Here is a 55,192-nt window from a genome sequence, read left to right as displayed (position 1 = left end):
CGTCTGACACGCACCCCACCGAGGACCCTCACCATGGCCGACACCAAGACCCCGACCCCCCGCAGCGACGTGACCCTGGCCGACGCTCCCGGCCCGTCCGTCGTCCCCGACCCGATGCCGCCCGTCGCTCCGCGGCCCGGGTTCCCGCTCGGCCTGCGCGACCTGCTCACCTCGATCTTCACCGACGGGCCGACGTGGGCCAAGATCGTCGTCGCGGTGGCGCTCATCCTGGCCGGGGCGTTCGGTCACAAGTGCGTCGAGCGCGCGCCCGCCCCGGTGCTGCCCGCGCCGGTCAACGTCCAGCCGACCCCGGTGAACGTGTCGGTGCTGCCGGCGCAAGCGTTCCTTGAGAAGTGGAAGGCAACCAAGGAGCCGTTCGCCGTCACCTACTGCTGCCGCGAGGAGGGCCAGTGCTGTCCCACGGTCTGCACCTGCGACCCGGAGCGCTGCAAGTGCGCCGACTGCAAGAGCAGGGTCGCGGCCGCAACCGACCCGGCAGTCAAGTCGAAGCTCACCCCGCGGCAGCGGCTGTTCGCCGACCGCGTGCGGCACCGGCTGAGCGAGCGGCTCCAGCGTGACGGCTACGCACTGGTCGGCGGCGACGCGACCCCGCTCACGCAGGAGCAGGCCGCGGCCGCGGTCGCGCGGCTCAGCGACGGCCAGGTGTTCGGGGCCGCGTACTCCGCGGGCGCGTGGGCACAGATCGGGGACGACGGAGGCGGCGGCCTGCTCGGGTTCATTCAGCGGATCGTGCAGTGGATCGCGGACCACCCGGAGGTGGTGCAGGCGATCCTAAAAATCCTCATGTCGCTGCTCATGTTCATCTAGCGACGTGCGAGGTGCAGAAGTGACGCGGCCCCGGGTCATCACCCGGGGCCGCTGTCGTTGGTTAGCTCAGCTCAGAACCGTCCACCGTCCAGAATTGGCCGGCCGCCAACTTCGAGATCATCGCACCGCGGGTCATCGTCTCCCCGTTGCGGAGCCCGCTGCCGGACACCACGGCGTGCCGGACACCGGCCTCCCTCTTCGCTTGCTCCAGGCTCGTGTACGGACCCCACACTTGGCGGTTGTCGCCGGTAGACTCGATCAGGTAGTAGTTGGCGGTCGCAGTCGTCATCGTCCCGTCCCCCTTGGTTCGCGGAGCCGTGTGCCCCGCGTCTGTGATGTATCTATACGCTTATCCGTTCGGCACGTCAACCGGAATTCTGATTTTTATCCGGCGTCGCTTCTCGGAGGAAGGTATCTGGGGTGACACCGAGCGCGTGCGCGAGCCGCACCACCTGCGGCCACCCGGCCGACGTCTTGCCCCGCTCGTAGTCCGCGATGCTCGCCTGTCGCAGCCCCGCAATCTCTGCGAGTCCCGCTTGCGTGAGTCCGGCGGCGGCCCGTAGTTCTTTTAGTCGCGGCCCGAACCGCTCCGCAATCTTGGTTGCGTACTCCTGATCCATCTTCGCGCCCTCCGAGTGTTCCCGTCACGACATCATACATCGACAAACCAGGAAAAGAAATCGGAATTCCGGTTTACTCCGAAACCGGAGAAGCGTATAAGTAGGGTGTCGAGACAAACAAGGCCCCAACCGGAGACGACGATGAGCAAGACGAACCAGATGATCGCGAAGGTGGAAGAGATGAAGGACTACGTGTTCACCGCGATCCTGCTCGCCCACGAGGCCGGCGAGCACCCCTCGGTCGAGCATGAGCAGTACGTTCGGCTGACGACGATCCTGTGCTACCTGGAGGAGCGGGCGGCCCGCTGATGGTGCGGGGCAAGGAAGCCCCCGGCACCGTGCCGGGGGCCGATTCGGAACCACGAACCTGGAGAACCTGACTGTGAGCGAAGCGACAACGGCAACGACGAGCGAACCGGAGTACATGATGGCTCTGCGTGGGATCGGCGGGGTGGCGGGGCTACTGAAGGCCTACGCGGCGATGGCCGAGCGGGGTGAGCCTGTCACGCCCGAGATGATGCTGCGGTGGGCGGGGCGGCTCGACGAGTACCACGCGGAGTTGTGGCGGATTTTGGTGACCGAGCGGAAGTGAGGTGCGATTGACCCGGGGCCGTTCGCGGTAGGCGGCCCCTTCCTTGGCGACAACGAGGGCCAGGCGATGATGGTGACGTGCCCGAAGTGCCTCGACGAAGCGAACGTGACGGTGGACCTGGACGACGGCGACACCCTCCGGTGCCAGGAGTGCGAGGAAGTGTACTCGGTGGCCGACGTCGAGGCGGTCGTCGCGTGCTGGGCGAAGCTGCTGCCGTGGCTGCGGGCGCATCCCGCGCGGGTGCCCGAGTGTGCAGCGCCGTCGGCGGCGAAGGTGGCGTGAGGAGAGGGTGAGGTGCGAGTGGCACAGGTAGGCCAGGGAGAGGGGAGGGGTCGCGGCCCGGGTTACTCGGTGCCCTTCGCCTCAGTCTTCGTCTTCACGAATTGCTTAATCGCCTGATCGAGAGACGTGGGTGTCTTCCCACTCTCCATCAGCCCCAGCGAGTGGTCGAGAACGATCGCACCCAGTTCGCTCATGTCTAGATCGTGCTTTGCTGCCAATGACTTGAGGCGGCGGCGGGTCGCCACGTCAACGAAGATTTGCAGACGCACCTTGTCGCTCTTTTCGCTCATGAGGCTCAGCATATCCACCCCCACATCGTGCGTAAAGGTAGTTCTCAGAACCAACTTACACGTCCGGGTGTCGTGAGACAAGAGAGCAACTTGAGTTTTTTCTCGATGATTGCTCTTGATACTCACGGTACTCATGGTAGCATTGTGTGTGTTGTGACGACTGTGACGCCCGCCCAACTTCTCTCCGGAGGAACCGCCCGATGCTCTGCGAACGCCCCTACGCCGCCACCTGCTTCGCCCCGGCCGCCGCGACCCGCACCGACCCCGAAGACGACTGCGCCTTCTGCGACGGTCACGGGTTCGTTCGGCACCGCGCCGGCGTCCGCCAGATGTGCCACATCTGCGACGGCCGCAGTACCGCGGGCGTGTTCGTCGTGCAGGTGGTGACGGCGCGGTTCCGGTACGAACTCACCTTCCAGACGCGGAGCATGCTCGCGGCTCGCCGCCGGGCCGACGTGCGTGCCCTGGCCGTCGTCCGCACCGGCGGGCTGTGCATGGGGTACAAGGTCGAGGCCGTGAACGTCGTGTACAAGTCGCTCGGCACCGCGGGCCAGAGCACGGACGAGATCGTCGCATCGGTGCCGCTCGTCGCGCCGGCCCCGGTCGCGGCCTGACCAGACCACCGAGTTCCGGCGGGCGCGCGGGCCAACACCGACCGTCCTGGCCCGCAACGGTCGCCGGCATTCCTTAAGCCCGGTCCTCGCTCCGGGTGGAGTGGGCATGCGAGGTGACGGCACTCCCGAGGCGGGTAAGTCGGGGCACGCTCCGGCGACGGCGGTTCGAGTCCGCCCAGTGGCGCTGTGGTGACGGGAAGGTTGGCCGACGTGAGGTGAGCATGCGACGCGCTGTGAGTTTGACCCGCAACGACGACGGCACCTGGACCGCGAGCATCTACAGCACGACGCACCGCGGGACGCACGAGGAGTGCGTCGCGTGGCTGCGGGCCAACGGCGAGCATGTGTGAGGTACGGCGATCGGGTCGCTCACGTGATCGGCCGCAGATCAAGCGATGGAGAGATTGCGATGCGAGCGACCCCACTTGCCGCCGTCGTGGTCAATGAACGGTGCCGACGAATCTGGGACGCGATCCAGATCGAAGACTGGGACGCGGTGCGAGCCGTGTTCGCCGATCTCTCGCTGGCTGATGCGATTCGGTGCGCGAGTGAGTACGGGATGAACGGGGTCTGGCTGGCCAAGCGCAAGGTCGAGATGGTGGAGATGGTCGTCGAGCAGGCGAAGCTCGCCGCGCCGCGGGCAGTAGCGGAACGGGCGGAGCAGAGCGAGCGGCACGCGGCGATTCGCGAGGCCGTCGATCTGCTCCGGATGTACGAACTCGGCGCGTGGCCGATCAGCGTCCCAGCCGAGTGCATGGCCGCTTTCGGGATCACTTACGACGAGTTCAACCGCGAATCCGGGCGGCATTACTCGTTGTCGCAGACCCCGAAGGCGTTCGTCGCCTCGGCGAGAATCGAGGGCATCGTGCGGGCCGAGCGACTTAAGGAAGTGGCGAGAATCGCCGCGAGCCTGCGACGAGTTGCCCCGGATCGACTGGACATAATCGAACAGGCCGATGCTCTCGCAGCGGTTCAGTCGCAGCAGATCGTGTGACCGTGATTCACACTAAACCAACTGGAGAACCCGACCGTGCCGACAGTTTCAACCAAGCCCCGCGTGATCCTGCAGTGCAACTACGGATCGCACCCCGAAGTGGTACGCGTCTACGCCTTCGACCAGTCTGTAGGTGTCGCGCTCGTGAAAATGCGTTTCCACGACGGAGAAGAGTTTATCAGTCGCATGGATCTCCACGAACTCCAAGCGATCCATGACGATCCGCAAGGTACGTTCGCGGACGTGAGGACCGCCCTCGTCTTGCGCGCCGAAGAGTTGCTCCACGACGAGAAGTGACCCCGCACCCGCCCCGCGCGCCCATCCCCCACCCGTTGGTCGTCCACACCGGCGGCGGGCGCGCGGGGACCGTACACGCACCACCCACGTGGGCCAGGAGCGGCGACCATGCCCGGCGGCGACTTCTACCTCGGCGCGCTCCTGACCCTGGCCCTCTGCTGGCCCATGTTCCGCGGCATGGCCCGCAAGCTCGCGGCAGTGACGGCGAAGGTGAGCGGTTGCGAGTCCACCATCGCCTCACAGGCCTACCTGATCGTCGCGATACGGCGGGGGATCGAGCTCGAGAACCGGACCGAGGCCCTGCGGGTGAGGATCACCAAGCCGGGCCGCAACTGACCGACCACTAACCAAGGAGGGTTCGCATGTCTCACGTTGCCACTGGCCTGTTCAGTTTCCTCACGGGGGCGACTCTCACCGCGGTGCTGTTCATCCGCGCGCACGAGCAGTGCGACGAGTTGTTCGCGCGGGAGCGGGCGACGAACCTGAAACTCGCGTTCGAACGGGGCCACGCCGAGGGGCAACTGATCATCGTGACCGCGGACCGGAACGCGCTCCGGGACCAACTCGTGCAGGAGCGGATCGAGTGGTGGAAACAGCCCGCGCCGCGGCCGGCGCCCGTCGCCACCGACGTGGTTCACGAGCGCATCCCGGCCCCGGCCGAACCGTTCCCGATCCCCATGAAGTGAGGGCCAGGAGATGGCGACCACGACGCCGGAACACGAATCGCTGCCGCCCGCCCAGATGCAGATCCTGCGGGCCATCGGCCGCCACATCGTCGGGGTGCTGCGCGAGGGGGCGAGCGAGGCGCGGGTCAACGCCTTCACGCTGCTGTTCGACGCCGGCTACATCCGGGACATCCCAGTTGAGGGGTACGACGGTATCTACCTGCTCAGCCCCAAGGGGACCGCACTCCTGGCCCACGAGAAGTTGCTCCAGATCGTCCGCGAGGGGAAGGGCGGGGGCCGGCTCGACTGGTCCACGGCCCCGACCCGCAAGACAGGCTGACCCAATTAGTTCGTAGGAGGTGACCGTGTACCGCGTGCTGGCGTATGGTAGTGTGTGGTCCGAGGGCGACACGCTCCTCGCGGCAATCGGCGGCGTTCTGGACCGCCTCACCTTCACCGAGTTGCTTGCGCTCGAGTCCCTGGCCGACAAGGCGCAGCGGGAGAAGACGCGGGGCGATATAGTAACCGAACTGAAGGGCCGGACCAACGACGCCCTTACGCCCTGATGAGCCACGCCAGGCGCACAGGCGAACACGCCGGGTACGGTACCCGGTCATGAGATCAACTACCCGGTTTCTAGGCGTTTTTGGCGTAGATTTGTCCGGCTTGTCCGAGGGTGCCGACCCGCGAAAACTCCACGAAACGCCTTGTTTTCCAGGCTTTCGCGCTGTTGTTTCGCGGACATGGCATTCAAGAGGTCAGGAGTTCAACTCTCCTCACCTCCACCTCGCACAAGCCCCGGGAAACCCCGGGGCTTGCTTCATTTCCGGCCGTCCCTCTCCCCGCCCCGGAGCAACGCGTGATTCGCACCGCTCTCGCTCTCGTCGGTTCCGCTGTCGCGCTCGTTGCGGCGGTCGCGCAGCCGCCCGCCGACGCGCCCAAGAAGGCCGAGCCGCTCAAGCTCAAGCTGTGGGACGGCAAGGCCCCCAACGGCGACGGCACGCTCGACAAGGCCGATGCCACCATCACCGTTCACCGGGCCGAAAAGCCCAACGGGGCGGCCGTGGTCATCTGCCCCGGCGGCGGGTACGGCGGGCTCGTCACCGGGGCCGAGGGGCACGGCATCGCCGCGTGGCTCAACCGCCACGGCGTCACCGGCGTCGTCCTCGAGTACCGGCTCCCCAAGGGCCGGCCGACCGTGCCGCTGTCCGACGCGCAGCGGGCGATCCGCACCGTGCGGGCCAACGCGAAGGACTGGGGCGTCGACCCGGCGAAGGTCGGCATCATCGGGTTCTCGGCCGGCGGACACCTCGCCAGCACCGCCGCCACCCACTTCGACGACGGCGACGCCAAGGCCGAAGACCCGATCGCGAAGCTCGGCTGCCGGCCCGACTTCGCGGTCCTCGTCTACCCCGTGGTGACGATGAGCGAGAAGACGCACGGCGGGTCGCGCACCAATCTGCTCGGCCCGAAGCCCGACGACAAGCTGGTCGAGCTGTTCTCGAACGAGAAGCAGGTCACCGCGAAGACGCCGCCGATGTTCCTCGCGCACGCCAAGGACGACCGCGTCGTGGTGCCCGAGAACAGCAAGGCGCTGTACGACGCTCTTCAGGCGAACAAGGTGCCGTCGAAGTACCTGGAACTGGCGTCCGGGGGCCACGGGCTCAACGGGTACAAGGGGCCGATGTGGGACGCGTGGCAGGAGCAATCGCTCGTGTGGCTGGCAGAAATGAAGGTGATTCCGGCGGTCGGTGACGGGAAATAGCGAATTTGGCTCGGGAGTTGCAACCGGTGGCATCGTTCTTGTCACCGCACACCAACCGAGTACCTCGCATGTTGTACTACGCCATCGTGTTCCTGGTCATCGCGCTGATCTCCGCCGCCTTCGGGTTCGGCGGCATCGCCAGCGAGGCCACGGGCATCGCGAAGATCCTGTTCTTCCTGTTTCTGGTGCTCTTCGTCGTGTCGCTGCTGTTCGGCCGCCGCGGGACCAGGGCGAACCTCTGATTCTGATCCCGCACGCGACCGCACACCGAGCCCCGGGGGTCTTCCCCCGGGGCTCGTGCATTTCTGGACCCCGTCCCATCCACCGCGGAGCGGGCGTCGTCTTACCGGTGACCGCCCCGTTGCGTGTTCCCCGGAGACCGTTATGCCGATCGTGTTGCGAGTCGCGGTGCCCGTTGCCCTGGTCGCGCTCGTCGGAGTGGCCGACGTCGCACGGGCCGACCGGATCGCCCTGCTCCCCGCGAACCAGCGGGCGGTCTCGGCCCCCACGGTGCTGACCGGCAAGGTGACAGCGGTCGCGAAGGACACGGTGGCGGCCCCCGCCCCGTACCCCGGGGCGCGGGACAAGATCGCGTACACGGTCGCGACGGTCGCGGTCACCGAGGGGCTCATCGGCGCGGACAAGGTGAAGGAGGTCAAAGTCGGCTTCGTCGCCCCGAAGGGGCGGGGCGGGTTCCAGACCGATCTGAAGGAGGGCCAGGAGGTGATCCTGTTCCTCATCAGGCACCCGAGCGCCGACTTCTACGTCGTCCCCGGCATGTCGCTCCCGATCGAGACCACGACCGAGGCGGGGAAGAAGGACCTCGAGTCCGTGCGGGCGGTCGCGGCGGTCCTCGCCGACCCCGCGAAGGCGCTCAAGGCCGGCTCCCCGGAGGCCCGGGGCACGGCCGCGGCGCTCGTGGTGCTCAAGTACCGCCAGTTCCCGGCGTTCGGCGGCGAGACCGAGCAGGTTGCCCTCGGCGCCGAGGAGAGCAAGCTCCTGTTGGCGACGCTCGCCGAGGGGAACTGGAGCACCGGCGGCCGCCGGTACGACGAGCCGCCGACCCCGTTTCAGGCGTTCCAGGCGCTGGGCCTCACCGACAAGGACGCCTGGGTGCCGCCCGTGGTCGCGAACGCGCCCGGTGCCCCGCCCGTCGATTTTGGTCTCGTCTCCCGCGACGCCTTCGTGAAGTGGCTCGACGGTCCGGGGAAGGACTACCGCATCAAGAAGGTGGCGCCCAAGGCCGCCACGAAGTAACGCCGCGTTCGTTGGATTCGCGGCTGTTCTGTAGCCGGCCTCTGTGAGGCCGGTGTTTGGCGAGTCCCGAAGCACCGGCCTCACAGAGGCCGGCTACAGAAGCCAAGCAACCGGACTCGGTTTGCCGCTCCGCACCTCGCACCTCGCTCCGCCGGGGCGCGCCGCATTTTCCGCATGCGATCCCGTCGCGATCTGCTATTGCTTGGTGTACCCTGGTGACCGGGCGGCTGCCACCGCTCGCGCGCCACACATCGGTTCCTCTCCGGAGCAGCCATGCCCGCCTCCCGCCCCGCGCTGCCCCGCGGCCGGTTCCCCGCCGCACTCGCCGCACTCCTGTTCCTCGCGCTCCCCGCACCGGCCGACGACACGCCGCGGCCGAACATCGTCTGGCTCACCAGCGAGGACCACGGCCCGCACATGGGGTGCTACGGCGACACGTTCGCCACGACGCCGAACGTCGACGCGCTCGCCGCGAAGGGGCTCACCTTCACCCGCGTGTGGTCGAACGCCCCGGTGTGCGCGCCGGCCCGCACCACGATCATCTCGGGGCTGTACCCGCCCGCGACCGGCAGCGAGCACATGCGGAGCCTGGTGCCGTTCCCGAAGGACAAGAAGATGTTCCCGCAGTACCTCCGCGACGCGGGGTACTACTGCACGAACAACGCGAAAGAGGACTACAACCTCGCGAAGCCGGGCCTTGTGTGGGACGAGTCGACGGCCAAGGCGCACTGGCGGAACCGGAAGGCCGGTCAGCCGTTCTTCGCGGTGTTCAACTCGACCAAGAGCCACGAGAGCCAGGTGCGGGCGCGGCCGCACACGCCGGTCCACGATCCGGCCAAGGTGAAGCTCCCAACGTACCACCCGGACACCCCCGAGACCCGCCGCGACTGGGCACAATACTACGACGTGGTCAGCAGGGCCGACGCCGACGCGGGCGTGCGGTTGAAGGAACTCGCGGACGCCGGCCTCGCCGGCGACACGATCGTCTTCTACTACGCCGACCACGGCGCGGGCCTGCCGCGCGGCAAGCGGTCGGCGTGCGACTCGGGGCTGCGCGTCCCGCTCGTCGTCCACGTCCCCGAGAAGTTCAAGCACCTCGCGCCGCCGGAGTACAAGCCGGGCGGGACGTCGGACCGGCGCGTCGGGTTCGTCGACCTCGCGCCGACGGTGCTCGCGCTGGCCGGCGTGAAGGTGCCCGAGTGGATGCACGGCAAGCCGTTCCTCGGCCCGAACCCGGCGAAGAGCGAGTTCCTGTTCGGGTTCCGCGGCCGCATGGACGAGCGGCCCGACCTCGTCCGCAGCGCGACCGACGGCCGGTTCGTGTACGTCCGCAACTACATGCCGCACAAGCCGCCCGGCCAGCACGTCCAGTACATGTTCGAGACGCCGACGGCCCGCGTGTGGAAGGAGCTGTTCGACGCCGGCAAGCTGAAGCCCGAGCAGACCGCGTTCTGGAAGCCGAAGCCGGCCGAGGAACTCTACGACCTGAGGACCGACCCGGATGAAGTGGTGAACCTCGCGGGCGACCCGGCGCACGCCGCGACGCTCGCGACGCTCCGCACGGCGCAACAGGCGCTCGCGGCCGAGATCCGCGACGTCGGGTTCCTGCCGGAGGGCGCGTTCCGCACGCGGTTCGGCGGCGCGTCGCCGTACGACGGTGCCCGCACCGAGGGCGCGTACCCGTTCAAGCAGGTGTTCGCGGCGGCCGACCTCGCTTCGCAACTCACCCCCGATGGTGTCCCCGCCCTGCGCGCCCTGTTCAAGGACGGCGACTCGGCCGTGCGGTACTGGGCGGCGATGGGGATGCTGATTCGCGGCGAAGCGGCGGTGAGGGCGGCCGGCGGGGAACTCCGCGGCGCGCTCAAGGACACGTCGCCGGACGTGCGGATCGCCGCGGCCGAGGCGCTGGCCCGGTACGGCGACGCGGCCGACCAGAAGGCCGCCCTCGACCTGCTCATCGACCTCGCGTCGTGCGAGGCGCACGGCGTGTTCACCGCGGTCGCGGGGCTCAACGCGCTCGACGCCGCCGGGGACCGCGCGAAGCCGTACGCCGACGCGATCACGAAGCTCCCGACGAAGTGCAAGACCCCCGACCCCCGGTACGACCCGCACGTCCAGCGGCTCGTGACCGATCTCCTCGCCAAGTGGAAGTGATACCAAGCTCCGTAGCCGGCCCCTGTGAGGCCGGCTACAGAAGACACCAGGTGCCGGCGGCGTGATGGGCCCGCGTGGTCGGGGCGTGGCGTGCGTGGGCGGTCCGCAGTTCTTGCCCTCCCCCACGAGGGGGGAGGGCAAGAGGGCGCCACGGCTACCGATCACCCGGATTCGGTATCACGGGCGGCGGCCCTTGTCGCGGTGCGCCCGCTTCCCGGCCCGGGGCTTCACGATCACCGGCTCCTCGGCGGCCGCGGGCACGGCGGCCCGCGTCCCGGCCTCGGACGCCATCTCCATGAACCGCTGCTGGCTCCGCAGCGGCGCGGCCCCCTCGGCCGGCTTCACCCGGCGGTACGTCCCGTCGGGCATCAGCTCGCGGGCCTTCACGTTGTCGGCCAGCGCCACCTTCAGGATGTCGATCACCCGCTGCTTCAGGTCCGGTTGCTCGATCGGGAACACGACCTCGACGCGGCGGCTCAGGTTCCGGTCCATCCAGTCGGCGCTGCCGACGTACACCTCGGGGGTGCCGGCGTTCTCGAAGTAGAAGATGCGGGTGTGCTCGAGGAACCGGTCCACCACGGACGTGACGCGGATCGTGTCGCTGACCCCCGGCACCCCGGGCCGCAGCGAGCAGATGCCGCGGCAGCAGATGTCGATCCTCACCCCGGCCTCGCTGGCCCGGTACAGCGCCTTCACCACCGCCGGTTCGAGGATGCCGTTCACCTTCACGAGCAGCCGCGCCGGCTTCCCGGCCCGGTGGTTCGCGGCCTCGCGCTCGATCTTCTCGATCATCACCGTCTGCAGCCGCGACGGGGCGACGAGGAGCTTCCGCCACTGCGGCAGCTCGGCGTACCCGGTGAGGTAGTTGAACAGGGCCGACACGTCGTCGGCGAACTCGCTGTTGCCGGTGAACAGGCCGATGTCGGTGTACACCCGGGCCGTCTGCGGGTTGTAGTTGCCGGTCGCGAGGTGGACGTACCGGCGGATCGTGTTGTCCTCGTCGCGGCGGACCACGAGCGCGACCTTGCAGTGCGTCTTGAGGCCGACGAACCCGAACACGACGTGGACCCCGGCCTTCTCGAGCTCCTTGGCCCAGATGATGTTCCGCTCCTCGTCCATGCGGGCCTTCAGCTCGATCACGGCGGTCACCTGCTTGCCGCGGTCGGCGGCCCGCTGGAGCGCCCGGACGATGGGCGAGTCGCTCGACGTGCGGTACAGGGTCTGCTTGATGGCGAGCACCCGCTCGTCGGCCGCGGCCGCCTCGATGAAGTCCACGACCGGGGCGAACGACTCGTACGGGTGGTACATGAGGATGTCGCGGGCGCGGATCACCGGCCACGGGGCGGTGACCTGCGCGAGCGAAGTGACCGGGAGCGGCACGAACGGCGGGTCGCGCAGCTCGGGGTAGCCCGGGACGCCGCAGATCTGGAACAGCCCGCCGAGGTCGAGCGGCCCGGGGATCTGGTACACGTCGGCCGGGTTGAGCCGGAGCCCCTCGGTGAGGAACTGCTCGATGTCCGCCGGGGCGCCGGCCTCGATCTCGAGCCGCACCGGGAGCCCGCGCCGCCGGGCGCGGACGTGGGCCTCGATCTCCTCGAGCAGGTCGTCCACCTCGTCGTCGAGTTCGTACTCGCTGTCGCGGGTCACGCGGAACGCGGCGGCCCGGCCCAGCTCCATGCCCGGGAACAGGTCCGCGAGGTGCGTGCGGATCACGTCCTCGAGCGGCACGAACCCGTACTGGGCCGGGGCGCGGGGCGGGGCGGGCGGCGCGGCGGGGGCGGGGGGCGTGGCCCGCACCGGGGCCGCCCCGACGACGCCCGACGCCTCGGCCGCGGCGGGCGCGGGCTTCTTCTGCTCGTCGGCGGCCGGCGGGGCGGGGGCCGCGTCGGGGCGGGGGGCGGGGAGCGGCACGAACCGCTGCTGCATCACGCCCGGCACCTGCACGACCGCGTACAGCGGGTCCGCGTCGCCGGGCCGCTTGAGCGACACCGCCACGTTCAGCGACTTGTTGAGCAGGTGCGGGAACGGGTGCGCCGGGTCGGTGGCCAGCGGGGTGAGGATCGGGAAGATCTCGCGGCGGAACAGCTCCCGGGTGTGGTTCCGCTCGTCCTCGGTGAGTTCGGCGGCCGTGCGGATCACGATGCCGCGGTCCTGGAGCGCCGGGAGCACCTCGGTCTGCAGGCACCGGTACTCGGCCGCGACGAGTTCCTTGACCGTGAGCCGGACCCGGTCGAGCTGCAGGGCCGGCGACAACTGGTCGGCCCCGGACCCGGTCGGGATGCCGGCCTGCACCTTCTGCTGGATGCCGCCGACCCGGACCATGAAGAACTCGTCCAGGTTCGAGCTGAAGATGGCGAGGAACTTCAGCCGCTCGAGCATCGGCACGCTCGGGTCCTGCGCCTCTTCGAGCACGCGGCGGTTGAACTCGAGCCAGCTCAGGTCGCGGTTGAGGTACAGGCTCGGGTCGTCGAGGTTCGGGGCGGCGGGTTGCATTCGGGTGCCTCGGGCGCTTCCGGGCGGGCGAAACGGACAGTATAACCCTGGTCCGCGCGACGGGGAGGGGGCGGGGCCGCCTTCGGCGGCAAAGTGCAGGGGAACAGAGGACAGATGTCTTCGGCAGTAGAGGACAGACAAATCAAAGGCGGGGAAGACAATCGGGCACGGGCACGGGCACGCACGCGGGCACGGACCAGTCCCAAGGCGCGCCGACGTGCCCGTGTCTTCCCGTCTTCCCTCCGTGCCCCAGCCCGTGCCCGCTTCTGCCTTCTGTCCTCTGCCTTGAAATCTGCGTCTTCTGCGTAATCTGCGGATAACTCTCTTCTCCTCGATCAATCCTTCCCGCGGATCTGCGCCTTGAGGACGTGCCGCAGCCGGCCCTCGACCTTCTCGTGCGCCTTGCCGATCTCCTTCTCGCCGAGGGTGCGGTCGAGGGCCTGGTACGTCAGCGCGAACGCGAGGCTCTTGGTGCCGGCCGGGATGCCCTCGCCGGTGTACACGTCGAACAGCTCCGCCCCGGTCAGCAGCTCGCCGCCGCCGGCGCGGATCTCGGCCAGCACCCGCTCGGCCGGCGTTTCCGCGGGCACGACCACGGCCACGTCGCGCTTCGCCGGCGGGAACGTCGAGAACGGCCTGTACGCGAACCGGTCCGGGGCGCACTCGATGAGCGCCTCCAGGTCGAGTTCGGCGACCTGCACGGCCCGGTCGGCGAGGCCGAAGCCCGCCGCGACCGTCGGGTGCAGCTCGCCGAACACGCCGACCCGCCGCCCGCCCACGAGCACCTCGGCCGCCCGCATCGGGTGCAGCCACGGGACCGCCTTGGTCGCCGCGAACGTGACCGGATTGAGGTGCAGATCGGTCACGAGCGACTCGACGACGCCCTTCACGTCATAGAAGTCGTACTGCGCCGGCTTCGCGCCCTGTTGGTCGTCCCACGCAGCGGCCGCCCGCCGCCCGCACAGCACCACCGCGACCTGCCGCGGCTCGTCGGGGAGCTTCTCGCCGGCCTGCGGGACGTACACGAACCCGAGTTCGTACAGCGCGACGCTGTCGGTCGCTTCGAGGTTCTTCTGCGTGACGGCCAGCACGCCGGGCAGCAGCGACCGCCGCAGCACCGACCGCTCGGGCGACAGCGGGTTCAGCAGCGCGACGTGGCCGGTGGTCTTCGCGTTCAGCTTCGCCTCGGCCTCGGGGCTCGTCAGCGAGTACGTGATCGCCTCCTGCAAGCCCTGGTCGGCGAGCAGGTCGCGCACCTTGTCCTCGACTTCGAGCGACCGGTTCCCCTTGGGCTCGGGCAACTCCAGCGGGAGCAGCCGCTCGGGGAGCTTGTCGTACCCGAACACGCGGGCGAGTTCCTCGATCAGGTCGGCCGCACCGGCCTGCACGTCGAGCCGGGTCCGCGGGACGGTGACGGTCCAGCCGAACGTCTCGGGCTTCAGCTCGAACTGGAGCGCGGCCAGGACGCGCTCGACCTCGGCGGCCGGCACGTCGAACCCGAGGAGCCGGGCGATCTCGGAGCGGTGGAGCGCGACCACCTGCGCCGGGGCCGGTGCGGGGTAGCTGTCCACGACGCCCGACAGCACCTCGCCGTCGGCGCACCGGCGGAGCAACTCCGCGGCCCGGACCGCCGCAACGAGCACGAGGTCCGGCGACACGCCGCGGCTGAACCGGGTGCTGGCCTCGCTGAACAGGTTGAACTGCCGGGCCGTCTTGCGGACGCTGACGAAGTCGAACGCGGCCGATTCGAGCAGGATGTTCTTGGTGTCGGCGGTCACCTCGGTCTCGGCCCCGCCCATGACGCCGGCGAGCGCGATGGCCCCGGCGGTGTCGGCGATGACGAGGTTCTCGGGCGACAGCTCGCGCACCTGCCCGTCGAGCGTCTTGAGCGTCTCGCCGGTGGTCGCGGGGCGGACGATGACCGTCGGCACCTTGCCGTCGGCCCGCTTGACGAGCACGTCGTAGTCGAAGGCGTGGAGCGGTTGCCCGTACTCGAGCATGACGTAGTTGGTGACGTCCACGACGTTGTTGATGGGCCGCATCCCGGCGGCCTGGAGCCGCGACCGCATCCACCGCGGGGCCGGGCCGACCTTCGCGTTCCAGACCAGCGTCGCCGAGTACCGCGGGCACAGCTTCGGGTCGGCGATGGCGACCGCGACCTTCCCGTCGATCCGCTCGCCGATCGCCTCGACCGTCGGCTCGGGCACGGTCGCCGCCGCGCCCGTGAGCGCCGCGACCTCGCGGGCGACGCCGACGAGCGACAGGCACCGGGCCATGTTCGGGAGGATGTCGAGTTCGACGACGACGTCGCCGAGCAGGTCGGCGACCGGGGTGCCGGGGGCGGGGTCGGAGTCGTCGAGGATGATGATGCCGTCGTGCTCGTCGGAGGTGCCGAGTTCGTAGTCCGACATGCACATCGCGTCGTTCATGATGCCGCGGAGCGCCTTCGGCTCCAGCGTCACGGTCGTCTTCTTCCCCTCCTTGTCGGCGAAGTAGTACCGGCACCCGCGGAGCCCGAGGATGACCTTCATGCCGGACTGGCCCGGGGCGATGTTCGGCGCGCCGGTGACGACGGTCTTCGGCTCGGCGGCCCCGTAGTCGAGCTTGACGAGCTTGAGCTTGTCGGCCTCGGGGTGCTTGGTGATCTCGAGCACCTTCGCGACGACGACCCTGTCGCGCTCCCAGACGAGCCCGGCGTCCTCGGGCTTGGCACGGATGCCGGCCGGCACCGGGAGCCCGAACACGCGGACGCCGGACGACTCGAGCCCGGCGATGGTGAGCCGCTCGACGAGGTGTGCGGGGTCGGGAACGGCGACGTAGTCGCGGAGCCAAGAGAGCGGAACGAGCATTGGCGGACCTTCTGCGTGCGGGCAGCGGCGGGCGAAGCCGACCGGTTCGGACATGCTAGGGGACGGGCGTTCGGGCGTCTCGGTTCGCGGCCGCGACCGCCGAGAGGGGAATCCGTCCCGCGGCGCGAACCCGGCCCCGACCGGCGCGGTCCGTGTTGGTGGGCGGGGAACTTTTTCGGCCGACACCCCTTGAAGGTCGGCGGGGAACCCACCAGAATACTCAACGTGCTGGCCCTTTAGCTCAGTTGGTAGAGCAGCTGACTCTTAATCAGCGGGTCGTCGGTTCGAGCCCGACAGGGGCCACTAATGCCAGGCGATGCGGGCCGGTGCTGAGAAGCGCCGGCCCCTGTCATTTCCAGGGGTTGGTGCACGTCTCCCGAATTTGATCCAACGACGCGAAGATTGCAAGACGGTGCCGATTGATGCCCCTCCGCGCCCCCCGTCACTACGCCCGGCACTACGCCCAAGCGGACAGGGCTATCCGATTTTGCCCCCTCGGTGCCGGTCATGCGAAGGGGGATTTCCGTACCGCCTGAATTCGGCGGCACGAGGTTCGGGAGTTTGCCTACGGCCCCCGTCAGATCGTGCAACCGGCGGTGCGAGTAGCGGGCGGTCAGAATCGGGTCAGAGTGCCCGGCGAGTTCTTGCAGCGTCCGCAGGTCGATTCCCGACCGGCCGCCGAGCGTCAGGAACGAGTGCCGCAGCGCGTGGAAGTCGGCGTACTCCGGCCCCTCCGGTCCTTCGACGGCGTAGGCGATGCCGGCGGCCTCCAAGTCGATGCGGAGCATCTCCGCCCCGCGACAATCCGTTGCCCACGTCCCGCCCCAGATGAGGGCGTTCGCCGGCTTCCCGCTCAGGTAGTCGCGGAGCGCGTCGGCCACGTCTGCGGGAAGCGGCTGAACCTTCGTCCGGCGTGACTTGTTGAACCGGGCGGCAAGTGTGACAACAGGCGCGGCGGCATCCAGGTCGAAGTCGGCCGGCGTCAGGTTCGCCAGCGCGTTCGCCCGGAAGCCGGTGCCGGCGGCCACGAGGTACAGCGCGAACCGATCCGCACCCGTCAGCCCCCGGAACGTGCGCCCGCTCTCACGGGCGGCGACGAACAGGCGGCGGAGTTCGTCCGCGGTCAGTTCCCGCCGGGTCCGGCGCACGTCCACGGCCGCGTTCACGAGCGTGAGCGTGTCGAGCGGGTTCGAGCCGATCCGCTTGTTCCGCACGAGCCAGCGGAAGAACCCACGAACGGCGCGAACGTAGTGGTTCGAGGTGGCCGGGCCGACGCCACGGGCGGCGGTTGCGGCGAGCGCTTCGACCGTCGCACGGGGAAGCCGGCGGGCCTTGCCGTTCCCAGTCGCGGTGAGGCGATGCAACCGCAGGGAGCGGGTGAGCGCCGATCTTGTGATACCGAGAACGGCGGCGGCCTCGGAGGGGCGGAACGCATCAACCCCGGCGGGTAGTTCGACCGGCGTTCCGTCCCGGCGACGCGCCACCAACCACTCGGCGGCCTTCCCCGCGTCGGCGTCCAGTGGGAACACGAACCCGCACCCGTCGAACAACGCCGAGCAGCGGGCCAGTGTGTCGCGGACGTGCTTCGGGTCGTCCCCCTTCGCTTCGAGGTGGGCACCGTAGTCCTTGACATGCTCGGCGAGCGGGCGGCGTGCGTGTTCTTCCGCCGGATCGGTGTAGCCACTCCGGACCCGCGACGCCTTGCGCTCGGTGTCGGCGGCGAGTTGTTCGGTTGCCTTCAGGTCGGTGTACCCCTTCACGCGGCGGACCGTGCCGGCCGCGTCGCGGATGTCGAAGTACCAACACTTCGACGGGCGAAGGTAGTTCCGGCCGTCCTTCGTCAGTGGGCACAGGATCGACTTGCCGCGGTCCTTCAACCGAAAGTGCGGCCTGCCGTCGTGTTCGAGGATCTCGGCTCCGGGCGGGAGCGGTCGGGTACTCGCCAGCTTGTATGGCTTCGGCATGAGGGGAAACCTTTCTGAGAACGGCCGGCCGGCGGGAGCGGTTCTCAGGTCGCATCCCGCCGGCCGGCCAAAGGCGATTGGAGTATACCGTGCGGTCGGTAGCGCGCCAGGTCGGTTACGTTCGGTCCGGGCCTGTCAAATCGCGATCTATTTCGGTCTACTTTAGATGCCGCGTGTCAGTGCCGTTTGCGACGCCGGAGCGCACAGCGTGGGCGGCGCACTGGTCCCATTCTGGGATAGCGGCAACGGGTTGCCTCAGTTCCAGCCGTCGGATTGCCTCATGCGACCGGCACCCCATTGCCGGATGGAGGTGCGCGGCGCGGGCAGTTGTTGACGGGATGCGTCCGCTGGGGTACTGTCGACCTGTCCCGATCACAACTCTGTAGTTCGCCCATGTCACACTCGTTCGCATCGCTGCTCCTCGGTGTGCTCGTCCTCGGCGGGCCGATCCCGGCCCCGGCGCAGGACGAGGCGACGGTCACGATCCCGGGCGTCAATCAGAGGATCCCGTCGGACGCCAAGGAGCTCGACCTCTCCCGCACGAAGGTGACGGACGCAGGGCTGAAGGAACTCAAGCACCTCAAGCAACTCACTCGGCTCGACCTCTCCTCCACGGCAATTACGGACGCAGGGCTGAAGAGCCTGAAGGACCTCACGCAACTCACCAAACTCTTCCTCGACGGCACGGACGTGACGGACGCCGGTTTGAGGGAACTCAAGGGCCTCAAGCAACTCACCACGTTGGACCTCATGGGCACCAGGGTGACGGACGCCGGGCTGAAGGAACTCACGCACCTCGCACAGCTCACCTCGCTCGTGCTCTCCGCCACGGGGGTGACCGACGCCGGGCTGAAGCACCTGAAGGACCTCAAGCAACTCACGGCGCTGGACCTCATTGCCACGGACGTGACGGACGCCGGGCTGAAGGAACTCCGCGCCGCGCTGCCCAAGTGCGACATCTCCGACAAGTAACCACCTCAGCCGCGGGGGCCGCTCCCGGCCGCGTTTTCCCGGGTCGCCAGCGGTTGTACCCGGTACGTTGACGGCCCCGTGTTGAGCCGCCCCCGGTGGGTGACCTGAACCATGCCCTTCCCTCTGAGAGATAGCAGTGCGTAGCGAACCATTCGCGGCTTGAGCCCGGCGCGCCGGGCGATGTCGGCCTGGCCGGTGCGAGCGGTGCCGGTCGCGGCCTTCGTGTCGCGGAACAGGATCAGCCAGACTTTCACCTCCGCGCCGGTCAGGCCGGCCAGGCCGTAGTCGGCGAAGGCGTTGAGCACGGCGAAGCGCTCGCCCCGGCGGCCGGGGCGCTTCGGCTTCGCGGTCTTCGGTGCCGGTCGGTTGGGTTCGTCGTCGGCGCGGAACGTCGCGTCGGGCGGAAGAATCCCGCCGTGTTCCTCGGTCACTTCCTTCACGGTCAGGCGTCGCACGTCAGCCCCCCTTCGCTTGCTTGCCCTTGGTGCGGGCCGGCTTGGCGTCGTCGAACCCGTCCAGCCCGGAGACTTCCACGAACGGACCGAACGTCTGCCGCGTCGGGTCGAACGAGGTTTGCACGTCGGCCACGGTCCCGTACCGGTTCTTCTCGCACTGAAGGGTGATGCCCCCGCCCTCGTCCGGCACGAGCATGTACGCGGCGTCGCACCCGAACTCCAGTTCCGACGAGCCGCGGAAGGACGCCAGGTTCAACCCGGCGTACGTCGATCCGTTGTTGCTCTTCTGCCGGGCGACGGCGGCGGCCACCAGCACGGCCGCCCCCGCGTCGCAGAAGCGTCGAAGCACGGCCACCCCGGTTTCGAGTTGCTCCCGCTTGTCCTGCCCACCGTCGCCGACGGCGAACCGCTGGATGTAGTCGAGGACCAGCACGTTTGCGCCGAACGCGGTGCCGGCGGCGGCGACGTGTTCGAGCGAGTACGGCGGGTTCAGGAACGCCAGCCGGCCGGCGACGTGCTCGAGCGCGGCCACCGCCGCACGCACGCGAACCAGCTCGTCCGCGGCCAGCGTCCGGTTCATGATGGCGGCCAGCGGCACGGCCGACAGGCGCGACGCGACCCTCTCCACGAGCAGCGCCGGCGACATTTCCACGTTGGCGATCAACAACCGGGCCGGCTCGTTCATGCGAAGCATGTCGATGCCCACTTGCATGAGGGCGGCCGTCTTCCCGCCCCCCGGCGCGCCGCCGAACAGGATCATGCGCCCCGGCCGCACGTCCAGGGCGGTGAACGGGTCGGGCAGCTTGAACCGCACGGGCGGTTCCCCGCGCTCCACGTCGGCGAGCCACGAGCCGAACAGGTCCGCCCCGGTGGTGAACGCCGGCGTCATGCTCGCCCTCCTTCCGCGACTTCGAGCGGCAGCGGGTCGGACTCGTGCGCGATCGCCCACTGCTCGAAGGCGTCCGGGTCGGTGGCCGGTTCGGGTCGCGGGCCGGCAGTCGCACTGCGCTGCCGCCGGGCGTGTTCGATGCCGCACCCGATTTGCCGCTCCACGTCCTTCGGCGCCAGCCCCACGTCGCAACCCGGCTCGGTGAGAAGGGCGGCCACGAGCGAAGGGGGAGCGCCCTGTTCCGTCAGCCACGCCGCACAGCGGAACAGCGTCTGATGCCGCTCGCCCTCGCCGGTGCCGAACCGAAAGAAGTCCACGAGGTAGCGGGGCGCTCGTCCGTCGGGAGTGCCGGTGCCCGCACCGCGGCGGATGGCGCGGGCACCGGTGTCGCGGGCGGTCGCCTGGCCCGCCTCGTGCCAGTCGGTTTCCAGTTGGGGGACGGGTCCGCGAACGGTCGGGATGCCGTCGCCGGCCGGGTGCCGGGCCACGTCGCGGATGCCGTCGATGTCGAGCCGGAACAGCGCCTCAGGGTCGATCCGCCGTTTGAACAGTCCCGTTCGCGGGTGCCGCGTGTTCGGTAACCGGACGATGTGGTTCACGTCGTAGATCGCGCCGTCGATCTTCACGCCGGCGCGGGCGGCAATGGCTTCGGCCAGCGTGCGGGCGACGTGCTGAAAGCCCACGGCCGGCGGCGGGTGGTTCGCCAGCTCGACGAGGACGTGAAACCCCTTGCCCCCGGAGAAGTACACCGGCACGTTGCCGTCCGCCTCCGGGTAGCGCTGGTGGAGGAACGCCACGAGCCGGCGGGCGTCCGCCAGGGCGGCGGACAGGTCGGCCCGGTCGATGTCCAGCACGAGCCGGCGGCACCAGCACGGCCCCGCGAACCCGGCGACGCTGTTCCGGTTCGCCCGGTAGTGCGCGGTCATCTCCGGGCCGAAGGCGAAGTGCGACAGGTACGCTTCGCGGCCGTCCTCGATCGCGCCGTCGGCATACGCGGTGAGCAAGTCGGCGTGCCGCACGAGGGCGCGGGGGGAGGTCGGCGCGCCCAGCACGAACGCGCCGACGTTGTGACACGGCGTTGTCACTTCGGCCCCCCTTCGTCGGGGTCGGGGAGCATGAACCCGGCGGCCGGCGAGTCGCCCACGCGGGTGATGTCGATGCGCTTGATGTCGTTCCGCTCGATGCCGTCGTCCCCGCGCTGCAGGGCGACGACGAGCCGCACGATGTACTCCCGGCCGGGTTCGGGGAACGGCGACAGCAGCTTGGCACTGGTCGTCAGCCCGAACGGTGCCAGGTCGCGTTTCGTGTACGGCATCGCCTTCGCGCCGAACGTCCAGGTCCGCACGAGGGTCTTCCCGGCGTGCCCGCCCTCCGTCACCTCGAACCGCAGCCGGTAGGCGTCGGCCCCGGCCTTCGTGCTGCAATACTCGCCCCGCAGCACGCGGGCGGTGTAGATCCCCGGCGGGAGGGGTGCGAACTCGGGCGCGGGCTCGGCACCGTCGAACCCGCCGATCCCCCCGCCCCCGGTCGGAGGCTTGCCGTTCCCCTTGCCGTCGTGGTTGCTGTCGTTGAACGCGGTCGTGAAATCCATGATCGGAACTCCGAGTGCGGCGACGTGCGGCCCCGGCGACGCGCTGGGGCCGCGCGGGTCGCGGTTGGGTCAAAGGGCGGGGTGAGCGGCGAGCCGGGCGGTAGCGCCGGCGGCGTCGGCGAGTCGCCAGACGGACAGCGGGCGGGCGTGGGCCGCGGGCCGGATCGAGTTGCGGAATCCGGCGCGGCGGAGAATGCCGGCGTCGGCCAGGTCGCGGAACACGCACCCGACCAGTTTCGGCGAGATGTCGCCGGGTATGGGTACGAGCGCCCGCACGTCGTCGGCGCAGACTTCACCCCGGTCGAGGGCGACGCGAAGCGCGGCGGCGGTGCATGCGCGGACGAGGTCGGCGCGGCGGCAGCGGAGAACGGCCAGAGCGGCGTCGCGGCGGGCTTCCCCGTCGCCGTGCGGTAATAGAATGGTCATCGGTCGTACCTTTCGCAGCGGGTCGGGGATGCTTGGCGGCACCCGGCCCGCTGCCATTTCAGGGTTTGAGTGTCAACGGTGTCACTTCCGGGCGGCGCGACGCGACTCCCACGTTTCGCGGTCGGGCGCGCCGGCGTCGAGCCATGCGCGGATCTCACTCACCCGCCAGACCACGCGGCCCCCGATGCGGACGGGCGCGGGCAGCTTGCCGGCGGCGTCCCACGTTCGCACGGTGCGGACGCCGGCGCAGAGCATGACGGCCAGGCGGCGCGCATCGACCACGAGGGCCGGGCCGGTGGCGTCGGCGGGCGGGTCGGCAACAGGGGCGAGAAGGGGGAGGATGTCAGCCACGGCCGCCCCCCTTCGCGTGTTCGGGGGTGGGGATGTCGGACGCGGGCACGAGGGGCAGGCGCAGACGCTCGGCCAACTCCAGCAAGATGCGGAGCCGCTCGGCGAGCGTCAGGGTTTCCGTGAGTCGTTCCCGGATGGCTTCCGGCGACGGGATCGCGGCGAGCGGATCGTAAGGTTTGCGTGACAAGGATTGCCCTCCGAAGGATCGGACGGAGGGCATTGTTGCGGATGTGGAGAGCGCTAATCGAGGCGCTCAGGGGGCGTTTTTTCGCGCCTCTTTCGCGCCTTCCAACGAGATGAGTTTCGCGGCGTTGTCCTGTCTGATGAGTCTCCAGTTGAGGCTTTTCAGTTTCCCGTTCAGCCGGTCCTGCGCGTACTTGAACCCTTTCTTCGGGTCGTCCCAATCTACCCCATCCTTAACCGCTAGATCCTTTATCGGCAGTTCCCCGCCTGCGTCACACAGAGCATCTATCACGGCGCGTTCCTGTCCCTTCAGATCGGAGCGGGCGAACCGGCGAAGGTCGGCATACGGGTCGGCCTGTGGTTTCTCCCCTTCGCCCCCCCGGTTAACGTCGGACGAGGGCGGGAGACTCGCCGTGAAACAGTCGCAGCCATTGCGGTACATGCACAGAGTTTCCATGCGGGCTTGCCGGCCGACCCAAAGAACTGTTTTGTCGGCGTCAACGAGCCGCAGACTTCGGAAACGGGCTTCGACTTGTGGCAACAATTCGACGGGGAGTTTCGGAGCGGAGCGAGGACAAACGAGGGGCTTCGTGCCGGGGAGCGGAATGCAATCGGTGTTGAAGATCGGGTCGGAGTTCGGCACCCGCGTCGGGTCGAGCGGGCCAACGAAAACACAGTCCACCGTGTAGACGCCGAACCGCGTCAACAGGCGTTGGTATTCGTCCAGTGTTGCGGATGGCACCTGATGCTTCCCCGGTGCCGTTGCCAGTGCGTGCAACTCAAGGAAGCGGGCGAACTTCGCCGCATCTGAGGGCGCTTCAGGGGTCGGCGTGGCATCGGCCACCTGCGTTGCTCCTCCGCCTTTGATCGGGTTGGAGCGTGGATCGTGGGCGTTCAACTTGACTCTCGCCGCAGAGGTCTTCACAGCTTCACGGAGAATCGCGGATTGCAGTCTCCCCGCTGACGGGAGCTTGTCGAACTTGTTGGGCAATGACCGAAATACTTGAAGGACCGAATCCCAGTTGTCGCGGAGGGCGGTTGCTGGAACGAAGTGCTCCCACGACCCAGACCTTCCACCGGGAGCGATGCGGATGAGCAAATCAACGTCCTGCCGAATAGACCGAGCATACTCCATCGTTGCATCGTGAGCGCACGCGGCGTGAAACTCGCCATCCAAGTAAACACCGTCCCCATGTGCGATCAGATCATTCCGGACGAGGCGAACCCGCTCGGCACAGAGTTGGTAGGCTTCGTCGAGGTCCGCAAGTGCTTCGGCAGCTTGCTGCCCTGTCACGGTGAAGATAGGCGGGCGCTCGCTCACGATTCGTTCCTGCGGTGTTCCCTTACCTTCAATGGCCTTCACAGTCCCCGTCAGGATCGGATCGATTGCTGACTTCAGCCAGTGAACGAACACGCTTGCACACCCGACCAACTTCCAAGCGGCTTCGCAGCTATCGCGGAGGTCGGGAGGGAGGGAGTCGGCCGTGATCCGTGGCAACGGGTAAACGACGCAACCCGACTCCTCGGAATCGTCTGGGAGAATTGCCTTGAGTGCGTCGAGGAACGACCGAATTGCGGCGACGGCTTCGCCACGGAATTGGATGAGCGCGGGCGGTTCTGGGGGAGGGGAGTCAGTTGGGAGGAGGCTGCGCCAGAACGTCCACAGTTCCCGGACATCGTTGCTGTTGGTAATTTCGTGGTCGCGGTAAACCAGTTGCGTGCCGTCCGGAACTGCGAGGGGTGCGACGATATGTTGCTGTGGGGGCGAGAGAATCACCCGCTGGAGGTCAAATCGGTTGAGCAAATTGTCTGCATGCTGGCGGAGTTCCTCAGCTGTGCGTGGGGGCAGCGCCGCAGTCGGCGTGTTTTCAGACATGGTTCGCACTCACGGAGTCGGGCCGGACGCCGGGCGTGGGTGAGTGCGAATGCCCGCGCCCGGCGGCCGCGTCGAACCGTCCGCGGATCAAGCGGACAGCTACCCGACGCTACACCGTGACAAACCGAATTGGTGCACACAAAGTCAGTTGCTCACCGATCCGGCAGCGATGTTGCCGGCGGCGACGTTGAGTTGCTTCTTCGCGATGTTCACTTGGAGCACGGGTATCGCCAACTTGCGGACTTCGGCCAACCCTTTGATCGCCGCAATGTACCGCTTCTGCGCGGCGGAAATCGACTTCTGGTAGTACGCGCCGAGCGGCAGCGACATGCTTTCCTTGCCCGCGTAAACCGCTTCGAGGTGGTGCAGGTGTAGCCACGTTGCAACGACGCGCTCGACGAGCAGCTTTTCGAGCGGGCTCGGGTTCGGCCCCGACACTTCCGCCCGCAGTTCTTCGAGCTTCCGCAGAATGGATTCGCGGACCGCCGGGTTCTTGCCGGCGTAGGTCGTCACCAGTTTCCGGACCGCCTCACGAGCCACGTTGCCCCCGAACAGGTCCGCCGTACCGGGCCGGGCGAGCAGGAGTTTCACCTCGTCCAAGGCGGCAGCGTTCCCACTCTCGGCTTTGCGGATGGTTGCGTTGATCTCAGAGACAGGACGGTCCCACCCGGTGGGGTTGGCGACGGTAGCGGGCGACTTCTTCGGGGCGGTATCAGGCACGGCGTTTCCTCCACGGTCCGCGGTGGTGTCGGTGGAACCCGGCCGCGACCAGGGCGGCGGCGACGAGGGTGTCTGCCAGCTCGTCCAGTGGGTCGAGGTGCGCGTCGAGGGCGGCGAGTTCGTCCCGCTCCTGGCGGTGGCGTTCCGCGGTGGCGGCGGTCTGGGCGCTGGTCGCGGCTTCGAGTTGGGCACACAGTTCAGCCACGCGACCGGTCCCGACGTACCGCTTCACGACGCGGCCGCCGACCCGCTCGGCCGTGTAGTAGTATGACCCGCTCCCGCGTTGTTCCCACCCCACGGCACGCCCCCTCGAATGCCTCCATTCTACCTTGTGCAACGCTTTCGCGCTTGCCCCGCTCACTGCCCCGCCGGGCGCGCGATTGGCATGCGCGGCGGGGCGGTGTCCCACATCAGTTTCACTTCTGCCGGAGTCAGCCCGAACGCCGCGTTGACCACGTCCGAAACTTGCCGTTCGAGCTGCTCGGCTTCGAGTGCGAGCGTGCGACGGGGAAGCACCGACTTCGCATGTTCGTCCTTGAGTCGCTTCAGGTCCGCGACGCCGAGCCCCTTCTTGCCGGCCTTCTTCACTTCCGCGGCGAAGGCGTCGGCGTCCAGGGCGGCAACGGACTGGAGCTTCTGCGTCGGCTTCTCGACCCCGAACTCGCTCCGCAGCCAGTCCAGCACCGCGGCACACCCGGCCTGCTGCTCACCGGCCAGTTCGATGAGCCGCCCGACCGCAGCTTCGACGGCCAAGCGCTGGTCGTCGGTCGGATTCGGGATCGGGACCGTCTGAACGAACTCTCGGATGAAGCGCAACGCCTCGTCTTTCCCGTGTTGCGCATTCCGCCAACAGTAAGCCCACACCACGGGGGAGTTCATCACAGCGAGTACCCACAGGTCTTCCGTCGGCAGGATGTAGACCGTGTTGTTGATGAGCAGCCCCCGAGCGTCGATGTTCCAATCCGCTCGCCAAGTGATTTCCGGATAGATCAGTTTCCGTTTGTCGAATGCATCCCAATACGCGCAACTTCGGAGTTCCCACCAGTATTCACCTTGATCTTGTCGGCTCGTCAGCGATGCCCGGTATTGGTTGAGGTGTCCGTGAATCGCGGGGTATGTTTCCCGGAACGTGGCTTCAGCTTCGGCGTCTGAAACGCTCTTTGACCACGGCCATTCGTGGCTTCCGCTCGACTTCATCTCGATCATCCAGAGTCCCGACCACTCCGCACGCCAACGTGCGTTGTCTTGCCCTCGCAGATACGGCTTAAGCAGCACTGCGGATCTTGGATCGGCTACAACCAACTTCTCTTTCGTCGGCGTGTCGATCAAGTACGCCTCGTTGAACCCGGTCTTGATACCGGACAGAGGGCCAACCCCGGCGAACTCTTTCAGCGGCACGCCGACCGCTCGTAGCTTCTCCATCAGAGCGGCGATGCCCGGCGGTTCGAGGTTCCACGGCTCCGCTCCCAGCCGGGACCGCGGTACCGCGACGCCCTCGTCCGCGATCTGTTGGGAAAGGTCATCGACCCGCGTTTGCTCCCGCGGCAGGATGCACACGCGAACCGTTTCCGGTGCCGGCTCCGTGTTCGGCTTGCGGGCGGTGAGGATGCACGGGAACACGTCGGCGTCGGGGAACACTTGCTTGTTGTGCCCGAGATCGACCACCGACTCGACCCACGCCGCTTCCCCGTACAGTTTCCGCAGTGGCTCGCCGTACCCCGCTTTCATCCACTTGTTCGTGACGATGTACCCGAGCCGCCCGCCCGGTCGGAGGATGTTCAGCCCCAACTCGTAGAAGTAGACGTACAGGTCCGCCACCCCGTCATACGCCTTGTAGTGCTTCTGCAGGTACGGCTTGTCGGCGCTGAACCACTCTTGGCGGACGTACGGCGGGTTGGCAATGACCACGTCGAACCCGCCGGCCGCGAAGACGTCCGGGAACCGCGTGCGCCACGCCTCCAGCGGCGACGGCTCCGCGGTCACGCTGTTCCCCTGGACGATGTTCGCGTCCAGGGCGGTGAGCTTCTTCCCCTTCGCCGCGGTCTTGATCCAGCACGACAGCCGGGCGATTTCCACCGCCTCGCCGTTCAGGTCCATCCCGAACAGGTTCTTCGTGAGGATCGTCTGGTCCGCGTCGAACAGGGTCGGTTGCCCGCCGCGGAGTTCGGTGAGCCGTGCGTTGGCGTCCCGGTACTCGGCGAACAACTGCTCGAACGCTTCGATGAGGAACGCGCCGCTCCCGCACGACGGGTCGACGAGCCGCACCGTTTGCAGTTCGTCAACCCACGCCTCCCAGAACCGGATGAGGGCGTCCGTCTGGGGTTGGTTGAGTTTGTCGAGGTCGTAGGTTTGCGGGTCTTCGAGGGCGGTCTTCGCAGTCTTCACGGCCGCCGCTTGGTGCCGCGCCCGGAGTGCTCCCAGACGGTCGCCAAGCACCGGCCCGAGCGTTTCGCGGACGATGTACCGCGTCACAAATGCGGGCGTGTAGAACGCCCCTTCCTTCTTCCGCTTCGACGGCCCGGCGTCGGCGGGAGCCGCCGCGGTTGCCGGGCTCGCGATCTCCCGGTGCATCTCTTCGAGGTCAGAAATCGACTGCTCGAAGATGTGTCCGAGAATCTCCACGTCGATGAGCTTCGCCGCGTCGGTGGCGTCGTGCCCGTATTCGTAATCGGCCAGCTTCTTGAACCCCTCGCACACGGGATCGGGAACGGTCAACCCGTCAACGAACGGGTCCGGGGCGAACAGCCCGCCGTTGTAGGCGTCCACCTTCAGCGCCGGGTTGCCAACGTCCACGGATCGGAACAGCGCCTTGAAGCTGTCCCAGACCGGGCGCGGGTTGAACGCATCGGTGTGGGTGTACGCCCGCTCGATGATCTGCGCCGGCAGCAGTTCGCGGTCCTCGCAGAACGCCACGAACAGAACGCGGTCGAGGATCTTCTGCGTCGCGGCGAGCAGTTGGCGCGTGTCGCGGCCGGGGTTGTGGTCGCGGATCGCGTGGAAGGTCTTGCGGCGCAGGTCGCGGTACTCACGGTAGAAGCCGACCGTCAGTTCGCGGCCGACGGTCCGGGACTCGGTGAACAGCGAGTCGAGGTGGTTCTTACCCCCCGCTCCGGCCACCCGCTCGGCGCCGAGCAGGAATACGAACCGGCGGTACTCGTCATCGCTGTCCGCAAGTTTCGCCGTCTCGAACCGCTCGTAGTGGGCGGTGTCCTGCCGCTTGTAATAGAGGCGGGTTTCCTTCAAGTTGGTGACGAGGTACCAGTCGATTTTCATCTGCAGCGCGTACAGCGCGGCCTGCGTGACGGCGGAGTGCTTCCGGCTCCCGAACGGGCGGTCGAGCGGGTCACGCGGGCCTTTCCCCTCCAGCACGGCAACGAACGTGTCCCCCTTCGTGGAGAACCGGCCCAACCCCGCGTCGGCGAACTTGCCGTCCACCTCGATGAACGCCTCCCGCTTCAGCGTGTGCGGATCGGCCGGCGCACCGGCGTAGCCGAGCGCGGCCTCGAAGACGTGCGCGATAAAGTTGGGCAGTAGTTCGGTTTCCTTCTTGGCGTCGAGTTTCTTGGACCCCAGTTGTGTCGCCCACTCCCGCACCTTTGCGCGTGCGGCACCGGCCGCGGGCGAGAGCTGGAACCCCTTCAGCCCGGCACGAATGGCGGCCGGGTGAAACAATGGCTTACCTTCGGTGGGCATGGGCACGCCTGCGTGACGGTTGGGAAGCGGCCAGCGTACCCGGTGGCGGTTGGAATGTCACGTCCGGGACAAGATGTAAATATCAAAATCGTCACGAACTAGACAAAAAAGCCGGCCGGGAACACACCCTGACCGGCCAGCCTAGGGGGATCAATTCTCGTTGAGGAGTGTTGAACATTCACGATGGCGTCGGGTTAGTCTCCAACCTCGCCATTCTCAGAACTGTTCATCGAGAGTGATTTCCAGCTTTCCCGCAGGATCAATTCCCTCGTTGTCACCGACCGAGAACTTCAGTTGGTGGACGATTTCACGGAGCTTCCGCTCTCGGATATATCTCTTTTCATTTGGATCCCATGCTTTGCGAAATATTGCCCGCAGTTCATTTGGTATGATGTCGGTTTCGCCGAGAATCAGCGTAGCTGGTAACGCTTCTTCTGGCAATTGAGCAGTGCCCGTGTAAGCGACCGCTGCAACTACGTTCATCAGGTATTCCAAACTCATGACGATGTCGTATTCACTAATGCTTTTTGGCGACAATGATCTCGCAATACGCTGAGGCATCCGATCAAAGGTGAGAAGCGCGACCTTATGACCATAATTTGGGCCGATCGCTTTGTTTTTCTGTCTCTGGTTAAGAATGGTCAGATAGGCCAAAACATCATGACGGACCAGCAATTCAAATTTATCCTGCGGCATGGTCTTAACGTTTCGCTTCCCAAGACACCAAGTGGTAAATATCTTCTCCCAAAGTTCGTGAGTGTTATCCACTTCAGATGGAATGGTTTCCGTTGTCACTCCAAGTTCTTCCTTGAGGAACTCAATCGTGTTTTCGGTTTCGTCAATCCTCCCGATCACTTGCTGCACTGCTTCCTCCATTGTTCCCCCATGTAGCCTAGTCCATCTGTAGAAAACCTCAATGAGGGTTGGGACGGCTCTGAAGGCAGATTCCAATACCTCAGGCGAGAGGGTTTGAAGTTGGTTGGACCATTCGAGGAGAACTGGGCCTTTCAGGTGAGCGATCAACTCCTCGACATACATCCGCCAAGTGCGGAGCTGACAGCCGAGTGACACAGCAGCCTGTAGAGTCCGCAGAACAGGACGAGTAGATGTTGGTGAGTATAGTTCCGCAAGGCATCGAATGAGAAGTGAGGTGTCCAAGTAAAGGATCTCGCCCCCCAGGATTTTGTGACAAGCTCGCTGAATGTCTGGGGTCACCTCCATAAACGCATGGATCATAAACAAATCTGCCTTGGCTCGTAAGTATCGCTGAGTTTCCTCTTCTGACGAGTTGAGTGTGCGGTTCAACGCGGCGGGTAAAAGATCATAAACAATCTCCTCATCCGACGTCTTGGCGATCTTCGGGTCCGGATGCTCTACCATGTAGCGCTTGACGAGGCGCTCGGCGTTGTAGATTGTAAGCTGGTGATGCGATGGATCAGCGAACATTCGACCTTGCTCTCGCATATACCAAAAGACGCAATCGTGGCCGAGCTGAATCAATTTGTCGACGGGGTACTCGCCCTCGATTTCTTTCTCCTCGGCTATCTCGACAATGGCGTCCCGCAATTTTCCTCGGAACTCGACATCTCGCTCCTTAGTTGCACTTATGTTTGCGGCGAGTTTGCCTCGGAACGGATCGGCAATCACCCACCCCCCAACCTTCGTGTTGTTGTGGATAATCCCCCGCTTTTCTAATTGCGCCAACCGAGCGGCGACTAGTTCCCCCACTCGGGGTGCGTGCTTTTCGGGAAACATCGATCGAACAGTCTCGGTGATGGCGCCAGCGTGGTATCCTTTCTTCTCGGGGTCCGAGTCTCGAAGAGCGTAGAACACTAACGCGTCGAAGACGCCATGAGTGATGTTGCTCCCCCGTTTGCGGTCAAGATTCACCGCTTCGAGATAGTGAACGGCTACCCGTTCTTCTTGATCGGTCAAGACTGCGTTGTAGAGCCGGTTTGGATCAAGTTCCTTCAGAATTGGTGAGAGCACGGCATTCGCATAATCATCACATATCTTAGACCGACGATGGCTATCGTGCTCTCGCTGAATCAACCATGTTGCATCACGGACAGTCAATGTAACGCGTTTTGCCCGAAGCTCATTAATTGTTTTGTCCAGTTTGATGCCAATCACCGCGGAGGTGCAGTACACTAATTCCCTTGGCAATTTGTTTTTCAACTTCTCGATCGTGGCGAGAACCTTCCTCCGTGCACCAGCGGCCGGTGACACACAGCTCTGAACAACTAGATTTAATTCTCCAGTGGCATCGGCGATAAGTCTCGCATCCATCCCCCCATCCTTCTTACCACCAAGGCCAGCAAGTTCCGGGTAATCGTCAACCAAGAAGGCGTTCGCGAATTTTTCAAATGTGTCCGCGTGGTCCTCGGTCGTCTGTCGCATGGCTAGTTCTAATCGAGACATCAATGATCCCCGAAGAAGACTTGTGAGCTGAGTCTAGCCGCCGCTCGCCAGCATCGCACTCCACGGACGATTTTGCGTGGCGACCCATGCGACCGCTGGTTGGATTACGTACAGTCTTCGACGAGGCAATCTCCCCCGAGAGTGCAGTGGTAGCTGGGGGCTTGAACGTCACTTTCCACAAGGCCCCCCGGCGGTATCTACCAGCGCCCGGATCGCGGCGCGGATGGGTTCGGGGAGTGTCGGCCATGCGGCCACGAGCGCAGCCAGTTCCGCGTCAGGGATGCCCCCTTCACTGGGGGCACTACGCCCGGCACTACGCCCGGCGGCGTCGATCGGCGTAAGTTGTTGGTTAGGTTTGGAGTTGCGACCGCGCCCCGTGCGACTCTTAATCAGCGGGTCGTCGGTTCGAGCCCGACAGGGGCCACTTGAAGTAAGTCCTTTCGCCGAAGCAGTTTCTGCTTACCCCGGGGTGCCCCGGGCGCGGCTTCCGAACGATGCGAAGTGTGGAATCGTTCCACACTTCGCCCGGAGGAACCGCGGCCATGTCCGTTCAGCGTAAGCACACCCCCTCGTACCTTCTCCACCGCCAGTCCGGTCGCGCCCGAGCCGTCTGGACCGACCTCACCGGGACCCGGCAGCAGAAGCTGCTCCCCGGGCCGTTCGGGTCCGAAGAGTCGCGGGCCGCGTTCGCGCGCCTCCAGCTCGAAATCGTCACGTCACCGGTCCACCTCCCGGCCGCCCACACCACCCGCGGCGTGTCCCTCAACGAGGTGCTCCTCGCCTTCCTGTCGCACGCGGAGCGGCACTACCGGGACCCAGACGGCAACCTCACGACCGAGCACCGGGAGTACAAGCGGGTCGCGCGCCACCTCCGCGAACTGTACGGTCAGGCCCCCGCCGCCGAGTTCGGACCGCTCGCACTCAAGGCCGTCCGCCAGCGGTTCGTTGACGCCGGGTGGTCCCGCGGGGTCGTCAACCAGCGCGTCGGCCGCGTGCGCCGGATCCTCAAGTGGGCGGTGGCCGAGGAGTTGGTTCCCCCGGCGGTGTTCCACGGACTGGCCGCCGTCGCCGGGCTGCAACGGGGGCGGACGCCGGCACGAGAAACGGACCCGGTCCGACCGGTGGGGGATGACGTGGTCGCGGCGACGCTGCCCCACCTGACCCCGCACGTCCGCGCAATCGTCGAGTTGCTGTTCCACACGGGCATGCGGCCGGCCGAAGCGTGCGGCATGACCCTGAACCAGATCGAGCGCGGGACCGTCTGGGTCTACCGGCCGCGGCGGCACAAGACCGCGCACCACGGGAAGGGCCGCGTCGTCCCGCTCGGGCCGAACGCCCGCGCGGTCCTCGCGGCGTTCCTGGCGGGCCGCGTTTTGGAACCCGACGAGCCGATCTTTTCGCCGGCCCGGTGCCGCGAAGAGCGGTACGCCGCGATGCGCAAAGGCCGCAGGAGCAAGGTCCAGCCGTCCCAGGTGTCGCGGCGGAAGGCCGACGCCGAGCGCACGCCGACCGACCGCTACGCCCCCGGCGCGATCTCGCACGCGGTCGCGGCGGCGTGCGGGCGGGCGTTCCCGCCGCCCGCGCCGCTGGCCAAGCGGCGGGACGAGACGGCGGCGGCCTGGAAGGCCCGGCTCACCGCCGGGGAGCGCACGCGACTCCGGGCCTGGGAGCGTGAGCACCGGTGGCACCCGTACCAACTGCGGCACACGTTCGCGACGAAGGTGCGCAAGGCGCACGGACTGGAGGCCGCCCAGGTGCTCCTCGGCCACGCCCGCGCGGACGTGACCCAGGTGTACGCCGAGCGCAACGAGGAACTCGCGGCCGCGGTCGCAGCGAAGATCGGCTGAGGCCCGACTTCGGGGCCGGCCGCCCGGGTCACTGGCGGCCGCCCCCCCTCAAAAACTGACATCTGCCACAGGCTCGTAACACCACCCCACCGTTCGGGAGCGTCGCGACTCGGAGCTTACTCGCTCGGGTGAGTGGCCGCTTCGGGCAGTCGCTCTCGGTCGCCACGGCCCTCGCGCAGGCCGAATCCACACGCGACCGCACCGGGCACCGCCCACGATGCCCCCGAACGTGTGCGGTGTCGCCCGGCCTGTCGCTGTCCCAATTTGCGCAGAAACCGGGGCCGGCAGAACACCCCCCGTAAGGCCCTCGCGCCCAAGCTCGTGTAGGGCAGGATGCGGCCCACAGGCCCCTGTACGAGCCGGTCCTGACCATAGGAAGGTGAGCCCCCTACTTCCCCTCAGAAATCCGCCGCGCGCAGGTGGACTTGGTCACCCCCGTCCGGTGCGCAATGTCACGGTAAGAGTGCCCCCGCCCGTAGAGAGAAAGGACCACCGGCCGGAGGGGCTCGGCCCGCGGCCCGTACCCCCCTGGCCGACGCCGGGGTCGCCCCCTTACGTAATCGGGCTGGAGCCCGAGCCGGACCCGGTCACTCGCGACTCGGTCGCTGCCGGCGTCCGGGTGGAGCAGGGTGTACACCCCCACGCTTTCCAACTCGTGCCGGAGCCGGTTGAATTCCACCACGGTGGGCTCCCGCCCGTTCCCTTGTTTGAAGGCACCTCTTCGGACGAGCCGGTCCGTGGACTCGCAGACCAGGACCGAGGCGGTGCGAGGCGCCAGCCGGACGGCGCCCTCGAGCCAGCCGACGTTCTGCCCCGAGACGGCCCGCGCGTACATCCCCTCGACGACCCTCCCCCGCCGCCCTGCCTCCCCGACGAGCCGCCCGACCCGGTTCATCAGCGTCCCGGCCGCGTCCTGCTCGCGCTTCGACAAGCGGGCGACCAAGACGACCCGGCTCCCGGCGGGCAGGTCCCCGGCCCAGTCGATGCCGTACGTGCTCGCGACCCCGGGCCGGAGCCTCACCGCGGCGCTCTCGATCACACTCTCCCCGTCTTCGTCTTCGTCAGTTTCCATGCTCGTGCATCCGAGGGGCGCCAAATCAGCCTTGCATGAGGCTTCTGAAGGCTAAATCAGCGGTCTCACCAGGGCCCTAAAAATGCTGGCGAATCAACGACAACCTAGCCTTGCGGATTGGTTGGTCAGGAGTCCGAGTCGGGTCCCCGCACTGCCCCAAGAAGCCATCCCACAGACCGCCCCGGCGGGTTCCAGCCCGGCCGGGGCGTCGTCTGGGACCACCTGCCGCACGTGATTCCCCCAACCGCTTCGGGCGCCGGAAGGGCCGCACGCGTCCCGTCCGGCGACCCCGCACCCTCAGTCAGTCCGGGCCCGTGGCCGATCGGCCGGGCGCTCACCCGACCGGGCGGCCGCGCGACACGGACCCCTGCGGCGTGCGGCCCTGCAGGTCACGATACCGCCCCGTCGGCGGGAAAACCGTTCACGTCCGCCGTGGTAGCAGGGACAACACGACGGAGGCGGCGACGAGTGCCGCCGAGCGGCCGGGGCCTGCGGGCCGGACTGGCGATCACCCCGCGCCACAGGCGCACGGAGGGCCGGACCCGGGGTCGCCCAAGGTGGAGTTGCGAGACGGGACCGCGGGTCGGCACGCACCGCACCGCATGATCGCGGAGGTGGTCGCCAGCGGCGGTGAGGACGTGTTCATCGAGGTCAGGGGGACCCCGTCCCCGGCCAGGAAGCTGAGGCTCGGCGGCGGGCCGGACTGCTCGGATGAGTGGGTCGTCCTGACCGCGGACGCCGGCAACCGGAACGGCGGCGGTGACGGGACGGCGACCGCCTTCCTCGCGGCCGGGAGCCCCGTCCGGGTGTGGGACAGCGGCGACGTCGACGGGGCGACCGGGCGGCGGCTGATGGTCCCCGCGAGCCCCCCCCGACCGGGGGTGACGACCGACCCGGCACCAGGTGAAGATTCCGGCCGGCGGCCGGCCCCGGAAGGGGCCGGTGCGTTCGGGGCACAAACCCGCGCTCCACATGGGGCGGGGTAGCGGCGGTGCGCCGGCGGCCGTGGGCCGCGCACGAGCCCCAACACACACTCCAGTCTCGACCCGGGCCGGCCAGCCCTTGCCCGCGACGCCCGAACCCGCCTCCCTGTGCGTGGGGGCGATTCCGCGAGCCGGGTGCCGCACCCGGCTCGCGGGAGGTCGGTTCCCGACCTCAGCCGCGAGAACACCGTCGTGGCGAACGGCTGGCTCGAACGTGACGAAGTGGACGCGCGTCCAGACGCGGCCGACGGGCAAGGGGGCCGCCGGATCCAGAAGACGAGCCCGGGGCCGCCGGCCGGGTCCCGCGTACACGCCGGCCAGCCCACCGCCGGGCCGATTGCCGGGGTTCGGAGCAACTGGGTCGGTGGGAGGTCGCGGTGGGGTGCGGGCAGGTCTGGAGTGGGTCCTGAACACGCTTTCCCCCTATGGAACACTTTCCCCCTTGGAACACGAGCATGGAATCCGACTCGGCAGACGGCGAGCAGGGCGGCGAGTCGCTCCCGGCGACAGGTTCCCGAATCCGCTTGAACCTGTGCGCCAGTCGTTCAATAATGTCCCCGCGTTTCGAACCGCACGCACGACGCTCCCCGCAACGAGCCGCACATGAAGTTTCCGCTCGGAAAGATGTCGGTCGGTGACGTACTGGACCGCGGCCTGAAGCTCCTCTTCGCCCGCCTGCCGGTCTTCTACGTCATCAACCTCGTGGTCCTGGCCCCCGTCATCGCCCTGTCCCTCGCCATACCGTTCTTCGTCGACGTCGCGCGCCCCGAGGCGGCCGCCGGCTTTATGGCGTTCGGGCTGGCGGCGGTCCTGTGCCTGGTCGTCCTCCAGCCGATCGGGACCGCCGCGATCCTGCACATCATCATGCAGGAGTACCGGGGGAAAAGTGCGTCGATCGGCGACGCGATCTCGTTCGCATTCACCCGTTTCGGCGCCCTCCTCGGGACGTCGATCCTGGTCGGCCTCCTCGTCATGGTCGGGTTCGTCTGCTGCATCATCCCGGGCGTCTACCTGTACGTCTCGTACATCTTCGTCGCCCAGGTGGTCGTGCTGGAGAAGCTGAGCGGCGGGGCGGCGCTGAGCCGGTGCCAGAAGCTCATCGAGGGCCACCGGGGCCGGGTGTTCGGGGTGATCCTGCTGGTGGGGATCGGCGGCAAGCTGGTCGAGGCGGGGGTCGACCAGGGGCTCCATGCGGTCCTGCCGCCGGTGACGGTGGTCGCCGCGGCCGACGGCCCCCGCGCCGAGGTGAACGTGCCCAACTACGTCGTCGACACCCTCGTGAGCGGGCTCGTCACGATCCTGTTCTCCACGTACGCGGCCGTCTGCACCACCCTGCTCTACCTCGACGTCCGCATCCGGAAGGAAGGGTTCGACCTCGAGCTGGCGGCCGGCGGGGACGAGCCGCCCGAGCCCCGCGACGCGGAGGACCGGTGGTGACGCGACTCCGGCCCTGGGGGGCCGCTCTCGTTGCGGCCGGGACCGGCCCCGGGGCGGCCGGGGCGGCCGCGCCCCCGGCCCCGACGCCGGACGGCGTCCGGCGGACGCTCGCGGGGGTGTTCGAGCGCCCCGAGTTCCGGCCCCGCGGGACCGGCGGGGGCGGCGCGCTGCTCGAGGCGCTCCGCGACTTCTTCGCGTGGCTCGGCGGGCTGCACGCGGCGGCCCCCGCCCTGTTCTGGGTCCTCCTGCTGGGCTGCGTCGCCGCGCTGGTGCTCCTGGTGGGGCTGATCGTGTGGCAGGTCGCCCGCGCCCTCGGGCCGGGGGCCGAGGCGCGGCGGGCGGAGGCCGAGACGCGGCGGCGGGGGCTCGCGGCCGACCACCGCCGCGAGGCCGGGCGGCTCGCCGGGGCGGGCGAGTACGCCGAGGCGGTCCGCCACCTGTTCCTCTCGCTGATCTACCGCCTCGACGAGTCCGGGCGGGTCAGTTTAAACAAGGCGTACACCAACCACGAGTACCTCGAACTGCTGGGCGACCGCTTGCCGTCGCCGGGCGACCTCGCGATCATCGTGGGTACGCTCGACGACTGCTGGTACGGGCGGCGGGCCTGCCGCCCCCAGGAGTACGAGGCCTGCCTCGCGGTCTACGAGCGGCACGCCGCCCCCTGACGCCGTCGCCCGCAGGTGCGCATGTTGGACAGCTCCGGCCCCCCCACCGACGACGCCGCCACCGCACCGGGCTCGCGGCTCTGGTGGGCGGTCCCGGCCGCCGCCACGCTCCTCCTGGGGCTGTTCGGGCTGCTGTTCGGCCGCGGCCCCGAGACGGTCGACCGGGGCACGAGCTACGACGCCTCCGACCGCGGGTTCCGGGCCGCGTACCTCCTGCTCGACGAACTCGACTACCCGGTCGAGCGGTCGCGGCGGGCGGCCGGCGGCGACGTCCGCTGGGTGCTGCACCCGACCCGGCTGGACGACAAGGCCGCGGCCGAGCTCGACGCCTGGGTGAAGCGCGGCGGGGTCCTGCTGCTGGCGGTAACGGACGCGGGGGACGCCCGCCGCGTTGGACTGGCCGTCGCGGTCTCCGGGGACTGGGAGCCGGCCGCCGGGACGGGCGCGAGCCTGCCGGGCGGCGAGGCGCTCTCGGTGCAGACCGACGGCACGACGGTCGCCGGGCCGCCGGGCGGCCGCACCTGGGGGGCCGTCGACGGCGGCCCCCTCGTCACCGTCTACTCGCGCGAGCGGGGGGAAATCTGGCTGCTCCACCGGCCGGACCTGCTGACCAACGCGAACCTCCGCGCGGGCACCGACAACGGACTGCTCGCCTGCCGGCTGGCGTCCGCCATGCTCCGCGAGCGCCCCGGGGGGCGGCTGGCGTTCGACGAGTTCACCCACGGCCTCCGGGACCGGCCGGACGTGGTCGAGCTCCTCTTCCGCCCGCCCATGACGGCGGTGACGGTCGAACTCGCCCTGGTGGCCGCGCTGGCCCTGTGGCACTTCGGGAGCCGCTTCGGGCCGGTCCGCCCCGCGCCGCTGCCGCCCCGGCGGTCGAAGGAAGAGTTCCTCGACGCGATGGCGGAGCTCCTGGCCCGCAAGGGGGACCGGGCCGAGGCGTTCCGCACCGTCCGCGACGACCTGCTCCGCCGCCTGGAGGCGGACCTCGGGCTCTCGGCCGGGACCCCGCCCGCCCTCGTGGCCGACGAGGCGGCGCGGCGGCGCGGGGCCGACGCCGCCGCCCTGCTACGCCTGCTCACGGCCGGGGCCCCGCCGCAGGGGCGCGGGGCCCCGGCCCTCCTCGACGCCATGAACCAGTTGGAGACCACCGCGGATGAATGCTTCCAGTCCCGCCCCCGGCCTCGCTAGCCTGTACGCGGCCGCCCGGCGGGAGATCGCCAAGGTGATCGTCGGGCACGACGAGCTCGTCGAGCAGGTCCTCGTCTCGCTGTTCGCGGGCGGCCACGTCCTGATCGAGGGCGCGCCCGGCACCGCGAAGACGCTCCTGGTGCGGGTCGTCGCCCGGCTGTTCGCCTGCGAGTTCAAGCGGATCCAGTTCACCCCGGACCTCATGCCCGCCGACGTCACCGGGACGAGCGTGTTCGACCCCCGCGACCAGTCGTTCCGGTTCCGCCGCGGGCCGGTGTTCTCGCAGTTCCTCCTCACCGACGAGATCAACCGGGCCCCGCCGAAGACCCAGGCCGCGCTGCTGGAGGCCATGCAGGAGCGGCAGGTCACGGCCGACGGCGTCACGCACCCGCTCCCCGCGGTGTTCACGGTGTTCGCCACCCAGAACCCGATCGAGCAGGAGGGGACGTACCCGCTGCCCGAGGCCCAGCTCGACCGGTTCATGATGAAGGTGCTGGCCGCGTACCCCGCCGAGGCCGAGGAGGTCGAGATCCTCCGGGTCCACCAGCAGGGGGCGCGGGTCGAGGACCTGGAGCGGTTCGGGCTCGAGCGGGTCGGCGGGGAGGCGGAGCTGCTCGACGCGCAGCGGGAGATCCGCGGCCGCACCATCCGCGACGAGCTGCTCGGGTACATCGCGCGGGTCGTGCGGGCGACGCGGCAGAACCTCAAGGTGGAGTGCGGCGCGAGCCCCCGCTCGGGGCTGATGGCGCTGGCCGCCGCCAAGACCCGGGCCGCCCTGCACGGCCGGCCGCACGTCCTGCCCGACGACATCAAGGCGGTCGCCAAGCCCGTCCTGCGGCACCGGCTGATCCTGAAGCCCGGGGCCGAGGTGGACGGGTTCACGCCGGACGACGTGCTCGACGAGATCCTCGCCCGGGTGGAGATCCCCCGATGACCGCGGTCCCTTCCCGGCGGCTGGTGGCGGCGGCCGGGGCCCTCGCCGCCGGCTCGCTGGCGGTGCTGGTGCTCCCCGGCGCCTGGCCCGTGCTGCTCTGCGCGAACCTCGCGCTCGCGCTCGCCGCCGCCGCGGACCTGGTCGTCACCCCGCGGCCGTCCGCCCTCGGGGCCTCGCGGGAGGTGCCGGGGCGGGTGGCCGCGCGGGAGGAGCACCGGGTCGCGCTCCGGGTGCGGAACGCGTCCCGGGTCCGGCTCCGGGTCCGCGTGCGCGACGGCGCGCCGGAGGGGCTGAGCGGCGGCGACGCCGAGCACGGCGGGCCGGTCGCGGCGCGGGGCGAGGCCGTCTGGGAGTACGCCGCCGTGCCGGCGGCGCGGGGGCGGTTCGAGTGGGGGCCGATCTCCCTCCGCTACCACTCGGTGCTGGGCCTGTGGGAGCGCGGGCGGGAGGTCCCCGCCGGGGGCGAGCTCCGCGTGTACCCGAGCCTCGCCGCGCTCGAGCGGTACCACCTGCTGGCGCGGTCCGACCGGCTGGCCGCGATGGGCGTCCGCCGCGTGCGGGCCCGGGGCGGCTCGACCGACTTCGAGTCGCTCCGGGAGTACGCCCCCGGCGACGACGTCCGCCAGCTCGACTGGATGGCCACCGCCCGGCGGGGGCTCCTGATCGTGCGGAACCGCGAGGCCGAGCGGAACCAGACCGTCCTGCTCCTGGTCGACTGCGGGCGGCTGATGACCGCGGTCGAGGGCGGGGCGTCGAAGCTCGACCACGCGGTGGACGCGGCCCTGCTGCTGGCGCACGTGGCCCTCGCCCGCGGCGACCGGGTCGGGCTCTGCACCTTCTCCGGGCGGGTCCACTCGTGGCTGGTCCCGCGGGGGACCGCCGCCCAGGGCAAGCTCATCGCCGACGCCCTGTTCGACCTCCGGGCCGACCTCACCGAGTCGGACCACGGCCGGTGCCTGAGGTTCCTCGCGTCCCGGTACCCGAAGCGCTCGCTCCTGGTGGTGCTGACCGACTTCGTGGACGCGACGACGGGGGCGGCGATGGTGGCCCACGTGGGGCTCGCGGCCCGCCGGCACGTGGTCCTCTTCGCGGCCCTCAAGGACGCCTTCCTGGAGGCGGCCGCGCGGGCGGTCCCGGCGACCGAACTCGCCGCGTTCCGCAAGGCCGCGGCGGTGGACCTGCTGCGGGACCGGCGCGAGGTGCTGGAGCGGATCCGCCGCGCCGGGGGGGTCGTCGTCGACGCGGAGCCGGGCGCGATCACCCCGCCGGTGATCAACGGCTACCTGGGGGTCATGTTCGGCGGGCTGCTCTGAGCGGGCGCGGCCCCGCCCCGGCCGGCGAGGGCGGCGTACAGGGCGAGCAGGGCGCCGCTGCCCGCGGCCACCGACCAGCGGGTCGCCGCGCCGAAGTGGGGGGTCACGAACGCCTCGATGAGCCCCGCCGCGACGAGCAGCAGCACCGCCCCGGCGAGCAGCCCGAACGCGTCGCCGGCGGCGGCCCGGTAGGCGTCGCCCCGGGCGAGCCGGCCCGGGGCGAGCAGCGCCCACCCGAGCCGCAGCCCGCCCGCCGTCGCGATGCAGATCGCGGACAGTTCCAGCACCCCGTGGGCGAGGACCAGCGAGTAGAAGTCGACGAAGTAGCCGCCGTTCCAGACGAGGCCGGAGAGCGTCCCGAGCATCCGCCCGTTGTAGACCAGGAGCAGCAGCCCGAGCACGCACCCGGCGGCCCCGAGGGCGAACCCGAGCACCGCGACCTTGACGTTGTTGCCGATGATCTGGGCGGCCACGAGGGGGCTGGCCGAGACGTCGAACGTGAAGTTCCCCCGGTACTCCCCCTGCTGCTTCTCCAGCCGCAGGTTCTCGTACTCGACGGCGTCCTCGTCGAACAGCGAGTACGCCAGCTCGGGGTCCCGCACCACCGCCAGCCCCGAGGCCGCGGTCGCGAGCACGAACACGAGCGCCGCGGCGGCCACCGCGGTCAGGTTGCGGCGCAGCACCCGGGCGAACCCGGAGGCCGCGAACCGGAGCGGCGCCCGAAGGGCCGGGCGGCGGCCCGAGTAGACGCGGCCGTGCGCCCGCACCGCCAGCGCGTTCAGGTGGTGCACCGTGGTCGCGTCCCCGCCCCCGGCGCGGGCCTGCGACAGGTCGATCGTCACCTGCCGGTAGAGCTTGCACAGGCGCTTCACCTGGTCCACGCTGAGGGCGCGGAGCCCGCGCCGGTCGGCGGCGTCGAGCAGCGCGGCGAGTTCGTCCCAGCGGCTGCGGCGGTCGCGGTCGATGGTCGGCTCCGGGGTCGGGGGCAGGGGGCCGGGGTCGGGAAATTCTATCACGCCGCGGGGGGACCGGGATGAAGTGGACCGACGAAACGCGGATCGAGACGCCGGAGCAGGTCGGCCTCGACATGGAACTGGCCGGGCTGGGGTCGCGGTTCCTGGCGCAACTGGTCGACTCGCTGTGGAAGGTGCTCGTCACGGCGGGCCTGGCCCTCGTCGGGTTCGTGGCCCTCGGGCTGCTGGGGCTGGAGTCGGTGTTCAAGGACCTGGCCGGGGCCGTGCTTGCCGCGGTGGTGGCCCTCGTGTACGCGGTGTGGCTGGCCTACGGCGTCGTCTTCGAGCTGCGCGGCAACGGGCAGACGCCGGGCAAGCGGGCCGCCGGCATCCGCGTCGTCCGGGCCAACGGCGCCCCGGTCGACTTCCAGGCCGTCTGCGTCCGGAACCTGCTGGCCGCCGCCGACTTCCTCCCGGTCGGCTACCTGCTCGGCGCGGTCCTGGTCCTCCTGACGGAGAAGCGGCAGCGGCTCGGCGACGTGGCCGCGGGCACCATCGTGGTCCGGGAGCGGGCCGACCCGTCCGCCCCCGAGCCGATCGACGAACTGACCGCGCACGCCACGCCGGACTACGCGTTCACGCCCGCCCAACTGGCGGCCCTCACGCGGGGGGACGGGGACGTGCTGCGGGAGTTCCTGAGGCGGTTCCTGGAGATGGAGTACCAGAGCCGGAACCAGCTCACCGAGAGGATGCTCCGGCTGTTCCGGGACAAGACGGGCCACCCGGCGGCCGCGGACCTGGACTGGGAGCAGGCGCGGGCGTTCCTCGCCTCGCTGCTGCGCGACCTGGAAGAGTTCCGGCGCAACGGCTGAGGGACCGACCAACGGGCCGCCTCCACCCCCCGCGCCGGTCCCGCGTCGCGAGGGCGTTCGACACGAGCGACCCGACCGTCGACCCGGACTGGTCGCGCCCGGGGAGCGGCCGGCCGCCCCGATCACCCCCGCGCGTCCAATTCGTCGCGACCGTGGCGCCCGTCCGCCCGCGGGGCGGGCCCCTCCGGCGGGAGGTCCTTGACGACCCGCAGCACCTTCCGCAGGTGCTCGTTCATCGCGGCCGCCGCCAGGGCCGGCTTGCCGGCCCGGACCGCCCGGAGGATGCGCTCGTGCTCGGCCTGGGTCTGCCGCGCCCCGGGGTCCGCGCCGAGGGTCTGCCGGTGGTTCTCGAGGAGCAGGTTGTGGACCGGCTCCAGCAGCAGCGGGTAGAGCGGGTTGCCGCTGGCCTCGGCCAGGGCGACGTGGAACTCCAGGTCGGCCCGGGCACAGGCCTCGAGGTCGGCGTGGCCCTCCCCCAGCACGGCCTGGGCGCCCTCCATGCGGCGGACGTGCTCGGCCGTGCGGTGCCGGGCGGCCGCCCGGGCGATCGCCGTCTCCAGCGGCAGGCGGATCTCGTTCAGGTGGAGCAGGGTGACCAGGCCGTTGCTCATGAGCCGCTGGAAGCCGACCACCACGTCCTTGCCGCTCGGCCGCGTGACGCACGACCGGGACCGGTCCCGGCTCTCGATCATCCCCAGCCCCTCCAGCCGGCCGAACGCCTCCCGCACGACGCGCCGGCTGACCCCCTTCTGCTCGCAGAGGGCCCGCTCCGACGGGAGCCGCTCCCCCGGCCGGAACTGCCCGGTCAGGATGGCGCTCTCCAGGTCGCGGGTGACGCGCGTCACTTGGTCGTCCGCCCCCGCCGAATCGCGTCGCTTCACCCCGGCCCCTCCCGCGTGCGTGCCGCCGGGAATTATAGCCCCCGCCGGGGCCGCCGTCGCGCGGGCGGGCGGCCGGCCCCTCGCCGCGCGAAAGTTTTGCTTGACCGCCCCGCCGCGCCGCCTTTAAACTGGTAGTACCAGATTGCGACACCGTGCCAGAGGCGCCCGCCATGCTCCGGATCCTCGGTTCCCCCAGGCGGGCGTGCGACGGGGTCACGCGTCGCGACTTCCTCACGGCGGGCGGGCTGGGCGCGCTGTCGCTCGGGCCGCCGGGAGGGGCGGCGTCGGCGTCCACCGAGCGCGGCTCCGGGCGGGCGAAGAACGTCATCCTCCTGTACCCGTTCGGCGGCCCGAGCCAGTTGGAAACGTTCGACCCGAAGCCCGACGCCCCGGCCGAGGTGCGCGGCGAGCTGAAGTCGATCCCCACCCGCGTGCCCGGCCTCCGGGTGAGTGAGGGGCTGCCGCGGGTCGCCCGGATCATGGACCGGTGCACCGTCCTGCGGTCGCTGACGCACACCGAAAACTTCCACGGGATGCAGTACGCCACGACGGGGCTGCCCAAGGGGTCGATCCCGATCGAGGAGACGCAGCGGCACCCGGAGCACTGGCCGTTCGTCGGCTCGGTGGCGGCCTACTTCAACCAGCAGCGCACGGGGGCGAAGCCGCCCGGCGCGATCCCGGACAACCTGGTCCTCCCGTTCACGCTCAGCACACAAAGACCCGCGGCCCTGTACGCGCGGCCGCACGCCGCGTACCTCGGCGGGGCGTTCGACCCGCTGTGGGCCAACTTCCGCGGCACGGCGACGCGGACCGTGACCCGCTTCACCAACGGGCCGGACGAGCAGGTCGCCGACCCGTACCTCGGCGTCACGCCGGGGAGCCGGTTCGAACTCGCCCCCGAGGCCGACCTGACCGCGGACGTGACGCTCGACCGGCTGAACCGGCGCCGCTCGCTGCTCCAGCAACTCGACACGGCCCGCGTGTCGCTCGACGGGGCCGGCGGCTCGGCGTCGTTCGACCGCAACCGGCAGCGGGCGTTCTCGCTGGTCGACTCGCCGCGGGTCCGCACCGCCCTCGACCTGGACCGCGAACCGGCCAAGCTCCGCGAGAGTTACGGCATGACGCTGTTCGGCCAGGGCGCCTTGCAGGCCCGCCGGCTCGTCGAGGCCGGGTGCCGGTTCGTGAGCGTGATCTGGGACGAGTTCGGCCAGCTCAACTCGGCGTGGGACACGCACGTCGACCACTTCGGCCGGATGAGGACCGACCTCCTGCCGGGCTTCGACAACGCCTTCGCCACGCTCATCGAGGACCTCGAGGTGCGGGGCATGCTCGACGACACGCTCGTGCTGGTGCTCAACGAGATGGGCCGCACCCCGAAGCTGGAGAACGCCCGCGGCGGCGGCCGGGGGCACTGGGGCCTGGCGTACTGCAACGTGATGGCCGGCGGCGGCGTGGCGCGGGGCCGGGTCGTCGGCAAGACGGACGGCATCGCCGGGACCGTCGTCGAGCGGCCGCTGCGGGCCAAGGACGTGCTGGCGACCGCGTACCACCTGCTCGGGATCGGCTCGGAGGCCACGGTCCCCGACCGGCTCAACCGGCCCGTCCCGCTGCTGCCGTACGGCGACGTGATCCGCGAGGCCCTGGCCTGACCCCAACCCCCTTCAGAGGCGGCCCGTCGTGACACGATCCCATCGCGGGTTCACGCTGATCGAGTTACTGGTTGTGATCGCCATCATCGCCATCCTGATCGGCCTCCTGCTACCCGCCGTGCAGAAGGTGCGCGAGGCGGCCGCGCGCACGCGGTGCCAGAACAACCTGAAGCAGCTCACCCTGGCGATGCACGCCTACCACGACGCCCGGGGCACGCTGCCCCGCGGCTTGTTCGGCTGCTGTTACGGCACGTGGGTGCCGCTCGTCCTCCCCTACCTGGAGCAGGGCAACCTCGCCGGCCAGTACACCGGCTGGGGGACGCTCGAGTACCGCAACGGCGGGAACCTGCCGGTCACGACCCGGACCGTGCCGGTACTCCTGTGCCCCAGCGACCGCCCAGCCGCCGCGGTGTACCTGGGCATCACGCTGCACAACTACGTCGTGAACTACGGCAACACGGGCCTGGACAACGTGACGAGCGGGTCGGCCCCCCACTCCCCGACGGCCAACCTGAACGGGGTCGCCTACGCGGGGGCGCCGTTCGTGGACGGCCCCGGCGTCCGCCTCCCGGACGTCGCCGACGGGCTGAGTTCGACCCTCCTGACCTCGGAGGTCGTCCAGGGCCAGCCGAGCGGCCACATGGACGCCCGCGGGTTCACGTGGTGGGGGGACGCGGCCGGGTTCACGACCTACAACCCGCCGAACAGCGGCACCGACTACGTCTACCTCGCGTCCGACGTGTGCGTGTACCCCTTCGGGGACAACCCGCCGTGCGCGACGATCAGCGCCGCCAACCCGTCGGGCGTCATGACCGCGCGGAGCCGGCACGCGGGCGGCGTCCAGGTCGGCCTCGGCGACGGCGGCGTCCGCTTCGTGAGCAACAACGTTACGATCGCCACCTGGCGCGCCCTGAGCACGACGCAGGGCGGCGAGGTCGTCGGCGACTATTGAGCGCCGGCCGCCCCGAATCCAAAACGCCCGGGCTCGAAACATGCGCACCGTAACCCGCCTACTCCTGCTGTTGGCGCTCGCGACGCCCGGCACCGGGTGCGCCGACAAGACGGGCCGGCAGCCCGTCAGCGGGCAGGTGACCCTCAAGGGCGTGCCCGTGGACCGCGGCAGCATCGAGTTCGACGCCGCCGACGGGGCGTTACCCACGCGTGCCGGGGCCGTCGTCCTCGACGGCCGCTACCAGGTGGCCCGCGAACAGGGCCTGGTGCCGGGCGCGTACCGCGTCCGCATCTCGGCGCCGGACGTCGGCCCCGCCGCGGGCGCACCCGCCGACCCCACGAACCGCCCGGTGCCCCGCGAACGCATCCCCGAGCGGTACAACCGTAAGAGCGAGGTCACGGTCGAGGTCGTCGGCGGCGCCCCCAACACCTTCGACTTCACGATCGACTGAGCAACGCGCTGGCCACCCGCCGCTATCTTTCTCCCCGGACGCGACCGACCATGCGAATCGACCACATCGAGGTGATCAACCTCCGCTTCGAGTACCCGCCCGAGCGGCGGTTCCGCTACGCCGGGGGGATCTGCACGGCCCGGCTGACGACGCTGGTCCGCGTCCACACCGACACCGGGCACGTCGGCACCGGCGCGGTCTACACGCACCCGGGGCTCGCCACACTCGTCATCAAGGGGCAGTTCGAGCAGATGCTCCGCGGCCGCGACCCGCGCGACGTCGAGACCCTGTGGCGGGAGATGTACCTGCTGACGCGCTGGTACGGCCGCAAGGGGGCGGCGCACTCCGCGCTCGGCGCGCTGGACACCGCGTTCTGGGACCTGCGCGGCCAGGCGCTCGGCAAGCCCGTCCGCGAGTTGCTCGGCGGCGGGAAGCCGGCCGTGCCGGCCTACGCGAGCAGCCTGCTCTGGAAGGACGACGTGGCCGAACTCGCCCAGGAGGCCGAGCGCCACCTGGCGCGAGGGTTCCGGCGGATGAAGATGCGGCTCGGCCGCGGCGAGGACTACGACGCCGCCGCGATCCAAACCGTGCGCCGCGCCATCGGGCCGGACAACGACTTCATGGCCGACGGGTCGATGCGGTACAGCGTCGCCCAGGCCCGCGGCGTGGCGGCGGTGCTGCGGGAGAACCGCGCCTTCTGGTTCGAGGAGCCGTTCGAACCCGAGGACCTCGACTCGTACGCGGCGCTCCGCGGCACCGCCGGGGTCCGCCTCGCGGCGGGGGAGAACGAGTTCGGAGTGCCCGGCTTCCGCGAACTCATCCGCACCAGGTCCGTGGACATCCTCCAGGCCGACGCGAGCCGCTGCGGGGGCATCACCGAGGCGTGGCTCTCGGCGATGGCGGCCGCCGACGCCGGCCTGGCGTTCGCGCCGCACACCTGGAGCGACGCCGTCGCCGTCGTCGCCAACGCCCACGTGCTCGCCGCGGTGCCGAACGGGCTGACCGTCGAGGTCGATCAGACCGGCAACCCGTTCATCGAGGACCTGCTGACCGAGCCGCTCGCGATCCGCGACGGGATGCTGCAACTGGGCGACCGCCCGGGCCTGGGCATCACGCTCAACGAAAAGACGATCGACCGCTACCGGCTCGCCGACCCGTTCGCGATCCCGGCGGGGAACTACTCCGACATGGTCTTCGTCGATCCGCCGGTTCCGGAGCGCAAGCCCGGGCCCAAGGCGGCGCGCCAACAAGACGCGCCGTGCCTGGCGGAAGGGACAATATGACCGCCGCACCCCCCGTCGCCGTCGGCTCGATCTTCACCGAGTGCAACCACCTCGGGGGCACCCCGACGGACCTGGAGTGCTTCGCCCGCCAGGAGCTGACGCGCGGCCCGCAGATTTTCGAGAACCCGAGTGGCGCGGTCGCGGGCATGTTAGAAGTGCTCCGCGAGCGGCGGTACGGCGTCGCGCCGCTGCTGGTCGCCAGCGCCTGCCCCGGCGGCCCGGTGACGGCCGACTGTTACCGCGTGCTGAAGTCCGAGTTGCTCGACCGCCTCACCGCGGCGGTGCCGGTCGGCGGGGTTCTGCTCGCGCTGCACGGCTCGGCGGCCGTCGAAGGGCTCGGCGACCTCGAAGGCGACCTGCTGCAATCGGTGCGGGCGCGCGTCGGGCCGGGCGTGCCGGTTGTGGCCACGCTCGACCTGCACGCCCACGTCACCGAGAGCATGGTCCGCAGCGCCGACGCACTCGTCGCCTGGGAGACGTACCCGCACCGCGACGCGCTCACGACCGGCCGGCGCGGCGCCCGGCTCCTGCTTGACACGGTCGAAGGTAAGATCCGTCCGGCGATGGCGCTGGCGAAGGTGCCGGTCCTCGTCAGTGGCGTTCACGGCCACACCGAGGGGCCGGGGCCGTTCGCGGATGTGATGCGCTTCGCGAAGTCGCTGGAGGGGGAGGGCGGCGTCGTCTCGACCAGTGCCTTCCTCGTTCACCCCTACCTCGACCTTCCGGACATGGGCGGCGGCGGCCTCGTCGTCACCGACGGCGACCCCGACACGGCCGTCGCGCTCGCAACCGAAATCGCGCGCCGGTACTGGGAGCGTCGCTTCGACCTCGACCCGCCGATCCACTCGCCGGCCGAAGCAATCGCACGCGGGCTGGCCGTTGACGGCGGCCCGGTACTGCTCGTCGAGACCGCCGACTGCTGCGGCGGCGGGGCCGCCGGGGACAGCGTCCACGCGCTCCGGGCGCTGCTCGACGCCAAGGTCGGCGTGCCGACGCTGGTCCCGGTCGTCGATCCCGAGGCCGCCGCACGGTGCCACCGCGCCGGCGTGGGGCAAGAGGTCACGCTGACGCTCGGCTTCCGCCTCGACCCGCGCTGGGGCCAGCCGTTGACCGTCACGGGTCGCGTCGCGCGCCTGAGCGGCGGCACGTTTCGCTACACCGGCGGCATCTGGTCGGGCCAGGACGGCGACATGGGCCCGTCGGCCGTCCTCAGCGTCGGGGGCGTCCACGTCCTGGTGACGACGCACGCGACCTACGACTGGGCCGACGAGCAGTTCCAGTCGGTCGGCCTCCACGCGCGGGACGCCAAGTTCGTCGTGGTGAAGAACCCGATGAACTACCGACTGGCCTACGCCGGCGTGTCCCGGGCCGCGTTCGTCCTCGACACGCCGGGGCCGACGCCGGCCGTCATGCGCAAGGTGGCGTACCGGAACCTGGCGCGGCCGTACTACCCGGCGGACCGCGACATCCCGGGCCTGGTCCCGCGTGTGCACACCAACTCGCCCCGCTGACCGCGTCGCCCGCCCCGCTGCCCCGCGTCGGAGCCAACCGCCCCCCATGCCGAACCGCTACCTCATCGTCGGCGTGACCGCGGCGGCGGCCCTGCTGCTCTACGTCGACCGGGTGTGCATCTCGATCCTCGCCGACCCGATCCGGGCCGACCTCGGCCTCGCCCCGCGCGAGAAGGAGGTGGTCCTCTCGGCGTTCTTCCTCACCTACGCGCTGTTCCAGATCCCCGTCGGGGCGCTCGCCGACCGGTTCGGCCCCCGGCTCGTGCTGACCGCGTCCATCGTGGCGTGGTCGGCGGTGACCGCCCTGACGGGGCTGGCGTGGTCGTTCGGCTCGCTGCTCTCCTTCCGGCTCCTCCTCGGGTTGAGTGAGGCCGGCGCGTACCCGGCGGCAGCGGTGCTCGTGGAGCGGTGGGCGCGGCCCGGGGAGCGGGGGCGGTTCAACGCGATCGTGATCTTCGGCGGCCGCGTCGGCGGCGCGTTCGCCCCCGCGCTGACGACGGCGCTCGGGAGGGCGCTGGTCGGGGCGGGCGTGGCGGGGGCGGCGGCCGGCGAGTCCGGGGTGAACTGGCGCGGGGTGTTCGTGCTGTACGGCGCGTGCGGCCTCGGGGTCGCGCTGCTGTTCTGGGCGGTCGTCCGCGACCGGCCGCCGGCGGGCCCGGGGCCCGGCCCGCCGCCCGCGCCGGTCCCGCCGGTCTCGTTCCGGCAGGTGCTGCGGCTGGTCGGCGGCAACCGGGGAATGTGGCACTTCGGGGCGCTCCAGTTCTGCGTCAACGTCTCGTGGGTCCTCCTGGTGACGCTGCTCCCGTCGTACCTCCGGGACGCGGGCGTCGAGATCGGCCCCCGGGCCACCATCCAGACGGGGGTCCTGCTCGCCGGGTGCGCGGGGATGCTCGTCGGCGGCTTCCTGACCGACGCCGTCCGCAGGCGCCTGGGGCCGCGGTGGGGGCGGAGCGCGCCGCTCTCGGCGGCGGCGGCGGTGTGCGCCCTCGCGTGCGCGGCGGCGAGTACGTCCCCCGGGCTCCGGGTCGTCGTGGCGGCACTGGCGGTCACGTCCCTGTGCGTCGACATGGCGCTCCCCTCGGTGTGGGCCTACGCCCAGGACGTCGCCGGCTCGAACGCCGGGGCGGCGGTCGGGTTCGGGAACATGCTGGCGAACCTCGGGGCGGCCGCCTCCCCGCTGCTGCTCGGGGCGGCCAGCCGGGCCGGGGGGTGGGAGGGGGCGTTCGCCCTGTGCGCCCTGTGCTACGCCGCCGCGGCTCTGCTCGGCCTGTTCCTCGACGCCTCGCGGCCGCTCGGCGGGGCGGTCGCCTCGCCGCCGGCCGCAGCGGCGCCCTGAGCGCGGCCCGCGAGGGCGCGTCTCGCGTCCCGGCCCCGGCTGCTCGTCGCGGTCGACGATTCGGCGCCGCCAGTTCGGAGGGCTTGTCGGGGCGCGGTTCAAGTCGCCCGGGTCGGGAGCGGTCGTGGGCGGGCGCGCGTGCCGCCGGTATCATCCTCAGTCCCGGGCGGGGCGGCCGCGGCGGTGCCGGACCGGCGCGCCGCCGGCGACCCGGTGAGGGCACCGACGTGAAGCAGCCGTACGACGCCATCCGCCTGGTCATCTCGCACATCGCCACGAGTTCCGACGCCGAGGCGTGGCGGGCGTACCTCGCCGGCGAGGGGTGGACCGTCGGCCCGGGGTGGGGCGCCGACGACATCACCGCGTGGGCTGACAGGCGGGACGCCCGCACCGTCCCGACCCGCCGGATCCTGGCCCAGGTGCTCCGCCAGCGGCTCGCCGAGGAGCACGGCGACCCGGGGCCGGTCACGCTGAAGGCCGGCGAGGCGGTCGTCGACCTGACGTACTACCGGGCGGTCGACCGGAAGTGAGGGCGTCGCGCCGCCGGTGCCGCGCAGGCGGCCGCGGCGCACCCCGACAGGGCGCGAGCGGAGCGGACGTGCGGTGACAGTGGCAGGGGTCAGCGGCGGGTTTTCCCCCGCCGGTACGCCCCGGCCGGTACAATGCCCGTGCGGGGGTGGAGTAGACAGTCAACTCGCCGGGCTAATCCCCCGGAGCCGTGGGTGCGACACCCACCCCCCGCACTCCTCCGCCCCACGCCGGCCGAGGAAGCCGTGGCCGACCAATTCGGTGCGAGGGCCCCGCACGACCTGAACCGCTTCGCCGCGCTGCAGGAATGAATCGATGACCGGGCGCTCGCCGAGACCCGCGGCGGGGCGAAGCAGTCGCCCTGGGTGTGGTTCGTCTTCCCGCAGATCACCAAACTCAAGTCCGGCCCGGTGGCCAAGCCGTACGCGATCACGAGCCGGGCGGAGGCCGGGGCGTACCCCGCCCACCCGGTCCTCGGCCCCCGTCTGGTGGCGTGCGCCGGGGCCGCCGCGGCGGTGCCGGGCGGGGCGCCGGCGCGCGCGGGGTTCGGTCCGCTCGACGACATCATGCTGCGGTCGTCCGCGACCCTGTGCGCGAGCGTGCCCCCTGCCGGGTGCGTGTTCGAGCGGGTGCTCGACCGGTAGTTCCGCGGCGAGCGCGACCCCGCGGCGCTCCGGTGCTCCTGGGCCCCGGGCGGCCGGCACCGGCTGTGCGGTGTCAGGTTCGACCAGGTTCCCGTCGGTGCCGGCCAATTCCAGGCGGCGGGTCGCCGGGGGGTGCTCCCCGACAGGTGCAGCCCGTCTCACCGGGGCTCGGCGGACCGGCCCTCACCGAAGTGCTGGGGGGTCCGCGTCCCGCGCGGGTGCCGGCCTCCGGGTTTGGAACACCCCCACGAACCCGGCCTGCGCGACCCGCCGCCACCCGAGCCCCCGGGCGTGGGCGTCGACCACCCGCCGCACGTCCGGCCACGCCGGGTCCGGGTAGTCGTGGAACGCCAGCACCCCCCCGGGCCGCAGCACCCGCAGCGCCGCCGCAACGTCGCGTTCCACGCTCGCCGCGTCGTGCAGCGTGTCGATGAACGCCACGTCGAACGCCCCGGTCAGCCGGCCACAGGCGTCGGCGGCGTCGCCGCGGACGAACGCGACCCGGTCCGCCACCCCGAACCGCCGCGCCCACTCCGCCGCCTCGGCCTGGTCCGCGACGTCCACGCGCTGCGGAACTGCTACATCTCGGACGTGCTCCGCACCGGGGCCGACCTGAAGCAGGCGATGACCCTGGCGCGGCACTCCGACCCGAAACTGACCGCGGCCCGGTACGCCCGCACCCGGCTGTTCGACCTGGGCGCGGTCGTCAACAAACTCCCCACGAGGGAGCCACCGGGGAAGGAGTCCGCGGTCCTCGCGCGGACCGGAACCGACGGCTCCGAGCCGCCCGGACCGCCCAACGGGCGCAGTTCGGGCGCAGTGCCGGGCGCAGTAGAATCCGGCGACGGGCGGGGACAGTTGAGGATTCGTGAGGATCACGAGGCGTCGGCGAACGGCGGGGCCACTCGTCCGAACGCCTTGCAATCTCAAAACTTGGAGACTTCTGAGGGCGATCGGGAGCGATCGAGGGGAGAGCCGCCTGTGAGATTTGAACTCACGACCCCCGCTTTGCGAAATTGTGCAAACATATGTAGAAACCGTCTGCGATTTAGGCACATCCGAAGCCCCGTCGGCTCCCCGTGTCGTGCCGGGTGCAGTCACGGATTCTGACCCCGATCTCGCCCGTGTCATCGCGGCCTGGCCCACGCATCCCGGGCCGATTCAGCGTGCAATTCTAGCCATGATTAGATCGGCCGTGAAGCCATCCCACAGACCGCCCCGGCGGGTTCCAGCCCGGCCGGGGCGGCGTCGTCTGGGACCACCTGCCGCACGTGATTCCCCCAACCGCTTCGGGCGCCGGAAGGGCCGCACGCGTCCCGTCCGGCGACCCCGCACACCCAGTCAGTCCGGGCCCGTTGCCGATCGGGCCGGGCGCTCACCCGACCGGGCGGCCGCGCGACACGGACCCCTGGGGCGTGCGGCCCTGCCGGTCACGAGACCGCCCCGTCGGCGGGAAAACCGTTCACGGTGGCCCCGGTGGTCCGGTGCCGAACGAATAAGTCCCGTCAGCAGCTCAGGGGCTTGGCGACCCGGGCGACCGTCTCAAGCTTTAAAAATTCCGAACAAATTTCCCAAATCACCGGGGCATTGGCCGATGAATATGGTGCCGGAATGACACCCGAGTCCACACCGCGAGGAGCCCATGAGCGTTGACACCTCCGCCAGCGCCTTCCCGCACGGCACCCGTTCGCGCGCGTCACACGTCAACGCACGCCCCCGGCGGGCCCCGCGGCACGTCCGCGCTGGGTGCTCGCACCCGCTCGATTCGATCGGACGCGACCGTTGTGGGCGCCACGGGGCCGCCCGCGGTCCGCCCTCCGCCGGCCACTCCGCACCGCCGCGGGTGAGTTCCGGCCGCCTCCGCCGGGGCAGCAGGGACAACACGACGGAGGCGGTGACGAGTGCCGCCGAGCGGCCGGGGCCTGCGGGCCGGGCTGGCGATCACCTTGCGCCACAGGCGCACCGAGGGGCGGGACCGGGGACACCGCCCGTGATGGAGTTGCGAGAAGGGACCGCGGGTCGGCACGTACCGCACCGCGGTCGGCACGGGTCAGCCAGGCGTAGCCGTCCGCGCCCCGGTCGTTCCGGAGCGCGAGCGCCCACGCACGCACCTTACCACCGAGAGACCACTCCAATGACATTTGATAGTGAGAAGCACGACCTCGCCGATCGGATCGGCGCCGTGCTGATGCCGGTCCACCGCGGCGCGATCCAGATCGGCGCCGGCCAACTGGCGATCTTCGGCAACGACGGGTACAACGCCCGCGGCGTCTATGAGATCGCCGTGGAGACGTCGAACCAGCTCCTGTTCATGGGGTGGAAGCCCACGGCGGTGCAGGTGGGCACCGACCGGGTCCCCTGGGTCTTCACCGCGACCCCCAAGGAGCCTGGCCCCGGCGCCCGGGACGTCGCGGAGTGGGCCCTCTGGACCGTGTGGAAGCGCAAGCCCTACGAGGGCCGGACCGCGCGGTCCGACGAGCGCCACCAGCGGCAGCTGGCGCGCCAGCTGATCGCGAGCCTCGGCGGCGGCTACACGGACGCGACCCTCACCACCCCGCTGGCCGGAACGACCGGCGGCGTCGGCGCCGCCGTGACGAGCGCCCTGATGATCGCGGAGGTGGTCGCCAGCGGCGGTGAGGACGTGCTCGTCGAGCTCGGGGGGACCCCGTCCCCGGCCAAGAAGCTGAGGCTCGGCGGGCCGGACTGTCAGGACGAGTGGGTGGTCCTGACCGCGGACGCCGGCAACCGGACCGGCGGCGGTGGCGGGACGGCGACCACCTTCCTCCCGGCCGGGAGCACCGTCCGGGTGTGGGACAGCGGCGACGTCGACCGGGCGACCGGGCGGCGGCTGATGGTCCCCGCGAACAGCCCCCCGGCCGGGGAGTGACGACCGACCCGGTACCAGGTGGAGATCCCGACCGGCGGCCGGCCCCGAAAGGGGCCGGCGCGTTCGGGGCAAAACCCCCGCACCCCGTCGGGTGCGGTGGCGGTGCGCGGGCGGCTGCGGGCCGGGGCGCACGTGCCCCGACACACGCCGGTCTTGACCTGGACCGGCGAGCCCTTGCCCGCGACTCCCGACCCCCCGCACCGCGAGGGGCCATCCCGCGAGCAGGGGCGGCACCCGACTCGCGGGAGGTCGGGGACCGAATTTCAACCGCGAGGACACCGTCGTGACGAACAACGAGCCTGAACGTGACGAGGTGGGCCCGCCTCCCGCCGCAGACGGTGGGCAAGGTGGGCCGCCGCCGGACCCAGAGGACGAGCCGGCGACCAGCCCGGGTCACGCCCCGCCCGACAACGCCCCGGGCGGCCCCACCGCGTTCGAGGTGGACGGTCACCTCGGGCTGATCGCCCAGGTCCTGGCCGGGACGTACGCGCCCCGCGACGACGACTACGACTAGGCTCTGTCTGGTGAACCGCAAGTCGTTGTGGCAGCCTCTAATCGGTTA

The 55,192-nt window shown here is 69.9% G+C and carries 56 protein-coding genes, 3 tRNA genes and 1 pseudogene; 38 read left to right on the top strand and 22 right to left on the bottom strand.

Annotation, left to right across the window (positions count from 1 at the left end; translation table 11 throughout):
• Positions 1-33 precede the first annotated feature (33 nt).
• A complete protein-coding gene (locus ACTIGN_RS11880) occupies positions 34-828 on the top strand; it encodes a hypothetical protein (RefSeq protein ID WP_439624047.1) in 795 nt (264 codons plus the stop codon).
• A gap of 61 nt (positions 829-889) precedes the next feature.
• Here ACTIGN_RS11880 and ACTIGN_RS11875 read toward each other — a convergent pair whose 3' ends face one another.
• The gene (locus tag ACTIGN_RS11875; protein ID WP_439624045.1) at positions 890-1,117 is read right to left on the bottom strand and encodes a hypothetical protein; all 228 of its coding nucleotides are present in this window, start codon (positions 1,115-1,117) and stop codon (positions 890-892) included.
• A gap of 76 nt (positions 1,118-1,193) precedes the next feature.
• Positions 1,194-1,448, bottom strand: a complete 255-nt coding sequence (locus tag ACTIGN_RS11870; protein WP_439624043.1) for a helix-turn-helix domain-containing protein — start codon at positions 1,446-1,448, stop codon at positions 1,194-1,196.
• A gap of 141 nt (positions 1,449-1,589) precedes the next feature.
• On the opposite strand from ACTIGN_RS11870, the gene ACTIGN_RS11865 reads away from it, so the two are divergent.
• The 3 genes from ACTIGN_RS11865 to ACTIGN_RS11855 all read left to right on the top strand — a co-directional run bounded on the left by ACTIGN_RS11865 (position 1,590) and on the right by ACTIGN_RS11855 (position 2,322).
• A complete protein-coding gene (locus tag ACTIGN_RS11865) occupies positions 1,590-1,757 on the top strand; it encodes a hypothetical protein (protein ID WP_439624041.1) in 168 nt (55 codons plus the stop codon).
• A 115-nt stretch (positions 1,758-1,872) separates the two neighbouring features.
• Complete coding sequence (locus ACTIGN_RS11860; protein WP_439624040.1) at positions 1,873-2,040, top strand: hypothetical protein; 168 nt, start codon at positions 1,873-1,875, stop codon at positions 2,038-2,040.
• Between the two features lie 66 nt (positions 2,041-2,106).
• Positions 2,107-2,322, top strand: a complete 216-nt coding sequence (locus ACTIGN_RS11855; RefSeq protein ID WP_439624038.1) for a hypothetical protein — start codon at positions 2,107-2,109, stop codon at positions 2,320-2,322.
• A gap of 62 nt (positions 2,323-2,384) precedes the next feature.
• On the opposite strand, the gene ACTIGN_RS11850 is transcribed toward ACTIGN_RS11855, so the two are convergent.
• On the bottom strand, positions 2,385-2,624 hold the full coding sequence (locus ACTIGN_RS11850; RefSeq protein WP_439624036.1) for a hypothetical protein: 240 nt from the start codon (positions 2,622-2,624) through the stop codon (positions 2,385-2,387).
• 188 nt (positions 2,625-2,812) lie between these two features.
• On the opposite strand from ACTIGN_RS11850, the gene ACTIGN_RS11845 reads away from it, so the two are divergent.
• From ACTIGN_RS11845 to ACTIGN_RS11790, 12 genes are all read left to right on the top strand, one after another.
• On the top strand, positions 2,813-3,226 hold the full coding sequence (locus tag ACTIGN_RS11845) for a hypothetical protein (protein WP_439624035.1): 414 nt from the start codon (positions 2,813-2,815) through the stop codon (positions 3,224-3,226).
• 221 nt (positions 3,227-3,447) lie between these two features.
• Positions 3,448-3,576, top strand: a complete 129-nt coding sequence (locus ACTIGN_RS11840; RefSeq protein WP_439624033.1) for a hypothetical protein — start codon at positions 3,448-3,450, stop codon at positions 3,574-3,576.
• 59 nt (positions 3,577-3,635) lie between these two features.
• The gene (locus tag ACTIGN_RS11835) at positions 3,636-4,220 is read left to right on the top strand and encodes a hypothetical protein (RefSeq protein ID WP_439624031.1); all 585 of its coding nucleotides are present in this window, start codon (positions 3,636-3,638) and stop codon (positions 4,218-4,220) included.
• A gap of 36 nt (positions 4,221-4,256) precedes the next feature.
• Positions 4,257-4,517 (top strand): hypothetical protein, encoded by a 261-nt coding sequence (locus tag ACTIGN_RS11830; protein ID WP_439624029.1) that lies wholly within the window; start codon positions 4,257-4,259, stop codon positions 4,515-4,517.
• A 108-nt stretch (positions 4,518-4,625) separates the two neighbouring features.
• Complete coding sequence (locus tag ACTIGN_RS11825) at positions 4,626-4,853, top strand: hypothetical protein (RefSeq protein WP_439624027.1); 228 nt, start codon at positions 4,626-4,628, stop codon at positions 4,851-4,853.
• A 26-nt stretch (positions 4,854-4,879) separates the two neighbouring features.
• The gene (locus ACTIGN_RS11820) at positions 4,880-5,203 is read left to right on the top strand and encodes a hypothetical protein (protein ID WP_439624025.1); all 324 of its coding nucleotides are present in this window, start codon (positions 4,880-4,882) and stop codon (positions 5,201-5,203) included.
• 10 nt (positions 5,204-5,213) lie between these two features.
• On the top strand, positions 5,214-5,522 hold the full coding sequence (locus ACTIGN_RS11815; RefSeq protein ID WP_439624023.1) for a hypothetical protein: 309 nt from the start codon (positions 5,214-5,216) through the stop codon (positions 5,520-5,522).
• 25 nt (positions 5,523-5,547) lie between these two features.
• Complete coding sequence (locus ACTIGN_RS11810) at positions 5,548-5,748, top strand: hypothetical protein (RefSeq protein ID WP_439624021.1); 201 nt, start codon at positions 5,548-5,550, stop codon at positions 5,746-5,748.
• 293 nt (positions 5,749-6,041) lie between these two features.
• Positions 6,042-6,947, top strand: a complete 906-nt coding sequence (locus ACTIGN_RS11805; protein WP_439624019.1) for an alpha/beta hydrolase — start codon at positions 6,042-6,044, stop codon at positions 6,945-6,947.
• 68 nt (positions 6,948-7,015) lie between these two features.
• On the top strand, positions 7,016-7,189 hold the full coding sequence (locus tag ACTIGN_RS11800; protein WP_439624017.1) for a DUF1328 domain-containing protein: 174 nt from the start codon (positions 7,016-7,018) through the stop codon (positions 7,187-7,189).
• A gap of 142 nt (positions 7,190-7,331) precedes the next feature.
• Entirely contained in the window at positions 7,332-8,204 is an 873-nt protein-coding gene (locus tag ACTIGN_RS11795; RefSeq protein ID WP_439624015.1) for a hypothetical protein, read from the top strand.
• A gap of 273 nt (positions 8,205-8,477) precedes the next feature.
• A complete protein-coding gene (locus ACTIGN_RS11790) occupies positions 8,478-10,358 on the top strand; it encodes a sulfatase-like hydrolase/transferase (RefSeq protein ID WP_439624013.1) in 1,881 nt (626 codons plus the stop codon).
• Positions 10,359-10,535: 177 nt separating this feature from the next.
• On the opposite strand, the gene ppk1 is transcribed toward ACTIGN_RS11790, so the two are convergent.
• Together ppk1 and pheT are read right to left on the bottom strand one after the other, a co-directional pair.
• Positions 10,536-12,851: a polyphosphate kinase 1 gene (ppk1, locus tag ACTIGN_RS11785; protein ID WP_439624011.1), complete on the bottom strand. Its 2,316-nt coding sequence runs from the start codon at positions 12,849-12,851 to the stop codon at positions 10,536-10,538.
• A gap of 335 nt (positions 12,852-13,186) precedes the next feature.
• The gene (gene pheT, locus ACTIGN_RS11780) at positions 13,187-15,700 is read right to left on the bottom strand and encodes a phenylalanine--tRNA ligase subunit beta (RefSeq protein ID WP_439624009.1); all 2,514 of its coding nucleotides are present in this window, start codon (positions 15,698-15,700) and stop codon (positions 13,187-13,189) included.
• Between the two features lie 230 nt (positions 15,701-15,930).
• Here pheT and ACTIGN_RS11775 point away from each other — a divergent pair.
• Positions 15,931-16,003: transfer RNA gene (locus ACTIGN_RS11775), tRNA-Lys, on the top strand.
• Between the two features lie 302 nt (positions 16,004-16,305).
• Here ACTIGN_RS11775 and ACTIGN_RS11770 read toward each other — a convergent pair.
• Positions 16,306-17,664: pseudogene (locus ACTIGN_RS11770) on the bottom strand (tyrosine-type recombinase/integrase); the annotation flags it as partial.
• Positions 17,665-18,057: 393 nt separating this feature from the next.
• Between ACTIGN_RS11770 and ACTIGN_RS11765 the strand changes: the two are divergent.
• Positions 18,058-18,636 (top strand): hypothetical protein, encoded by a 579-nt coding sequence (locus ACTIGN_RS11765; RefSeq protein WP_439624007.1) that lies wholly within the window; start codon positions 18,058-18,060, stop codon positions 18,634-18,636.
• A 5-nt stretch (positions 18,637-18,641) separates the two neighbouring features.
• Here the strand turns inward: ACTIGN_RS11765 and ACTIGN_RS11760 are convergent, their stop codons facing one another.
• From ACTIGN_RS11760 to ACTIGN_RS11705, 12 genes are all read right to left on the bottom strand, one after another.
• On the bottom strand, positions 18,642-19,091 hold the full coding sequence (locus ACTIGN_RS11760) for a hypothetical protein (RefSeq protein WP_439624005.1): 450 nt from the start codon (positions 19,089-19,091) through the stop codon (positions 18,642-18,644).
• 1 nt (position 19,092) lies between these two features.
• Positions 19,093-19,980 (bottom strand): DnaB-like helicase C-terminal domain-containing protein, encoded by an 888-nt coding sequence (locus ACTIGN_RS11755; protein WP_439624003.1) that lies wholly within the window; start codon positions 19,978-19,980, stop codon positions 19,093-19,095.
• A complete protein-coding gene (locus tag ACTIGN_RS11750) occupies positions 19,977-21,065 on the bottom strand; it encodes a hypothetical protein (RefSeq protein ID WP_439624001.1) in 1,089 nt (362 codons plus the stop codon). The genes ACTIGN_RS11755 and ACTIGN_RS11750 overlap by 4 nt, the downstream gene beginning before the upstream one ends.
• Complete coding sequence (locus tag ACTIGN_RS11745; RefSeq protein WP_439623999.1) at positions 21,062-21,571, bottom strand: hypothetical protein; 510 nt, start codon at positions 21,569-21,571, stop codon at positions 21,062-21,064. Before ACTIGN_RS11745 ends, ACTIGN_RS11750 begins: the two co-directional genes overlap by 4 nt.
• Before the next feature lie 69 nt (positions 21,572-21,640).
• Entirely contained in the window at positions 21,641-21,997 is a 357-nt protein-coding gene (locus tag ACTIGN_RS11740; RefSeq protein WP_439623997.1) for a hypothetical protein, read from the bottom strand.
• 81 nt (positions 21,998-22,078) lie between these two features.
• Positions 22,079-22,348: a helix-turn-helix transcriptional regulator gene (locus tag ACTIGN_RS11735; RefSeq protein WP_439623995.1), complete on the bottom strand. Its 270-nt coding sequence runs from the start codon at positions 22,346-22,348 to the stop codon at positions 22,079-22,081.
• On the bottom strand, positions 22,341-22,535 hold the full coding sequence (locus ACTIGN_RS11730; RefSeq protein WP_439623993.1) for a hypothetical protein: 195 nt from the start codon (positions 22,533-22,535) through the stop codon (positions 22,341-22,343). The genes ACTIGN_RS11735 and ACTIGN_RS11730 overlap by 8 nt, the downstream gene beginning before the upstream one ends.
• A gap of 66 nt (positions 22,536-22,601) precedes the next feature.
• The gene (locus ACTIGN_RS11725; RefSeq protein WP_439623991.1) at positions 22,602-24,407 is read right to left on the bottom strand and encodes a hypothetical protein; all 1,806 of its coding nucleotides are present in this window, start codon (positions 24,405-24,407) and stop codon (positions 22,602-22,604) included.
• A 144-nt stretch (positions 24,408-24,551) separates the two neighbouring features.
• Positions 24,552-25,127 carry a hypothetical protein gene (locus ACTIGN_RS11720; protein ID WP_439623990.1) on the bottom strand — a complete coding sequence of 192 codons (576 nt, stop codon included), beginning with the start codon at positions 25,125-25,127 and terminating at the stop codon, positions 24,552-24,554.
• A complete protein-coding gene (locus ACTIGN_RS11715) occupies positions 25,120-25,425 on the bottom strand; it encodes a hypothetical protein (RefSeq protein WP_439623988.1) in 306 nt (101 codons plus the stop codon). Before ACTIGN_RS11715 ends, ACTIGN_RS11720 begins: the two co-directional genes overlap by 8 nt.
• Positions 25,426-25,484: 59 nt before the next feature.
• Complete coding sequence (locus ACTIGN_RS11710; RefSeq protein ID WP_439623986.1) at positions 25,485-28,820, bottom strand: Eco57I restriction-modification methylase domain-containing protein; 3,336 nt, start codon at positions 28,818-28,820, stop codon at positions 25,485-25,487.
• Between the two features lie 216 nt (positions 28,821-29,036).
• The gene (locus ACTIGN_RS11705; protein ID WP_439623984.1) at positions 29,037-31,220 is read right to left on the bottom strand and encodes a hypothetical protein; all 2,184 of its coding nucleotides are present in this window, start codon (positions 31,218-31,220) and stop codon (positions 29,037-29,039) included.
• A 370-nt stretch (positions 31,221-31,590) separates the two neighbouring features.
• Here ACTIGN_RS11705 and ACTIGN_RS11700 point away from each other — a divergent pair.
• A tRNA-Lys gene (locus tag ACTIGN_RS11700) sits at positions 31,591-31,665 on the top strand.
• A 118-nt stretch (positions 31,666-31,783) separates the two neighbouring features.
• Positions 31,784-33,088: a tyrosine-type recombinase/integrase gene (locus tag ACTIGN_RS11695; protein ID WP_439623982.1), complete on the top strand. Its 1,305-nt coding sequence runs from the start codon at positions 31,784-31,786 to the stop codon at positions 33,086-33,088.
• Between the two features lie 388 nt (positions 33,089-33,476).
• Here the strand turns inward: ACTIGN_RS11695 and ACTIGN_RS11690 are convergent, their stop codons facing one another.
• Entirely contained in the window at positions 33,477-34,160 is a 684-nt protein-coding gene (locus tag ACTIGN_RS11690; RefSeq protein WP_439623980.1) for a hypothetical protein, read from the bottom strand.
• A 602-nt stretch (positions 34,161-34,762) separates the two neighbouring features.
• On the opposite strand from ACTIGN_RS11690, the gene ACTIGN_RS11685 reads away from it, so the two are divergent.
• The 6 genes from ACTIGN_RS11685 to ACTIGN_RS11660 all read left to right on the top strand — a co-directional run bounded on the left by ACTIGN_RS11685 (position 34,763) and on the right by ACTIGN_RS11660 (position 40,683).
• On the top strand, positions 34,763-35,146 hold the full coding sequence (locus ACTIGN_RS11685; RefSeq protein ID WP_439623978.1) for a hypothetical protein: 384 nt from the start codon (positions 34,763-34,765) through the stop codon (positions 35,144-35,146).
• Positions 35,147-35,746: 600 nt separating this feature from the next.
• On the top strand, positions 35,747-36,580 hold the full coding sequence (locus ACTIGN_RS11680; protein WP_439623976.1) for a hypothetical protein: 834 nt from the start codon (positions 35,747-35,749) through the stop codon (positions 36,578-36,580).
• On the top strand, positions 36,577-37,245 hold the full coding sequence (locus ACTIGN_RS11675; protein ID WP_439623974.1) for a DUF4129 domain-containing protein: 669 nt from the start codon (positions 36,577-36,579) through the stop codon (positions 37,243-37,245). The genes ACTIGN_RS11680 and ACTIGN_RS11675 overlap by 4 nt, the downstream gene beginning before the upstream one ends.
• Before the next feature lie 21 nt (positions 37,246-37,266).
• Positions 37,267-38,436, top strand: a complete 1,170-nt coding sequence (locus ACTIGN_RS11670) for a DUF4350 domain-containing protein (RefSeq protein WP_439623972.1) — start codon at positions 37,267-37,269, stop codon at positions 38,434-38,436.
• Positions 38,402-39,370, top strand: coding sequence for an AAA family ATPase (locus tag ACTIGN_RS11665; protein WP_439623970.1), 969 nt, complete (start codon positions 38,402-38,404; stop codon positions 39,368-39,370). The genes ACTIGN_RS11670 and ACTIGN_RS11665 overlap by 35 nt, the downstream gene beginning before the upstream one ends.
• Positions 39,367-40,683: a DUF58 domain-containing protein gene (locus tag ACTIGN_RS11660; RefSeq protein ID WP_439623968.1), complete on the top strand. Its 1,317-nt coding sequence runs from the start codon at positions 39,367-39,369 to the stop codon at positions 40,681-40,683. Before ACTIGN_RS11665 ends, ACTIGN_RS11660 begins: the two co-directional genes overlap by 4 nt.
• Here ACTIGN_RS11660 and ACTIGN_RS11655 read toward each other — a convergent pair.
• Positions 40,650-41,699 carry a stage II sporulation protein M gene (locus tag ACTIGN_RS11655; RefSeq protein ID WP_439623966.1) on the bottom strand — a complete coding sequence of 350 codons (1,050 nt, stop codon included), beginning with the start codon at positions 41,697-41,699 and terminating at the stop codon, positions 40,650-40,652. The genes ACTIGN_RS11660 and ACTIGN_RS11655 overlap by 34 nt on opposite strands.
• Positions 41,700-41,716: 17 nt before the next feature.
• Between ACTIGN_RS11655 and ACTIGN_RS11650 the strand changes: the two genes are divergently transcribed.
• A complete protein-coding gene (locus ACTIGN_RS11650; RefSeq protein ID WP_439623964.1) occupies positions 41,717-42,508 on the top strand; it encodes an RDD family protein in 792 nt (263 codons plus the stop codon).
• A gap of 122 nt (positions 42,509-42,630) precedes the next feature.
• On the opposite strand, the gene ACTIGN_RS11645 is transcribed toward ACTIGN_RS11650, so the two are convergent.
• Positions 42,631-43,353 carry a FadR/GntR family transcriptional regulator gene (locus ACTIGN_RS11645; RefSeq protein ID WP_439623962.1) on the bottom strand — a complete coding sequence of 241 codons (723 nt, stop codon included), beginning with the start codon at positions 43,351-43,353 and terminating at the stop codon, positions 42,631-42,633.
• Positions 43,354-43,559: 206 nt separating this feature from the next.
• On the opposite strand from ACTIGN_RS11645, the gene ACTIGN_RS11640 reads away from it, so the two are divergent.
• The 9 genes from ACTIGN_RS11640 (at position 43,560) to ACTIGN_RS11600 (ending at position 51,743) form a co-directional block, all read left to right on the top strand.
• Positions 43,560-45,038, top strand: coding sequence for a DUF1501 domain-containing protein (locus tag ACTIGN_RS11640; RefSeq protein ID WP_439623960.1), 1,479 nt, complete (start codon positions 43,560-43,562; stop codon positions 45,036-45,038).
• Positions 45,039-45,066: 28 nt separating this feature from the next.
• Positions 45,067-45,990 (top strand): DUF1559 domain-containing protein, encoded by a 924-nt coding sequence (locus ACTIGN_RS11635; protein WP_439623958.1) that lies wholly within the window; start codon positions 45,067-45,069, stop codon positions 45,988-45,990.
• Between the two features lie 40 nt (positions 45,991-46,030).
• Positions 46,031-46,441 (top strand): hypothetical protein, encoded by a 411-nt coding sequence (locus ACTIGN_RS11630; RefSeq protein WP_439623956.1) that lies wholly within the window; start codon positions 46,031-46,033, stop codon positions 46,439-46,441.
• A 50-nt stretch (positions 46,442-46,491) separates the two neighbouring features.
• Positions 46,492-47,724, top strand: a complete 1,233-nt coding sequence (locus tag ACTIGN_RS11625) for a mandelate racemase/muconate lactonizing enzyme family protein (RefSeq protein ID WP_439623954.1) — start codon at positions 46,492-46,494, stop codon at positions 47,722-47,724.
• The gene (locus tag ACTIGN_RS11620; protein ID WP_439623952.1) at positions 47,721-49,235 is read left to right on the top strand and encodes a M81 family metallopeptidase; all 1,515 of its coding nucleotides are present in this window, start codon (positions 47,721-47,723) and stop codon (positions 49,233-49,235) included. Before ACTIGN_RS11625 ends, ACTIGN_RS11620 begins: the two co-directional genes overlap by 4 nt.
• A 46-nt stretch (positions 49,236-49,281) precedes the next feature.
• Positions 49,282-50,571: an MFS transporter gene (locus ACTIGN_RS11615; protein ID WP_439623950.1), complete on the top strand. Its 1,290-nt coding sequence runs from the start codon at positions 49,282-49,284 to the stop codon at positions 50,569-50,571.
• Positions 50,572-50,798: 227 nt separating this feature from the next.
• Entirely contained in the window at positions 50,799-51,101 is a 303-nt protein-coding gene (locus ACTIGN_RS11610) for a hypothetical protein (protein ID WP_439623948.1), read from the top strand.
• 140 nt (positions 51,102-51,241) lie between these two features.
• A tRNA-Ile gene (locus tag ACTIGN_RS11605) sits at positions 51,242-51,314 on the top strand.
• A 96-nt stretch (positions 51,315-51,410) separates the two neighbouring features.
• Positions 51,411-51,743 carry a DUF1810 family protein gene (locus tag ACTIGN_RS11600; protein ID WP_439624221.1) on the top strand — a complete coding sequence of 111 codons (333 nt, stop codon included), beginning with the start codon at positions 51,411-51,413 and terminating at the stop codon, positions 51,741-51,743.
• Between the two features lie 183 nt (positions 51,744-51,926).
• Here ACTIGN_RS11600 and ACTIGN_RS11595 read toward each other — a convergent pair whose 3' ends face one another.
• Entirely contained in the window at positions 51,927-52,307 is a 381-nt protein-coding gene (locus ACTIGN_RS11595) for a class I SAM-dependent methyltransferase (RefSeq protein ID WP_439623946.1), read from the bottom strand.
• A gap of 1,570 nt (positions 52,308-53,877) precedes the next feature.
• On the opposite strand from ACTIGN_RS11595, the gene ACTIGN_RS11590 reads away from it, so the two are divergent.
• Both ACTIGN_RS11590 and ACTIGN_RS11585 read left to right on the top strand, forming a co-directional pair.
• Positions 53,878-54,630 (top strand): hypothetical protein, encoded by a 753-nt coding sequence (locus ACTIGN_RS11590; protein ID WP_439623944.1) that lies wholly within the window; start codon positions 53,878-53,880, stop codon positions 54,628-54,630.
• Positions 54,631-54,943: 313 nt separating this feature from the next.
• Positions 54,944-55,144: a hypothetical protein gene (locus ACTIGN_RS11585; protein WP_439623942.1), complete on the top strand. Its 201-nt coding sequence runs from the start codon at positions 54,944-54,946 to the stop codon at positions 55,142-55,144.
• The last annotated feature ends 48 nt before the right edge of the window (positions 55,145-55,192 follow it).

The organism is Gemmata sp. (assembly GCF_051859125.1).
Lineage (GTDB): Bacteria > Planctomycetota > Planctomycetia > Gemmatales > Gemmataceae > Gemmata.
Note: the sequence above shows the minus strand (reverse complement) of the source record. Positions and strands in the feature narration are given on the sequence as shown.

Bases quoted from the DNA above. Each gene is read 5' to 3' on its own strand.
- ACTIGN_RS11740 (WP_439623997.1), bottom strand. From the start codon at position 21,997: ATGACCATTCTATTACCGCACGGCGACGGGGAAGCCCGCCGCGACGCC.
- ACTIGN_RS11880 (WP_439624047.1), top strand. From the start codon at position 34: ATGGCCGACACCAAGACCCCGACCCCCCGCAGCGACGTGACCCTGGCC.
- ACTIGN_RS11765 (WP_439624007.1), top strand. From the start codon at position 18,058: ATGTCACACTCGTTCGCATCGCTGCTCCTCGGTGTGCTCGTCCTCGGC.
- ACTIGN_RS11875 (WP_439624045.1), bottom strand. From the start codon at position 1,117: ATGACGACTGCGACCGCCAACTACTACCTGATCGAGTCTACCGGCGAC.
- ACTIGN_RS11705 (WP_439623984.1), bottom strand. From the start codon at position 31,220: ATGCGACAGACGACCGAGGACCACGCGGACACATTTGAAAAATTCGCG.
- ACTIGN_RS11745 (WP_439623999.1), bottom strand. From the start codon at position 21,571: ATGGATTTCACGACCGCGTTCAACGACAGCAACCACGACGGCAAGGGG.
- ACTIGN_RS11650 (WP_439623964.1), top strand. From the start codon at position 41,717: ATGAAGTGGACCGACGAAACGCGGATCGAGACGCCGGAGCAGGTCGGC.
- ACTIGN_RS11725 (WP_439623991.1), bottom strand. From the start codon at position 24,407: ATGTCTGAAAACACGCCGACTGCGGCGCTGCCCCCACGCACAGCTGAG.
- ACTIGN_RS11680 (WP_439623976.1), top strand. From the start codon at position 35,747: ATGAAGTTTCCGCTCGGAAAGATGTCGGTCGGTGACGTACTGGACCGC.
- ACTIGN_RS11850 (WP_439624036.1), bottom strand. From the start codon at position 2,624: ATGCTGAGCCTCATGAGCGAAAAGAGCGACAAGGTGCGTCTGCAAATC.
- ACTIGN_RS11615 (WP_439623950.1), top strand. From the start codon at position 49,282: ATGCCGAACCGCTACCTCATCGTCGGCGTGACCGCGGCGGCGGCCCTG.
- ACTIGN_RS11800 (WP_439624017.1), top strand. From the start codon at position 7,016: ATGTTGTACTACGCCATCGTGTTCCTGGTCATCGCGCTGATCTCCGCC.
- ACTIGN_RS11840 (WP_439624033.1), top strand. From the start codon at position 3,448: ATGCGACGCGCTGTGAGTTTGACCCGCAACGACGACGGCACCTGGACC.
- ACTIGN_RS11855 (WP_439624038.1), top strand. From the start codon at position 2,107: ATGATGGTGACGTGCCCGAAGTGCCTCGACGAAGCGAACGTGACGGTG.
- ACTIGN_RS11695 (WP_439623982.1), top strand. From the start codon at position 31,784: ATGTCCGTTCAGCGTAAGCACACCCCCTCGTACCTTCTCCACCGCCAG.
- ACTIGN_RS11860 (WP_439624040.1), top strand. From the start codon at position 1,873: ATGATGGCTCTGCGTGGGATCGGCGGGGTGGCGGGGCTACTGAAGGCC.
- ppk1 (WP_439624011.1), bottom strand. From the start codon at position 12,851: ATGCAACCCGCCGCCCCGAACCTCGACGACCCGAGCCTGTACCTCAAC.
- ACTIGN_RS11625 (WP_439623954.1), top strand. From the start codon at position 46,492: ATGCGAATCGACCACATCGAGGTGATCAACCTCCGCTTCGAGTACCCG.
- ACTIGN_RS11640 (WP_439623960.1), top strand. From the start codon at position 43,560: ATGCTCCGGATCCTCGGTTCCCCCAGGCGGGCGTGCGACGGGGTCACG.
- ACTIGN_RS11820 (WP_439624025.1), top strand. From the start codon at position 4,880: ATGTCTCACGTTGCCACTGGCCTGTTCAGTTTCCTCACGGGGGCGACT.
- ACTIGN_RS11660 (WP_439623968.1), top strand. From the start codon at position 39,367: ATGACCGCGGTCCCTTCCCGGCGGCTGGTGGCGGCGGCCGGGGCCCTC.
- ACTIGN_RS11835 (WP_439624031.1), top strand. From the start codon at position 3,636: ATGCGAGCGACCCCACTTGCCGCCGTCGTGGTCAATGAACGGTGCCGA.
- ACTIGN_RS11665 (WP_439623970.1), top strand. From the start codon at position 38,402: ATGAATGCTTCCAGTCCCGCCCCCGGCCTCGCTAGCCTGTACGCGGCC.
- ACTIGN_RS11685 (WP_439623978.1), top strand. From the start codon at position 34,763: ATGATCGCGGAGGTGGTCGCCAGCGGCGGTGAGGACGTGTTCATCGAG.
- ACTIGN_RS11690 (WP_439623980.1), bottom strand. From the start codon at position 34,160: ATGGAAACTGACGAAGACGAAGACGGGGAGAGTGTGATCGAGAGCGCC.
- ACTIGN_RS11845 (WP_439624035.1), top strand. From the start codon at position 2,813: ATGCTCTGCGAACGCCCCTACGCCGCCACCTGCTTCGCCCCGGCCGCC.
- ACTIGN_RS11630 (WP_439623956.1), top strand. From the start codon at position 46,031: ATGCGCACCGTAACCCGCCTACTCCTGCTGTTGGCGCTCGCGACGCCC.
- ACTIGN_RS11590 (WP_439623944.1), top strand. From the start codon at position 53,878: ATGACATTTGATAGTGAGAAGCACGACCTCGCCGATCGGATCGGCGCC.
- ACTIGN_RS11620 (WP_439623952.1), top strand. From the start codon at position 47,721: ATGACCGCCGCACCCCCCGTCGCCGTCGGCTCGATCTTCACCGAGTGC.
- ACTIGN_RS11710 (WP_439623986.1), bottom strand. From the start codon at position 28,820: ATGCCCACCGAAGGTAAGCCATTGTTTCACCCGGCCGCCATTCGTGCC.
- ACTIGN_RS11795 (WP_439624015.1), top strand. From the start codon at position 7,332: ATGCCGATCGTGTTGCGAGTCGCGGTGCCCGTTGCCCTGGTCGCGCTC.
- ACTIGN_RS11815 (WP_439624023.1), top strand. From the start codon at position 5,214: ATGGCGACCACGACGCCGGAACACGAATCGCTGCCGCCCGCCCAGATG.
- ACTIGN_RS11870 (WP_439624043.1), bottom strand. From the start codon at position 1,448: ATGGATCAGGAGTACGCAACCAAGATTGCGGAGCGGTTCGGGCCGCGA.
- pheT (WP_439624009.1), bottom strand. From the start codon at position 15,700: ATGCTCGTTCCGCTCTCTTGGCTCCGCGACTACGTCGCCGTTCCCGAC.
- ACTIGN_RS11825 (WP_439624027.1), top strand. From the start codon at position 4,626: ATGCCCGGCGGCGACTTCTACCTCGGCGCGCTCCTGACCCTGGCCCTC.
- ACTIGN_RS11755 (WP_439624003.1), bottom strand. From the start codon at position 19,980: ATGACGCCGGCGTTCACCACCGGGGCGGACCTGTTCGGCTCGTGGCTC.
- ACTIGN_RS11670 (WP_439623972.1), top strand. From the start codon at position 37,267: ATGTTGGACAGCTCCGGCCCCCCCACCGACGACGCCGCCACCGCACCG.
- ACTIGN_RS11790 (WP_439624013.1), top strand. From the start codon at position 8,478: ATGCCCGCCTCCCGCCCCGCGCTGCCCCGCGGCCGGTTCCCCGCCGCA.
- ACTIGN_RS11865 (WP_439624041.1), top strand. From the start codon at position 1,590: ATGAGCAAGACGAACCAGATGATCGCGAAGGTGGAAGAGATGAAGGAC.